A 54,186-nucleotide genomic window follows, 5' to 3' on the forward strand; every position below is an offset into this window, starting at 1 on the left:
TTAATAGCTACTTATAATTGGCCAGAAGCATTAGATTTAGTTTTACAAAGCGCATTAAACCAAAGTCAGTTACCTGATGAAGTTATTATTGCAGATGATGGGTCAACTAATGATACTAAAGTTTTAATTGATAGTTTTAAGACAAAATTTGAAATTCCTTTGATTCATATTTGGCAAAAAGACGAAGGATTTAAAAAAGCCCATATTTTAAACAAAGCAATAGCAAAAGCATCAGGAGATTATATAATCCAGGTAGATGGAGATTGTATTATGCATTCGCATTTTATTAAGGATCATTTACAATTTGTTCAAGAAAACACTTATTTATTTGGATCTAGAGTAAATATCCAAAAAGATTATTTAGAAACTTTGTTTAAGACTAAACAAACCTCTTTTTCAGCTTTTTCTAAAGGAATAAAAAAACGTACTCGTGCTTTACATATTCCAATGCTAAGTAAATTATATAAAACAAATGCTGAGTTTTCAAGTAAATTTAGAGGTTGTAATACCTCTTATTTTAAAAAAGATTTTATCGCTGTTAATGGTTATAATGAAGATATAACTGGTTGGGGAAGAGAAGATTCTGAGTTAGTCTTAAGAATGCATAATAATGGTTTGCAAGCTAGACGCTTACGTTATAGAGGTATTGTGTTTCATATATATCACAACGAAAAATCTAGAGATAGATTTGAGATTAATGATACTATTGAGCAAAAAACTATTGCCCAAAGTATTAAATGGGCAAAAAACGGAGTAGATAAGTATTTACCTTAATCTATATTACGATACATGGTCCATAATTGGATATAGCGTTTAAACACCGAAAACGCATGGACATAACAAATAATAAATCCTTCTTTACCATCTAGAAATCCAAACCTTAAAAAGTATTGGTGCATAAATCTGTACCAAGGTCTAAATAAAAAATGATACAAATTTGGACGTACATTCTTTTTAAATAAAGCTTCTGCTTGTAGTTTACTGTACTGCGTTAATTTTTGATTATAATTATCAAAATCTTTATACGTTTGGTGCTTAACGTGGTGTCTTAATTTACCAATGGTAGCAGTAGTTTGTATAGCTTCATGTACTAATTTACCATTATACTTGCAATGGTTTTTGTTAAATAAACGGACAGCAATATCTGTTTGAAAACCACTATATTTAATACGTTTTCCCATAAAATGGTAATCACGCTTTACGCGGAAAGCTTTAGCTATTGGATTAGACCTAACGGTAGCGACAAGCTCTGTAGCTAATGCTTCAGGCACTACTTCATCTAAATCAAAAAAGGTAACCCAATCGTGTTTTGCTAAACTAATTGCATAATTTTTTTGCGAAGAAAAATCGTCAAAAACGCGCTTGACAAACGTGACTTTTGGATGTTGTGCTAATGTTTCGGTTTGGTCAGTACTAAAGGAGTCTACGATAATAATTTCATCTGCAAAAGACATACTATTAATATAGCGTTCTATATTATGTGCTTCGTTATATGTTATTGCTAGAGCAGTTATCATGCAAGAGAAAATCAGATTTTTGCCAAATATAACCATTAGGCTTTATATATTTGTGTGCAGAGTATTCAAATTAAAACAACGTGCCAAAATTACCCATTTTAATGTATCATAGTGTAACCACTCAGTCAAATGAGAGTAAAGGGTTGACTATTGATGTCAAAATTTTAGAAAAGCAATTGTTATACCTAAAAGCAAATGGTTATACGACGTTGCATTTTAAAGATTTACAGCAATTTAATTCTGCTAAAGATTTTCCTGAAAAGGCTGTAATAATCACGTTTGATGATGTGTATGTTAATCAATTAGAATTAGCCTATCCATTGTTTTTAAAATACAAATTAAAAGCTTGTTTTTACATTCCGTTTAAGTATGTAAATGGTGTTAATACTTGGGATGAAGGTGAGGAACCAATTATGTCTGTCCAACAATTACAAAGTTTAAATAGCGATATTATTGAATTAGGTTTGCATAGTTTTGCCCACCAACGCTATGATTTGTTATCTATTGATGCTATCCAAAAGGATTTTGATTTGTGTAAAGATTTTATAGTCAATAACAATCTTGAAATTAATAATACCTTAGCCTATCCTTACGGGAAATATCCTAAAACAGGCGAGGAGCAGCATGCTTTTTTTAAATGTTTAAAGGATAATAATATTGCTTATGGTTTACGAATAGGAAATAGAGTCAACAAGTTTCCGTTTAAAAACCATTACGAAATTCAGCGTTTGGATATTAAAGGAGATGACAGTATGAAGGTATTTCAGCGAAAGCTAAAAAAAGGTAAAAACTGGTTTTAGATTAAGTTAAAAAAGGGAAGCGATATACTACCAAAAATTATTAATATTAAACCTCCAACCTTAAAAGTTGTTTGATATTTAGTGTACCAATGGTGTTGTGTTTGAGGCTTGTTTTTAAATAATTTTATAATTTTAAATCCAATAAAAACAAAAGAAGTTCCAATTGCTATTTGTGTTAAAGCTATTATTAAGTATATGAATTTTAGTTGTTCTAACATTATTTAATTCCTTTTTGAAGTAACATTAACTTGACATACCTAGAAAACACACCATAAGCATTTACGCTTGCAACAGTCAAACCAGGAATACCATCCATAAATCCACGCCTTAAAATATAACTACTAAAAAAACGATAAAAGGGTTTAAACGCTAAATGAAAATAAGTCGCTTTTTTTCCTTTTTTAAGCATTTGCTCTGCCTGAAACCACGCGTAGCTATCTTTTTTGCTTATGTAATGTAATAATCCTTTATAGGTAAAATGAAGCACAGGATTTTTTAACTGTCCAATGGTACCATCAATAATCAGTTTTTCGTGCACCAGACCTTCAAATTTACAGTTGTTACGTTTTACTAATCGTGTCACATTATCACCGTGATGGTATAAAAACCTATTCATGTAATAATGCGGAAAATTAAGCTTGTATCCAGCATGTTTATTACTGCTTATAGCTTCAAAAATTTCTTGTTGCAAGGCATAAGGTATACGCTCGTCAGCATCTACAAATAAAATCCAGTCACCTTTTGCAAATTGTAACGCGTGATTTTTTTGGTTAGAAAAATTGTCAAATGCACGTAAATAGACCTCGCAACCCATTTGTTGTGCAATTTTTACTGTATTATCAGTACTATTGGAGTCCACAACAATAACTTGAGAAGCAAAGTCCACAGATTGGATCGCTTGCGCAATGTAAGCTTCCTCGTTATAAGTTGGTATAATTACTGTAATAGCATCCATATAAAAACCAAAATTACTAAAATAATTTTATCTTTGTAGCTATAATGAAAATAGATACTTCAATAATAATTAGCACTTATAATTCTCCGGAATGGTTAGCAAAAGTACTGTATGGTTATAATAATCAAACCTACCGTAATTTTGAAATCGTAATCGCAGATGATGGTTCTAAACAAGAAACCATAGATTTAGTTAAATCCATAGAGAAAGAGGTCTTTTATCCTATCATCCACGTGTGGCATGAGGATAATGGTTTCCAGAAATCTGAAATTTTAAACAAATCTATCACACAATGTACGTCGGATTACATTATCATGTCTGATGGTGATTGTATACCACGTCAAGATTTTGTTGAAGTGCATGTTAAGGAGCGAGAGATTGGTTATTTTTTATCTGGTGGTTACTTTATGTTACCAATGGATATTTCTCATGCAATCACAAAAGAAGATATTTATAAAGCCAATTGTTTTAATCTAAAATGGCTTAAAAAGAATGGCTTAAAAGCATCCTTTAAAAATAATAAGTTAACTGCTAAAGGCTTAAAATCTAAGATTTTAAATGCTTTAACACCAACAAATGCTAGCTGGAATGGACATAATGCTTCTGGTTGGAAAAAAGATATTATTGCAGTCAATGGTTTGGATGAGCGTATGCAATATGGTGGTCAAGACAGAGAGCTTGGTGAGCGTTTAATGAATTTAGGTATAAAAAGTAAACAAATAAGATACTCAGCGATTTGTATTCATTTAGATCATAAACGTGGTTATAAAAATGAAGCTTCAATAGCAAAAAATAGAGCGATTAGAGACGTCACTAAAAATGAGAAAAAGGCTTGGACAGATTTTGGAATTGTAAAAAAGGCTTAGTTTTTAAAAGCTTTTAAGTGTAAATCTAAAAACGGAGTCAATTTTTTTAAGATCATTTCAGGTGTTAACATTTGATATAATTCGTGCGGATTTTCTTCAATTTTACGTCTTTGTTCTACACTAAACTCGTCAAATAAATTTGGTTTTTCTTCTAATAAATGGATAGATGTGTGTTTTTTACCATCTTCAAAACTAGCCCAATGTTCTTTTAAAACATAAGGCGAAAAAATTGTAAATGTTGGTTTGTTTAACGCTTTGGATATGTGTACAATGCCACCTTCGTTACCTACTAGTAGTAGGCATTTATTCATTAAAGTTATAAAACCTCTAATGCTATCTTCATAAATATCAATAATTATATTGGACTTATTTTGACATTGGTCGTAAATATTTAAAGCATCTTCTTTTTGATGTGGTGCATAATTAAATAATACATTAACATCATAAGTTGTTGTAATATGATTTATTAAGCTAACAATATATTGATATGGCATGGATTTTTGAGGTGTACTACCTAAAATACCTAGCATAATTGCTGGCTTATTATATTTTTCTAACTTGTTGTATTGTTGCTCTTTATCGGTTAAAACTATGTGAGGTTCATAATCGATTTTATTTTCAGGTAACGGAAAAAAGCAGTTAAACATATTTATCCTGTCTTCAATAGCTTTACCACTTATATGTTTTTTTTCATCTAATAAAGGGACAGTGTGAGTGTAAAAATTAAACCAAGGGTTTTTACCTCTTTTCTGAAAACCTATTCGCATGCTAGCGCCAGAAAAATAACAAATAATCCGACTTTGTAATTTAGAGTAAGGGTCAAAAATAATATCATAGTTATTTTTTTTAACACGTCTAATCAAGCGTTGCATAAATTTAAATTGCTTCAATTCTTTTTCATTTACTGCTATAATGTTATCAATGTTTGGATTGTTTTCAATAACACCAGTTGTAAAGTCATACACCAAATAATCAATTTGACTATCAGGAAAAACAGTTTTCATATTTTGAGCAATTACTGATGCGATAAGCACATCACCAATGCGTTTATTTTGTATGACAAGAATTTTCTTCATTTAAAAATTACGTATTTTTTACGCTGTAGTGCAAAATATAATTTTATCGGCTTTTATTAAAATTTACTTTAATATATCTTTGAACAATCTCAAAATAGATTACTATCATACACTGTCATCCAAAATATAAGCACTTAGAGTCCCAATTAATTGCACTTATCCAAGAATTTGAAACCTCTGGAGAATCCGTAACTATTGGGCAACGCAACATTATAAAGTCTTTTGAGGTAGAAGGATTAAAATTAAATGTAAAGTCCTTCAAAATACCTAACACCTTTAATAGTTTTGTATATAAATATATACGTCCTACTAAGGCAAAACGGTCTTTTGAGTATGCTAATAGATTAATAGATTGTGGTGTATCAACGCCTTTCCCCATTGCCTACATAGAAAACACATCTATTTTTGGATTAAAATCTAGTTATTACATTAGTAAGCATATTGATTATGATTTTGAGTTTAGAGCGTTAATCCATAATCCTCAATTTCCAGAACGTGTTAAAATTTTGCAGCAGTTTGCTGCATTTACCTTTAAATTGCATGAGAATAATATTGATTTTTTAGACCATTCGCCAGGTAATACTTTAATAACTAAAAATGCTAATGGTTATAATTTCTATTTAATTGATTTAAACAGGATGCGTTTTAAACCAATGAGTTTTGATAATCGTATGCATAATTTTAGACGTTTATGGTTGTCTAAAACTATGATTAAGATCTTGGCTGAAGCTTATGCCAAATTGTATAACAAGTCCTATCAAGATACCTATGATTTAATGCTTAAGCATAGTCGAGCATTTCAACTAAAAATTAATAGTAAAAAATTAAGACGTAGCGGAAGGAAAATGCAGTTTAAGAAATAAATTTCACATAAAAAAAGCCTCTAAATTTTAAATTTAGAGGCTTTTTACATTTTATAAACGGTTGCTTTTAATTTTTAAACAGCAACATCATACTCTCTTAAAGCATCGTTTAAAGAGGTTTTCTTATTTGTGCTTTCTTTACGTTTTCCAATAATTAAAGCACATGGTACTTGATATTCTCCAGCAGCGAATTTTTTAGTATAACTTCCAGGAATCACTACTGATCTAGCAGGTACACGACCTTTCATTTCAATAGGTGTATCTCCTGTAACATCTATAATTTTAGTGCTCATAGTTAATACTACGTTTGCACCTAAAACAGCTTCTTTTTCTACATGTACGCCTTCAACGACTATGCAACGTGATCCAATAAAAGCACCATCTTCAATAATAACAGGAGACGCTTGTAAAGGTTCTAAAACACCACCAATACCAACACCACCAGATAGGTGTACGTTTTTACCAATTTGAGCACAACTACCTACAGTAGCCCAAGTGTCAACCATAGTACCTTCATCTACATAGGCACCAATATTTACGTAACTAGGCATTAAAATTGTACCTGCAGATATGTACGCACCATGACGTGCAACAGCATTTGGTACCACTCTAATTCCTTTTTCTTTATAACCTCTTTTTAGTGGAATTTTATCATGATACTCAAAAATACCAGCTTCTAAAGTTTCCATTTTTTGAATAGGGAAATATAAAACAACCGCTTTTTTAACCCATTCGTTAACCTGCCAACCATCGGTTGTAGGTTCTGCTACTCGTAATTTTCCTAAATCTAAAAGGTTAACTACTTCTCTAATAGCTGCAATGGTTTTTTCGTCTGTCAATAACTCTCGGTTATCCCAAGCAGTCTCTATTGTTTTTTGTAATTCTGTCATGTCAATTTTAATTTAAGACAAATATAATTCGTAAAAATTAAAATATGGCACAATATTTAAGGTGTTAAGAGTATAAAACTATAAATTTGCACAAAATTTAATATGGCTCGCATTTTAGCAATTGATTACGGAAAGATTAGAACAGGATTAGCAGTGACTGATGAGATGCAGATTATTGCTTCTGGATTGACTACTGTAAATACTAAGGAGCTTATTACTTTTTTAAAAGACTATCTAAGTAAGGAGCAAGTCGAATTATTTTTAGTCGGAGAGCCAAAACAAATGGACAATACGCCAAGTGAGAGTGAAGCGTTAATTATTCCGTTTTTGGTTAAATTAGAAAATGTATTTCCTAAGATTCCGATAAAACGTGTAGACGAGCGTTTTACCTCTAAAATGGCGACGCAAACATTAATTGATAGTGGATTAAATAAAAAACAAAGACAAAATAAAGCGCTTTTAGACGAGGTTAGTGCAACCATAATCTTACAAAGCTATCTTTATAATCAATAAAACATTAGTATGATATTACCAATTGTTGCCTATGGCGATCCCGTTTTAAAGAAAAAAGCGACAGACATTTCAGAAGATTACCCAAAGTTAAAAGAACTAATAGCAAACATGTACGAGACCATGTATGGATCGTTTGGTGTAGGTTTAGCAGCTCCTCAAATTGGGTTGTCAATCCGTATGTTTATTGTAGATGCGACTCCCTTTGCAGATGATGAAGAAGTAATGAGTAAAGCGGAAAGTGACTTTTTAAAAAGCTTTAAACATACTTTTATTAATCCAGTTATTTTAGAAGAATCTGGTGACGAATGGGCTTTTAATGAAGGTTGTTTAAGTATTCCTGATGTTAGGGAAGACGTCTTTAGAAAACCAAATATTAAAATTGAATATTTTGATGAAGACTTTAACAAGCAAACAATGGAATTAGATGGTTTGGCTGCTAGAGTGTTTCAGCATGAATATGATCATATCGAAGGGATTTTGTTTACAGACCATTTGTCTGCTTTAAAAAAGCGTTTGATAAAAGGAAAATTAACTAACATCTCTAAAGGAAAAATTAATGTGGATTATCGCATGAAATTTCCATTAATGAAAAAGAAACGTTAAACGTTTGGAAAACCCAAACTAACATAAGATATTTGCCATCCAATTTTTTTACACTGTGCAGTGTCAAAGTGGAAGATTAAAGGATAATTAAAAACAAGAAACTATATGGCTTTAGATAAAGTATTAGCAATTGCAGGTAAACCTGGATTATATAAATTAGTAACTCAAACAAGAGGTGGCTTTATAGCCGAATCTTTAATTGATAATAGACGTATGTCTGTTGGAATACAACAAAACGTTAGTATTTTAAGTGAGATTGCAATTTATACTTTAACAGAAGAAGTGCCATTAAAAGATGTCTTAAGTAAAATTAAAGACAAAGAAAATGGAGCACAAACTAGTATTAGTCACAAGGATTCTAAAGATAAATTGGAAGAGTACTTTTTTGAAGTATTACCAGATTATGATGAGGATAGAGTGTACCCAAGTGATATTAAAAAGGTAGTACAATGGTATAATATGTTACAAAAAAATAACATGTTAGACTTTGATACAGCTAAGACTGAAACGTCTGACGAAGAAGAATAAATTGGCTTTATTTATAGATATTAAAAATCCAGCTTTTGCTGGATTTTTTTGTTTATCATTTTTTAAGATGAAACAAATCGACGTACTTTTACAAAAACCTTTTTTTATATGAATTCTAGAGCAGACCAATTAAAAGCATTTGACCGTTTATTGACAATTATGGACGAGCTGCGTGAGCAATGTCCTTGGGATAAAAAGCAAACTATGGAAACCTTACGTCATTTAACCATTGAGGAAACGTACGAGTTAGGTGATGCTATTTTGGAAGACGATTTAGAAGAAGTTAAAAAGGAAATTGGAGACCTTATGTTGCATATGGTTTTTTATTCAAAAATAGGAAGTGAGAAAAAAGCATTTGATATTGCAGATGTTTGTAATGGTATCTGTGAAAAGCTAATCCATAGGCATCCACATATTTATGGAGATGTGACTGTAAAAGACGAAGCTGAAGTCAAGCGTAATTGGGAAAATCTAAAATTAAAAGAAGGAAGAACAAGTGTTTTAGAAGGCGTACCTAATAGTTTACCAGCTTTGGTTAAAGCAAGCAGAATACAAGAAAAAGTAGCGGGAGTTGGTTTTGATTGGGAACGACCAGAGCAAGTATGGGAAAAAGTAGAGGAGGAGTTAAATGAATTTAAAGCAGAGGTTGATAAAGGTGATGCTGATGCAATGGAAGACGAATTTGGAGATGTATTATTCTCTATGGTAAATTACGCTAGATTTTTAAAGATAAATCCAGAAAACGCTTTAGAGCGTACTAATAAAAAATTCTCTAAGCGCTTTCAGTATTTAGAGTCAAAAGCAAAAGCATTAAATAAAGATTTAAAAAACATGACTTTGGGTGAAATGGATGTTTTTTGGGAAGAGGCCAAAAAACAGTAATTGGAAAATCTGAGATTTTCACATACTCAGTTTTTTGGGAAGAGGCCAAAAAACAGTAATTGGAAAATCTGAGATTTTCACATACTTCAGTTTTTTCGCTTGAAAAATATAATAGATTAAGTTTGGTTTTTAGGTAGAAGTGTGAAAAAATATTTTAAAAGCCTGCTATTGTAGGATTTTTTTTTTCAATAAATATTGAAAACATAAATAGCTCGTAAGGCTTGCTATCATTTAATTGTGTGCTAAAAACTAGGTGTTATAACATGTTGTTTTTTCTAAAATTTTAATTTTTATTCTATTTAAAAAGTCCAAAACTAGAAATGTGTCGTATATACTTATAAATGACATAATCTTTTCAAGATAATATAGTTGATTAATAGCATACATCACTTTGATGTCATTAAAGGAAAATTATTTCTTACAAGCGAAGAGAAGTAATTGGTTAGTTTAGTTAGGAGCCACAATCCTACTTCTTTTTAGGAGTAGGATTTGGTTTTTTATAAAGGTTTTGTCTCTATTATAAAATTGTTTATAACAAAAAAAAAGCACTCATAAAGAGTGCTTTTTTTTTCTGTAAAATAGAAGTAATTTATTTGATTGATACAATTTCTAAATCAAAAATAAGGTTTGCATTTGGTGGTACTGGACCACGACCTGAAGCACCATATCCTAAATAACCTGGTACAAATATTCTAGCTTTATCTCCAACATTCATATTTAGCATAGCTTCTCTAAAACCAGGGACTAAAGTTGCAGACTCGTTATAAGGCATTGCAAAAGGTTGGTATGCACCTTGTTTTGCAGCGTCTTCATTGTATTGGTCATATTTTTTAGCATCAGATTCTATTGTAGAAAAGAAGAAACGTCCATCTTCAAATAATCCAGTACAATCAATTAATACTTGGTCTGACGGTTTTGGTGTAACACCATTTGGATTTGCTTCAACAATCATAACTAATCCAGTAGGGAATTCTTTTACTTCACCTGGTCTATCAGCATTAGCTTTTTTAAAGTTATTAGCAGCTTCTTTAGCTTTTTCTTTCAAAATCTCTTGAGCTTTTACTTCTAAATCTTTTAATTTTTGAGGTAAAAGAGGCTCTTGTTCTGTAAAAACTTTTGCAGCATCAAATGCTTTAGCATCTTTACCTTTACGGATAATATTTAATTTTTGAATAACTACATCTTCTAATGGTTTGTTGCTTCCTGGTGCAACTTTAACGTTAGAGATCGTGTCTTGTACTTCAATACCTTTAACTAATTCTCCAAAAACAGAGTGACAACTTACTCTTGGTGCTCCACAGTTTTTTAAACTTCCGTCTGCGTAAAAAGCATCTAAGTTTTGCTTAGGTATTTCAGTAATAAAAAACTGACTTCCATTAGTATCTAATCCACCAGAATTAGCCATAGATAAAATTCCTGCTTTGTCATGACTTAAGTCTGTGTCAAATTCGCTAAAAAATTTATATCCTGCACTTCCAGTTCCGGTTCCTGTTGGGTCACCACCTTGGATCATAAATTTATCCATTACTCTATGAAAAGTAACACCATTATAAAAAGGTTTACCTTTTAAAGAGTCATCTAGTTTTGGATGTGTACCTTCTGCTAAGCCAACAAAATTAGCCACGACTACAGGTACTTTGTCGTAAAATAACTTGGCAACCATAGTACCTTTGTTTGTAACAAATTCGGCATATAATCCGTCTTCCAAATCAGGATATTTTTCTTGGCAAGATGTGTTAGACATACTAACCAAAAGAGCAATCAATAATAGTTTCATTGTTTTAATTAATTTGTTCATTTTAATATTGGGTTTGTTTCTATTTTTTTTTTGTTATTGAATTAACGGTTACTTTACAAACTAATGGAATGTTAGTACCTATTTTATTTTCGTCTCCATAATAGCCATAAGCCTTGTGTGACGGAAACAAAAAGGTTACCGTTTCTCCTGCTTGCATTAGTTTTAGACCTTCACGTAAACCTGTAAAAAGTTCTTGTTGGTCCATTGCGTAACTTTGAGTTTTTAATTCTGCTTGAGTATAAATGGTTTGTCCATCTAAATCTTTTACGTCATAATTAAAGTTTACAATGTCTGCAAAATCAGGTTTTACAATGCTGTCAGTTTCAATTTTAGTATTGTAGTAGTACCAAAATCCGTTGCCTGAGGTTTTGTAATCATTTTCTGGTTGACTAGCTATTAGTGCTTCAATTGCTTTAATTTCTTTTTTATTTAACGCTTTATTTCTAGCAACAGATTGGTCAATAAAAGAGCCAGAGTTAACCGACTTTGGTTTTCTAGCTTCCGGTGTTTTACAGCTTAAAACAGTAGTTAAGATTAGTAATAGTATGGCTAAATTACGCTTCATGTAGTGCTGTTTTGTATTGTGGTAATATACTAATAAATTTTTCTGTGGTTTGCTCTAAGTTAACATCGCTTTTTCCTCCTGCAGCATTTGTGTGTCCACCACCTTGAAAGTGGGATCTAGACATTTCGTTCACCGAGAAATCGCCTTTAGACCTTAAAGAAATTTTAATGATACCTTGTTGTAAATCCTCGATAAATATAGCAGCAAGTACAACATTGTTTAAAGATAAAGCATAGTTTACAAAACCTTCTGTATCTCCTTTTTTATAATCAAATTGTTGTAATTCTTTTTGAGATAACGTAATGTAAGCAGCTCTAGATTCTGGTACAACTTTTAAATTACTTAAAGCACAACCTAATAATTGCAAACGGTTATAGCTGTTAGTATCGTATACTTGATTGTGTATCATAGTGTTGTCTGCACCTTTGTCTATTAAATTAGCTATTATTCTATGCGTTGCACTTGTAGTAGATCTAAATCTAAACGATCCTGTATCTGTCATAATACCTACGTAAATTGCTGTAGCTATATTGATGTCTATTATAGTTGTGTCCTCTAGCATGTCAATAAAATTATACACCATCTCGCAAGTCGAGCTCATGCTAACATCACTGTACATATATTTTGCAAAATCATCAGGTTGTTGATGATGGTCAATCATTATTTTTAATGCACTGCTGTCTGTAAGTACATGTTCCATATCTCCAGTTCTATGAAAAGCATTAAAATCTAAAGCAAAAATAATATCTGCTTCATTTATTGTTTGTTCGCTTTCTTCTTTTTGACTATCATATTTTAAAATCAAATCCTGACCAGGAATCCATTTTAAAAAATCTGGATAATCGTTTGGTACAATAACCGTAGCTAAGTGATTAGTTTTTGTTAAATAATGAAATAAGGCTAGGCTAGAACCAATAGCGTCTCCATCAGGATTTTTATGGCTTACAATTACAATTTTTTTAGGTGTTTCTAATAACTGATTAATTGCTGTAATGTCTTGTTTTGTCATAGCCCACGAAGATACAATTTTTTAATATTCGAATATATTGTTTTTCTTAATAAATGGCGTACTTTTGCACAAAATTAACAAGCACTTTTAACTATAAAAGGATTGTTGTTTTAAATAAATTAGATAACATTAAAATAAAAAAATGGCAACTAACAGAACATTTACAATGCTTAAGCCTGACTCTGTTGAAAAAGGGTACATTGGCGCAATCTTAGAAAAAATTAACGCTTCAGGTTTTAGAATCGTTGCAATGAAATTAACACACATGACTAAGCAAGATGCTGAAGCATTTTACGCTGTACATAGTGAAAGACCTTTTTATGGTGAGTTAGTTGAGTACATGACACGTGGACCAATTGTAGCTGCTATTTTAGAAAAAGATAACGCTGTTGAAGATTTTAGAACTTTAATTGGTGCAACTAATCCTGCTGATGCAGCAGAGGGAACGATCCGTAAATTATATGCAGCGTCTATTGGCGAAAATGCAGTACACGGAAGTGACAGTGATGAAAACGCAGCTATTGAAGGTGCTTTCCATTTTGCTGGACGCGAAATGTTTTAAGTTTTAAAACTATATAAATTAGAAAAATCCAGCTTTTAGCTGGATTTTTTTTTGTTTAATAATTAAAGACTACTAAGTGTTTTTGATTTAAAACAAAAAAAAGCCTCTCTAAATAAATAGAGAGGCTTTAATCTTAAAGATATATGGTAGTTGTTAAATTACTTTAACGTTAACTGCGTTTAATCCTTTTTTACCTTCTTGTAAGTCGAATTCAACTTCGTCACCTTCGCGAACTTCGTCGATTAATCCTGAAATGTGTACAAAATGGTCTTTGTTTACACCTTCTTCTGTTATGAATCCAAAACCTTTAGCGTCATTGAAGAATTTTACTGTGCCTTTACTCATTGTAATAAAATTTAATATTAATTATTTTAATTATTGCAAAGATGGTACCAATAATTTTAATAATGCACTTTTATTTTATTTATTTTCAATTCTTTAGCAATTTTAACTAAAAAAGCCTTTCCGTGTGGAAAGGCTTTTTTTGTAATGATTTAAATAGAAAATATATAATTATACTACTTTTACATTTACTGCGTTCATACCTTTTCTTCCTTCTTGTAAGTCGAATTCTACAACATCACCTTCACGAACTTCGTCGATAAGTCCAGAGATGTGTACGAAATGGTCTTTGTCTGATCCTTCTTCAGTTATAAAACCGAATCCTTTAGAATCATTGAAAAATTTTACTGTGCCTTGAGCCATTGTAATAAAAAAAATTTGTTAATAATGTCTCAAAGATATAATATTTAATAATATTATAAAGTAAATTTTAATTTATTTTAAAAAATATATTTTGCTGGTATTATTTTTAATTATCTCAATATCAGTTTTTTAATTATTTCTTTACCTAGTTCTTCGTTTAATAACTTAATTATTTTTTGGTTACCATAACTAAGCTCTTCTCTAAGTGCGCTAGAGCTTAGTTGTACATAAAGTACGTCTTTTTTTAGCTCGATTGCTGTGGTATAATTAGTAATACCATTACCCATTAATTTTGCCCAAGCGTCTTTTACATTAACTTTATCCAGTCCTTTTTCCAGGTTGTTTTCTGTAACAAAATCTTTTAATGCGTCAGAGATATTAAGTAAGTTGTTGTTTCGTTTTGCCATTAGTCTACGGTTATAGGTGTGTAGCGTTTATATAAATACAAATCTTTATTTTGATTCATAATCTGTAATTTGTCTTTGCTAGCGTGTAAAATAGTTTCTTTCCAGTTAGCAAATGGTGTTTTATAATAAAGGTTAAGACTGTCGTTTTCTACTTTAAAAATAAAATGTTCAACATCTTTAGAGGTTTGGTAAGTCCCATTAAAGTTTGGTTTTAGTTTCTTTCTAAACCCAACAGAGTCTTTGTCTATAGTTATATAATCTATTGTTTCGTTTATATTATACACTTTTTTTGTACCATTACTTAAGGTTACTTCGTTTATTTCCCAATAACCCGAAAGGTGTTGCTTTAAATCTTCAGGATTTTTTGAGCATCCCACTAGTACTATTAATAATAGGTAATACGTCTTTTTCATATTATAATTTAAATATTTCATACGATTGATGTACTTGTTTAACAGCGTTTTCAGTACGTTCGGCATGTGTGTCACTAATAAAAATTTGTCCAAAATTTTCATCATTAACTAATTTAATAATTTGTGCTACACGTGTTTCGTCTAATTTATCAAAAATATCATCTAATAATAAAATAGGATTATCACCACTAATAGCTTTTATACTATCAAATTGTGCTAATTTAAGCGCAATTAAAAATGATTTTTGTTGTCCTTGACTTCCAAACTTTTTAATTGGATAATCGCCTAAATTAAATTCTAAATCATCCTTATGTACACCAACACTAGTATATTGTAATGCCTTGTCTTTATTAATTGTTTTTTTTAATAATTGTTCTAAGCTGTCCTCAAATAAGTCACTTTTATAATTTAAACTAACGTCCTCGTTATTATTACTTATGGCTTTGTGTCTAGCCTTAAATAAAGGTATAAATGACTCTAAAAACTGTTTTCTTTTTTCAAAAACAAGGGTTCCATATTGTTGTAGTTGTTGGTTGTAAACATCTACAGTATCATTATTATAAGTGTGATTTGCAGCAAAATATTTAAGCAATGAGTTGCGTTGAGATAAAATTTTGTTGTAATTAATTAAATTACTTAAGTAGTTTTTATCGCTTTGGCTAATAACGCTATCAATAAATTTTCGTCTAGTATCACTACCTTCAATAATTAAATCTCTGTCAGCAGGACTTATTATCACTAAAGGTAAAAAACCAATGTGATCACTAAACTTATCGTAAGCTTTACTGTTTCTTTTTATAATTTTTTTTTGTCCTTTTTTCAGACTTACTACAATGTTTTCTGTTTTTTCGTCTTTGTCATATTCACCATTAATAACAAAAAACTCTTCGTCATATTTAATATTCTGTGATGCTACAGGATTAAAGTAGCTTTTACCAAAGGATAAATGGTAGATTGCATCCAATACATTGGTTTTTCCAACACCATTATTACCAACAAGGCAGTTAATAGTATGGTTAAACTCGAATGATTTAGAGTCGAAATTTTTATAGTTTAAAAGCGCTAAAGATTTTAAAATCATGTAGTTATTGCTGGGATATAGGGTTTTAAATAGGGTAGCCTAATAAGGATGTGCAAATTATTGAAAATTATCAAATAATAACCTTTTATTTCTGAAGAAAAATTATATTTTTGTGCGCATTAATAAAACTAATATGGCGACTTACAAGAAAAGAGGATACAAACCAAATACTAAAGTAGAAAAGGAAATAGAGGTTGAAGAAAGCTCAACAACTGCTGAAGTTTTTAATACATTAGACGAATCTGCAAACAAAGCAGAGGAGTTTGTTGAAAAAAATCAGAAAAACATTTTTATAATAATTGGTGTTGTAGCTGCATTAGCTTTAGGTTATTTAGTTTATCAACAATTTATAGTTAAGCCTAAGCAAGGTGAAGCAATGAATGAAATGTACCAAGCACAAAAATTCTTTAATGAAGCTGTTACAAATGGTGTAGCACAAGATTCTTTATACAACCTTGCACTTAAAGGAGGTGAAGGTAAATTAGGAATGGTAGATATTGCAGACCAATATAGTGGTACTGCTGCAGGAAACTTAGCTAATTATTATGCTGGTATGGCTTATTTAAATATTAAAAATTACGAACAAGCAATTGTTTATTTAGATAAGTTTGAAAGTGAAGATGAAGCATTAGCACCTATGGCTAAAGGCGCAATCGGAGATGCTTTTGTACAATTAACAGATAATGAAAACGCTTTAGATTATTATACACAAGCTGCTAACTTACGTCAAAACGAATTTACAGCTCCAACATACCTATACAAAGCAGGAATTACTGCTTTAGACTTAGGTAAAGCATCTAAAGCATTAGACTTTTTTAATAAAATAAAAGACAACTATCCAAACTCACCAGAAGCTACTCAAGCAGAAGTGTTTATTGGTAAAGCGCAAGCAATGTCTAACTAAATAAGCTTATGGCAACAACAAATTTATCAGCATACGATAAAGCATCAATCCCAAACGGAAAGCAATTTCGGTTTGGGATTGTTGTTTCAGAATGGAATGACAATATTACACAAGGGTTGTTAGAAGGTGCTAAAAGCACCCTTTTAGAACATGATGTGCAACCAGAAAATATTTTGGTTTGGGATGTGCCAGGAAGTTACGAGTTAATTTACGGTTCTAAAAAAATGATAGCACAAAACGTTGATGCTGTCATTGCAATTGGAAGTGTAATCCAAGGCGAGACTAAACATTTTGATTTTGTTTGTGATGCAGTAGCCCAAGGTATTAAAGACCTTAATGTTACTACAGAGACACCTGTTATTTTTTGTGTATTGACAGATAATACATTACAACAAGCTATTGATCGTTCTGGTGGTAAACATGGTAATAAAGGTGTAGAGGCAGCAGTTGCAGCTTTAAAAATGGCAACACTGCGCAAAAACGCCTAAAATTCTGTTAACATTTTTTAGCATTCTTAAACAGCCTTTCTGTAGTATTTTCAGTATTTTTGGATATTAATCACATTAAAACTGTAAAGGCTTGTTTAGTCAAAAGAAAAATAAAAAATTTAACTACCAATCCCGTTTTTCTAAAGAAGAAAACTCAGCTGTAAAGCTAAAAGAGAGTTTAAATACTAGCTGGAATGGTTCAAGAAAATCTAAGACTAACTCTAAAAAAAGTAATACGTTATTTTTTTTAGTTGGAGTTTTGCTTTTTTTGGCTGCTTTAATGTACTATTTAGAAACTAAAATTAAGTAATCTTTTACTATGGGATTTCTCTCTAAACGAAAAAATAAAAAATTTGATTATACACCTCGTTTTTACAAAGGTGAGGGCAGTCCATTTGAAATAAAACATAAGTTTGACGAGCATAGGACTACAGTAGGAGACAATCCTAATTTAAAGCAGAAATTTAATAATGCTATTGAAGATTTAAAAAACAATACAGATAAAACTGCCAATAGAAGGATTGTTTTAATTGTAGCTGTTTTAGTGTTTTTATTTTTATTAATTATAGGTTTCGATTTATCTATTTTCTTCCCTAATTAGACTTATGGCAGATATTATTCAACTATTACCAGACCATGTTGCTAATCAGATTGCAGCAGGAGAGGTTGTGCAACGTCCAGCGTCTGTTGTTAAAGAGTTGTTGGAAAACGCTATCGATGCAGATGCAACAGTTATTAAGTTAATAGTTAAGGATGCAGGAAAAACATTAATCCAAGTTATCGATAATGGTAAAGGGATGAGCACCACTGACGCTAGATTAAGTTTTGAGCGTCATGCGACATCCAAAATTAAATCTGCTGAGGATTTATTCCAATTACATACTAAAGGATTTAGAGGTGAGGCATTGGCAAGTATTGCTGCAATTGCGCATGTCGAGCTTAAAACGAAACAAGACAATGAAGATCTTGGATCCACTATAATTATTGAAGGTAGTGAAGTTAAGTCTCAAGAAGTTGTAGTAACACCAAAAGGGACATCATTATCCGTAAAACATTTATTTTTTAATATTCCTGCAAGACGTAACTTTTTAAAGTCTAATACAGTTGAATTACGACATATTATAGACGAGTTTCATCGTGTAGCATTAGCACATCCATCTATTAGCTTCTCTATGTTTAGTAATGGAAGTGAGACTTTTAATTTGCCAGAAAGCAATTACAGACAGCGTATTGTAAATATTTTTGGAACTAAAACTAATGAGAAATTAGTGCCTGTAGAAGAAGCAACTGAGGTGTTAACCATTTCTGGATTTGTTGGTAAACCAGAGTTTGCTAAAAAATCTAGAAACGAACAGTTTTTCTTTGTCAATAACCGTTTTATTAAAAGTGCCTATTTAAATCATGCTATTAACTCAGCTTTTGAAGGCTTACTTAAAGATGGTGCACAGCCTAGTTATTATTTAAATTTGACGGTAAATCCGCAAACAATAGATATAAATATTCATCCAACTAAAACCGAAATTAAGTTTGATGACGAACATACATTATACGCTATATTAAGATCTGCAGTAAAACATAGTTTAGGGCAGTTTAATATTGCTCCAGTTTTAGATTTTGACAGAGATGCAAATTTGGATACGCCATACAGTTACCAGCAAAAAGGAATGCCAAGTGTGGAGGTGGATCGTACATTTAATCCTTTTAAAGAGGAAACACCTAAAGTTAAAAATGTCTCTAACTACAAAAAAGAATCTGTTGCTACAGCAAGTTGGGACAGTTTATATGTTGGTTTAGAATCTAAAGGAACAAAAACCAATACAGAGTTTAGTGAAGTGCATTTTGAAAGCGAACCAAATACCGAGAGCATTTTTAAAAATGAAAATGAAGTAGAAACAAAGCAATCCACTTATCAATTAAATAATAAATTTATAATAAGTACCATAAAATCTGGAATGTTAGTTATAGATCAGCATCGCGCACACCAACGTGTATTGTATGAAGATTATTTAAGACATATTACAATTAAGGAAGGTGTAAGCCAACAACTATTATTTCCGTTAGACCTACACTTTTCAAAGCAAGAAATAGCATTAATAAATCAATTAAAAGACGACTTGGAGTCTACAGGTTTTGTTTTTCAATCTATTAAAGATGAAACAGTAGAAATAACAGGTGTACCAGTTAATGTGCCAGAAAGCGAAGTATCCATAATCTTAGAGCAATTAATTAGCGATGTAGAAAATGAAGTGCCAGATAGCAACTTTTCTGCAACAGATTTATTAGCAAAATCTATGGCTAAAAGCTTAGCGATTAAAACAGGACAATCATTAACCAATACAGAGCAAGAACATTTGGTAAATCGTTTGTTTGCCTGTAAGGAACCTAATGTGTCACCTACTAACAGAACCACTTTTATTACGATGTCTGTGGATGATTTAGAGAAAAAATTTATGTAAAGTATGATGAGAATAACAGATACTGTAAAACATTTAATAATCATAAACGTACTTATGTTTGTAGGTACAATGACTGTTGGAGATGGTCGTTTGTTTTATGATTTATTTGCAATGCATTTTCCTGCAAGTGATGCTTTTAAGCCTTGGCAAGTAGTAACGCACATGTTTATGCATGGTGGATTTACACATCTATTATTTAATATGTTTGCATTATGGATGTTTGGAAGTCCAGTTGAGCAACGTTTAGGTCGAAATAAATTTTTGTTTATTTACTTTTCTGCTGGTTTAGGAGCTGTATTGTTCCAATTAGCAGGTTATTATTGGGATTATCTTCCTGCTTTAAAAAGTTTAATGGAGTCTGGTTTAAGTAAAACCGCTATTAATGATATTATTAATTTTAATATTTTAGATGGTAACCAATACACAGGACAACTGTTACAAGAACAACTAACCGTGTATTTAACAGATAATAATATTAGCGCAAGTGTAATTAATCAGGCGTCTTATCAGGCATTATTTGAGACTAATGTATTAATCCATAATAGTACAATGGTTGGAGCATCAGGTTGTATTATGGGTGTTTTAGCAGCTTTTGGTATGATGAATCCAAACGCAGAGTTAATGATGATTTTCTTACCTATACCTATTAAAGCTAAATATTTTATTCCAGGAATTATACTATTGGATGTAATATCAGCGTTTACTGGTCAATCCTTTTTTAGCCCAAGCAATACAGCATATTTGGCTCACGTTGGTGGTGCAATTATAGGGTTTATAATTATGTGGTATTGGCGTAAAACACAATTTAATAAAAACCGTTGGGATAGATAAAAATGAATCAAATAGAGCAACTTAAATATAAATATGCAAGACTTAATGTCTTAGAAAAAATTATAGCAGTAAATGTTATTATTTTTCTATTTGCTGCTTTGTTTAGAAAGGTTATACCTGGTTTTTTTTCATGGATATATTTGCCTAGTAACTTTTGGGCTTTTTTAAGTAAACCATGGACTATAGTTAGTTATGGTTTTTTACATTTTGATTTTTTACACCTATTATTTAACATGTTATGGCTTTATTTTTTAGGACGTATGATGTTAAATCTGTTTAGTCCTAAAATGGCTTTAAATATTTATTTTATGGGTATTATAACAGGAGGATTAGTCTTTTTATTAGGCTATAATATTTTTCCTAATATATTTACTGCTAATGCTTATGTTTTGGGTGCTTCAGCAGGTGTTAGAGCGTTACTTATTTTTATCTGTGCTTATATGCCCAATAAGGATATAAGGTTTTTTACGTTTAATCTTAAACTATGGTGGATTGGAGCAGTACTTATAGGTCTTGACATTTTAGGTATTGTAAACGGAAATAACCAAGGTGGTAGTTTAGCGCATCTTGGAGGTGCTATTTTAGGTTATGTATATGCTAAACAATTAGTCAAAGGTCAAGATATTGGAACTGGATTTGGACGTTTTATGGATTGGTTTAGTATGTTATTTAAAGCTAAACAAAAAGTGAAAATGAAAACGGTTCATAAAAAAAGTAAAGTTGCAGGTTATAAAAAAGAAGAGTTTAATCAATTTAATAATCAGAAAAAAATTGATGCTATTTTAGACAAAATAAGTAAAAGTGGATATGATAGTTTGTCTAAAGAAGAAAAAGAATATCTATTTAAAGCAGGAAAGTAGTCACTAATTAGTGTATATGAAAAACTTAAGATTTTTCGAAAAAGTTGTCTTTATCATCAATTCCATTGTGGCTTTTTTGTTACTACTCTCTTATGTTTTACCTAACATTCCTCCAAAAACCTTTGCAATACTTTCTGTTTTAAGTTTAGGCGTTCCTTTATTAATCTTGCTTAACGTTTTATTTTTTGTGTATTGGTTGTTTAAAATCAAAAAGCAACTGTTATTATCACTTGTAGTTATTTCTATTGGTTATTTTTTATTTGGATCCTTATATAAATTTTCTAATTGGGAAGAAGACGATGCTGAAAGTTTGTCTATAATGAATTATAACGTCCGTTTATTTAATCTTTATGATTGGATACCAGAAAAGGATATAGATTTAAAGTTAGTACAATTTGTTAAGGAGCAAAGTCCGCAAATTTTATGTATTCAAGAGTATCATCCTCAGGATAATATTGATTTTTCGTTTTATAAATTTAATTATCAAAAACTAGAAGGTAAAAAAACTAAATTAGGTCAAGCTATTTTTTCTCAATATCCAATTATTAATTCGGGTTCTGTTAATTTTCCTAATACAGCCAATAATGCCATATTTGCAGATATAGTTAAAGGTAAAGATACTGTCAGAGTTTATAATTTACATCTGCAATCGCTAAGGATTGATCCTAGAGTTCAAAGCTTAACGACCGAAAATTCTGAAAAATTATTAAACGGAATCGGAAAGACCTTCAAGCTTCAACAAACGCAAACCGAGTTGTTTTTAGAGCACAAGAAAAAAAGTCCTTATAAAGTCATTATTTCTGGAGACTTTAACAATTCTGCTTTTTCATATGTTTACAATGCTATAAAGGATGATATGAAAGACACCTTTAAGCAACAGGGTAATGGTTTTGGGCGTTCTTATAATTTTAAATTTTTTCCATTAAGGATAGACTTTATATTAGTAGATAAATCATGGACAGTAAATAGTTTTAAGACCTTTGATGTGGAGTTTTCGGACCACTATCCTATAATGACTAAAGTTAGTTTTTAACTATTGTAACTATTAAGCTTAGGCGTGATTAACTGTGACTAAGTCATCATCATGCAATCCGTGAAGTCGGCTATAATATGTATAACCAATCCTAATCCAATAATCCTTGTCTTTTTAGGTATTAGTAATGCGATATAAACAATAATCGCATAGTAGGAGTGTAGTGGATGGAAATTAATACTACATCTATTAGGAGCAAAAATAGGAGTGGCTAATAAATGGTCCAAATCAATTAGCATACCAAGTAGCATTATCCCTAAAGTGTACTTCCATTGTTTTTTAAAAAATAGTAAAGCAACGATTACAGGTACTATAAAATGAATGCCATAATGTATAATGTCTTTATACATTTAAGGTTGTATTTGGTTTTCTAAATAGGGTAGTGCATTTGTACCTTCATTAAATAACAAGTCTAAAATACTTAAATTATTAATGTAGCCATGCTTTTCTGTAAACACTTGGTTGTAAGTTTCAAATACATTAGGCTGTTCTTGCCTAGCATTTGTTAAAAAGCGTAAATCGGTAAGTGTTTTTGGTTCTTTTTCAAATGTTGTTGTAAATTTTGGTGTAATATCCAATTGTAAACACTCAGTAATAACCTCAAAACATTTTAAATTATGATCAAATATAAAATTTGACTTTAATTTAAAAAGCGGTTGTAATTCATCTGCATAAAACTCAAAAAAAGGTGACGTACGATAAGCAGACTCTAAACTTTTCCAGTGTAATAACTGCCATTTTTCGCGATCACTTATTTTTACATCCTTGTATAACTGACGTTCTTTATGACTATGAATAACAGGAACGCTTAGTTGTAGCTTTCCATTTGCTGCGTATATATAGGCTCTGTTTCTGTACGATTGTTTTTGGTAGTTATCATTAATTTCAAACGTAACACTATTAGCATTTGCTATAGTAGTAAACTGAGCAATGCTTGGAAAATAGGTAGGATGAAGTAAAATGTCCATTAATTGGTACAATCTATTAGTATTGACTACGCTTTTTTACGTTTTCTGTATTTATTAAATCCATAGATTAAACCTAATAAGACTAAAAACGGAATGAAATATGAGGTTAATTTTCCATTACCACCAACAGTAGTAAATAATCTATTCCAGCGTATTTTGTTAATACCTTTGGCGTTCGAGTCCCAACTCATCCAAACTAATACAGGTTTTCCAACGACATGGTCAAACGGTACAAATCCCCACATTCTGGCATCTTGTGAGTTGTGTCTATTATCTCCCATCATCCAATAATAATCTTCAGTAAAAGTATAAGAGTCTACAAGCTTGTCATTAATTAATATTTGGTTACCGTTTACTTTAAGTGTATTGCCCTCATAGGCTGTAATAGCACGTTTGTAAAGTGGTAAATTGTCCAAAGTAAGTGCAATAGTTTTTCCTGCTTCAGGAATGTATAATGGGCCAAAAAAGTCACGATTCCATGTATAACCTTGTGATTTTGGAAAAATGTTTTCGGTTGTACTATTTGATAGATCTTTAGTTACAGTTAAAACATCAGGATCGCTAGTCATTATATTAGCTAAATCTTCTGTTAAGTTAACATAAAGTGCTTTTTCAGCAATTTCTAGTTTTAATAAATCGAATGACTTTTGATCCAAATTTGATAAAAACCTAACCTCAGTCGAGTCCTGTTTAAGGACTTCTGTTCCAATCTTTTTAACTTTTAAGTAATTTTGAAACTCTGGTTTGTTCCAGTTATCAGTAGGTGTTTTAAATACGTAACGTTCATAATTTTCTGTGATACCATATTTTTGGTAAATGGACTCAGCAGAAACATCGTTGAGAATAACTTTATAAAAAAACTGTAATTTAGCTCTGTCTGGTAATTCATTTTTCTTACCATTTATGTATACATAACCATCTTTAATTGATAATGTATCACCTGGTAATCCAACACAACGTTTTACGTAATTAGTCTTTTTATCTACTGGTTTATATCTAACACCACCATTTTCATTATTAATATCAACTAGAGTATCTACAGGCCAATTAAAAACTACAATATCGTTACGTTTTATAGATTGAAATGCAGGAAATCTAAACTTAGGTAGTTGTGGGAATTTAAAATATGAAGGTATTGATGTTCCAGGAATAGCGTCATGAATCATTGGTAAAGCAACAGTTGTTTCTGGCGTACGTGCACCATAGTGAACTTTACTAACAAATAAGAAATCACCAACTAATAATGTTTTTTCTAAAGAGGACGTAGGAATAACAAAAGGTTGTATAAAATAAGTATGGACAATAGTAGCAGCTACAACTGCAAATAATATAGAACTTACCCAATCACCTAATTCTGTTCTTGGTTGTAAACTTCTGTCTTTAACGTGATTTAGGTCTTTGGCAGCATAGTTTAAATAAAAGCTATAAAAACCTAGTGTAAATATGGCTAAAAAAGTATCTAATGCAGTATTTTTTTTAAAACTTCTAGCAATTTCTACCCAAACTACCGGAAACAAAATTAAGTTAACAATAGGTAAAAACAGTAAAATGGTCCACCACCAAGGTCTATTTATAATTTTCATTAAAATAACAGCATTATATACAGGTATAAAGGCTTCCCAAGCTTGTCTTCCTGCCTTAATGTATAGTTTCCAAGTAGCTAAACCATGTAAAATTTGTATGACAAAGAAAAATATAATCCACTGCGTTACGTCCATATTATTTTTATTAAGGTAGTTGTCTAAAAGACTTTGGTTAGTTGTTAGTTACAAATGTTGTTAAAAATAATAAAGTTACCCAATATTTAACACATCTTTCATAGTAAATACGCCAGTTTTATCAAATATCCACTCAGCAGCAATTACTGCACCAAGAGCAAAACCTTGCCTATTATGTGCTTCGTGCTCAATTTTTATGGTATCAATTGGGCTATTATAACTTATTGTGTGCGTTCCTGGTACATCTGTAATACGTTTTGCCTGTATTGCAATACTCTGTTGGTCTTTAGCTTTTTCTAAATCCCAACTCGTGTAAGCCTTATTATTTTGTATAATACCTTCGGCTAGAGTAATAGCAGTTCCACTTGGAGCATCTAGTTTTTGTGTGTGGTGTATTTCTTCAATTTCAACTTTATAATCTTCTAATTTAGCCATCATTTTAGCTAAATATTGATTAAGTTCAAAAAAGATGTTAACGCCTAAACTAAAATTAGAAGCATAAATAAAAGCCCCTTTTTGTTTTTCGCAAAGCGAAACTATAGCGTTGTATTTTTCTAACCATCCTGTGGTACCAGATATTACAGGTACATTATGGTTTATACAATTACTAATGTTATTATAAGCAGCAGTTGGGACACTAAAGTCAATAGCAACATCTGCAGTCGTAATATCGTAATCTTTATCTTGAGACGTTTTGATTACTATGGTGTGCCCACGTTGTAAAGCAATAGCTTCTATTGCTTTTCCCATTCTACCATAGCCTAGTAAAGCGATTTTCATGAAATAGTATTTAATTAAAATTGAAAATTTAAAGATAGACCAACGCGTCCTACGTTATCAAATTCTTCAATCTTATAATGCGGTCTTAAACTTAAGTCATTACTAATGTTATATTGAAGCAAGTGCGCGTCAACATTGGCATCTATAATATTTAAAGCGTATAATCCAAAGGTAACTAGTAAGGATAGCTCTTTGTTTCTTCTATAATTTTTTTGTGCTTCACGCAAACCATCATCGGTTAACCTATTCTGGAACTCGTCATCACTAAAACCAGCCAATCTTCTTTTATAAGCATCTCTTACACGATTATATTGCTTGTTATTGTCAATATAAAAATAGACACCTGTCCCAATAGCAGCGTAAACAATTGGTATTTTCCAGTACTTACCATTGTAAGCCTGACCTAAACCAGGTAATATTGCAGAGTAAAAAGCAGCTTTAGATGGAGCCAATGGATCATACGCTTTAACTTGTTTTAAAACAGTTGAGTCGATTATGTCAGCTTTTTCTTTTTTATTTTTCTTCCTTGTTTTTAATACTTTGGTATCAGGTAGGCTTTCTATTTCTACTTTCGTAGAATCAGAGCCTTCTTGCGCAAAAGATAGTGCACAAATGAAACAACATATAATAACAAGTATGTGTGACTTATTTATCACCTTCTACTAACTTTTTAATACGATTAAAATCCTCTTCAGAATGAAACGGAATGGTTATTTTTCCTTTTCCATTACTAGCTACTTTAACGTCTATTTTGTGTCCAAAGTATTCAGAAAAAGCAACGACACCTTTTTTAACATATTTTGGTAATTCTTCTGCTTCTTTTTTAACAGGCGTCTTAACCTCGTTAGTCGTATTGTAGTTTCGTACTAAAGTTTCAGTATCTCTTACAGATAATTTATTGCTAAGTATTTTTTCGTAAATTTCTAACTGTATATTTTGATCTTCTATGTTTATTATAGCACGACCATGACCCATTGATAAAAATCCATCTCTCATACCAGTTTGGATAATTGGATCTAATTTTAATAAACGTAAATAGTTAGCAATAGTACTACGTTTTTTACCAACACGTTCGCTCATTTGCTCTTGTGTTAGTTGGATTTCGTCAATTAAACGTTGGTAACTTAAAGCAATTTCTATTGGATCTAAATCTTGACGTTGTATGTTTTCAACCAATGCCATTTCTAGGCTTTCTTGGTCATTTGCTATTCTAATATAAGCAGGTACAGTTTCTAATCCAATTAATTTTGAAGCACGAAAACGACGCTCTCCAGAGACTAATTGGTAACTTTCAAATCCTAATTTTCTAACAGTAATGGGTTGTATAATACCCAACTCTTTAATAGAAGATGCTAATTCGCGTAAAGCTTCTTCGTTAAAGTTAGTTCTAGGCTGAAATGGATTCATTTCAATAAAGTCTAAATCTAGCTCGACTATATTACCTATTACTTTGTCTGCGTTTTTATCTTTTGCAGATTGTATATCGTTTTCGGGATCTTTTAATAATGCTGAAAGTCCACGTCCTAAAGCCTGTTTTTTGGTTGCCTTCGCCATAAATTAGGAGTTTTTTGTAATAATTTCTTTAGCTAAACTTAAATAGTTACTTGCACCTTTACTAGAAGCATCATAATTTATAATGCTTTCTCCATAACTAGGTGCTTCACTTAGTTTTACGTTACGTTGTATGATGGTTTTAAAAACCATATCGTTAAAATGCTTTTGTACTTCTTCCACCACTTGATTGGATAAGCGTAAACGCGAATCGTACATGGTTAGTAATAATCCTTCAATATCTAATTCTGGATTATGTATTTTTTGAACACTTTTTACCGTATTTAATAACTTACCTAAACCTTCTAATGCAAAATACTCGCATTGGATAGGAATAATTACAGCATCTGAAGCAGTTAAAGCGTTAAGGGTTAATAGACCTAATGATGGTGCACAATCTATAAGTATATAGTCGTAATCATCTTTTATATCCTGTAATGCTTTTTTAAGCATGTATTCTCTTTGGTCCTTATCCACTAATTCAATCTCAATAGCAACTAAGTCAATATGAGCAGGGATTATATCAAGATTAGGTGTATCAGTCTTGACAATAGCTTCTCTTGCTGTATTTGTATGTTCTAATAATTGATAGGTACCAATGTCTACGTTTTCAACATTAACCCCTAAACCAGATGATGCATTTGCTTGTGGATCTGCATCAATTAATAGTACTTTTTTTTCTAGAACACCTAACGATGCAGCTAAGTTAACAGAGGTTGTTGTTTTACCAACACCACCTTTTTGATTGGCAATTGCTATTATTTTACCCATTAATTTGAATTGGTTTTAATTGAAATTTAGCTTTTAACTAAAGCTAAAAGTCCAGCGTAAAAATACAATTATTTATGAGGAAATGAAATGTTAGTTGTTAACACTTAATCAAACTTTAGTGCTAGCAGTTGTAACTATTAGATAATTTGTTGGTTTATAAAATTTAAAACAAAGATTTAGAATGGGTTAGGGCTTTTAACTACTTTGTTTTTTTATGGTTATCTAATTTTTGATATCATTTTATTTTAAACAGAAATAGCTAAGAATATGCTTATTTTTTATAAGTAACTGTTAGTCAGTGTTTAAAAAATCTTTAATTTTAGTATTATAATCTTCACCATAATATTTTAAGAATTTCCCGTTTGGTTTTATGATAATAAATGCAGAACACATTTCGCGCTCAGTAAAAATATTATTTGAGAAGAAACCAGAATCCATGATGAAATTATTTTTCATAGCTACACGATCCATTAAATAAGCATCTTTAGTAAATACAAAAAAATCTGATAAACCTTGACCTCTTGAAACTTTCGAAGACATTTTTATATTAAATTTTTTAAATAATTTGATCCATTTTCACGCATAGAAATACAGTTGTCAGCTTGTTGTCTAAAATGGATTAAAACAGCGTCTTGTGATGAAATTTTATAAGGCAATTCTTGCTCTATTTTTTTACGGATGACTTCATATTCTTTGCTTTCAATTTGCCCATAATACTCTTTAATATAACGTTTGTACTCATTATTAAAAGTTGTATTTATGTTTTCATTTGAAACAATAGAAGCATTTGTGCTACCAATACCATTACTACTTCCGCAAGACACTAGTACTACAAACGTAATTATAGTTATGGATAATTTTTTTAAAAGTCCCATGTGATTCTAATCGATTAAAATCTCTAAAATCTTAATCGCAGCTTCGCTAATTTTAGTTCCAGGTCCAAAAACAGCAACAGCACCAGCATCAAATAAATATTGGTAATCTTGTTTAGGTATAACACCTCCTACAATTACCATAATATCTTCGCGACCATACTTTTTAAGCTCTTCAATAACCTGAGGCACTAATGTTTTGTGTCCAGCAGCTAATGATGACACACCAAGTATGTGTACGTCATTTTCTACTGCCTGTTTTGCGGCTTCATGTGGTGTTTGAAATAACGGTCCAATATCCACATCAAAACCAACATCTGCATAACCTGTAGCTACAACTTTTGCACCACGATCATGTCCATCTTGTCCCATTTTGGCAATCATAATACGAGGTCTACGACCATCTTGCTCTGCAAATTGATCTGCCAATGCTTTTGCTTTTGCAAAAGATTTATCGTCTTTAATTTCTTTACTATACACGCCTGAAAAAGATTTAATTTCTGCTCTATAACGTCCAAAAACAGCTTCTAATGCATCACTTATTTCGCCTAAAGTAGCACGTTCTCTAGCTGCTATTACAGCTAAAGCTAATAAATTTTCTTGACCTGTTTTAGCAGCTTCGGTTAAATTTGATAGCGCTTTATTAACTTGGTCTGTATTTCTTTCAGCTTTAATTTTTTCTAAACCTTCTATTTGTTGTAGACGTACAGTTTGATTATCAACTTCTAAAGTTGTAATTGCATCCTCTTGGTCTAAAACATATTTATTAACACCAACAATTATATCTTGACCAGAGTCAATACGTGCTTGTTTGCGTGCAGCAGCTTCTTCAATACGAAGTTTAGGTATACCAGCTTCAATCGCTTTTGTCATACCTCCAAGTGCTTCGACTTCTTCAATTAAAGACCATGCTTTTTCTGAAATATCATGAGTTAGTTTTTCTACATAAAAACTTCCAGCCCAAGGATCTACTGTTTTTGTAATATTAGTTTCTTCTTGTAAAAATATTTGAGTGTTACGTGCAATACGTGCCGAAAAATCTGTTGGTAAAGCTATAGCTTCATCCAAAGCATTTGTGTGTAAACTTTGTGTACCACCAAATGCAGCAGCTGCTGCTTCAATAGTTGTACGCGCCACATTATTAAATGGATCTTGCTCTGTTAAGCTCCAACCACTTGTTTGACAGTGTGTACGTAAGGCTAAACTTTTTTCGTTTTTAGGATTAAATTGACTTACCATTTTAGCCCAAAGCATTCGTGCAGCGCGCATTTTGGCAATTTCCATAAAATGATTCATACCAATTGCCCAGAAAAAGGATAGTCTAGGCGCAAAGGTGTCAATATCCATTCCTGCATCTAGTCCTTTTTTAATATATTCTAGACCATCTGCTAATGTATAAGCCAGCTCGATATCACAAGTTGCACCAGCTTCTTGCATATGGTATCCCGAAATACTTATACTATTAAATTTAGGCATATTTTTGCTAGTGTATTCAAAAATATCCGATATAATTTTCATTGAAGGCGTAGGAGGATAGATGTAAGTATTACGCACCATAAACTCCTTTAAAATATCATTTTGTATGGTTCCAGCTAATAGTTCTGGTTTAACACCTTGCTCTTCTGCAGCTACAATGTAAAACGCCATTATTGGTAATACTGCACCATTCATAGTCATTGATACAGACATTTTATCTAACGGTATTTGGTCAAATAAAACTTTCATGTCCTCAACAGAGTCTATTGCAACTCCTGCTTTACCAACGTCACCAACTACACGTTCGTGATCGGAATCGTACCCTCTGTGTGTGGCTAAATCAAATGCAACGGATAGTCCTTTTTGACCTGCTTCTAGATTACGTCTATAGAAGGCATTGCTCTCTTCAGCAGTACTAAAACCTGCATATTGGCGTATGGTCCATGGTCTTCTAACATACATTGTGCTATATGGTCCACGAAGGTTTGGAGCTAACCCAGCAACAAAATCTAAATGACTAACCTCTTTTAAATCATCTTTGGTGTATTCTGATTTTACAGGTATGTCTTCAGCAGTTAAAAAAGGCGTGTTAGTTAAAGGCTTAGCACTTTTACTATCTGTTTTTAGCGTTATATGTTGAAGGTCTTTTCTGGACATTGTCTGATTATGTTTGTTGTGTTTAATAAGCTACCATATAAATTTAAAACGTAATTGTTTTAATTATGGTTGTGACCTGTGTGATCTTCTTCCTTTTGTTGCTTTACAGGTGCATTGACAGGTCTTTTATTAAAATCTATTGGTTGATCTTTAGGTTGATTAAGAGATAAGTCTACAGTTGTAAAATCTATTGTATTAAATTTTGAATAAAATAAGTCTAATGCTATAAAGGTCGCTAGGTTTGTGTCTCTAGAATATGACGTATTGCTTCGTAATGGTGGAGCAAATATCTCAGAATTCATGCTATTTGTACTTTTTAAGGCATTTAAAGTTTGTTGTAACCCTTTATCTTTTATACTGTCTATTATACAAGTTATAGCTGTACTATTATAATTTAAATGGTTACCATCCCATAATTCTTGTTTAGATTTTAATACATCATATACCGCTTTGGTATGTGGAGTAACGGTTTGCTCTAAAGCGGTTCTGTTTGAAATATAATTACTTATATATGCTCTGTAAGCTCTTAGTTTATTTTTTGTTTTAGGATCGTATTTATTTACTATATCCTGTTCAAAAGCATACAATGCCTCACTTAATAAATCGTCATATCCAGAGTTGCAATTTACTGCTTTAGGTAGGTCTGCGTATTTAAATTCAGCTAATTTTACTTCAGCTTTCTTACAACTTACATTAAAAGTTATAATCAATACTAAGGCTATTTTAAAAATACGTGTGTTCATAATTAAGTAAAAATTTATTCGGTTTTTAATCTGTTTTGTTCTAAAGTTTCGGCAAGTCTTTTTTCTATGATAGGAATAATTAAAGTTTTTCTTGGGTTAGTTTTTAAAAACGGAAATAACTCTAATTCATCTTTCATTTTATCGTCTTTATTAGGATGTTTATTAGTTCCTAATAATATAATTTTACCATTATCAAACAATTCTTGTTCTTTGGTTGCACTTTCTTTAATTTTTTTCTGAATAAAGCCTTCTTTTAACTGAGCAATAAAACCACCATTAGCTTCAATATCTTTAAATAAGATTAAAGCTTTTTCAGCTAACTGTGTTGTTAAAGTTTCAATATAATAACTACCATCTGATGCATTATTTACAGCGTCAAAATAGCTTTCGTTTTTTAAAATTAAAAGTTGATTACGTGCTATACGCTCTCCAAACTCGTTGTCTTTATGGTAAATGGCATCGTAAGGTAAATTAAATACTGTGTTTGCACCACCAAGTATAGCACTCATGCATTCTGTAGTAGTACGTAACATATTGGTGTTGTAATCGTAAATTGTTTTATTACGTTTGGTAGGAATAGCATTAATAATTAATTGAGCTTGGCAATTGTACTCTGCTGCTAAGGTATTGTATAGCGAGCGTAAGGCTCTAAGTTTTGCAATTTCAAAAAAATAGTTAGTACCAACAGCTGTATTAAAATAAACTTTTTTTAACTCCGCACTATTGTTGGTTTTATCGTTAAAGTATTCATTTAAATGTGCTAATCCGTAAGCTAATTGTTGTACAATTGAAGCACCTGCATTTTGATAAGTCGTGGTATTGACTGTAATTTGATTTGATAAAACAACCGCATTGTTAGTGGTTTCAAACCAATTTCCTGTAGCTGCCAAATGTCCAATAGGGTCAACAATAACTTGTATATTAGAATTTATTGTGTTTAGGTTACTAATATATTCTGAATCTGAAAATAGTAATTCTAATTGTATTTTAGTAGCGTTTAAATCTATATTCTCAAGTGTTTTTAAAGCTGAAGTTTCTTTATTTGGAATTATAAATTTAATGGTTTCTGCACCTCTTTCTATAGCATCTATGGCTTTACGATTAGATGCTTTTTCATTTTGAACAAAAATAATTTGACCAACAGACCATTGTTGTGGTTGTAGTTTTAAAGTATCCAACATTTCATCTTGATGATAAAAAGGACGTACATCAATACCTTCAGTCGTTTTCCAAATTAGTGTATTGTTGTAATCAGCACCTTTTAAGTCTACTTGGATTTTTTGTTTCCAAGCTTTAGATGATACTTTTTCAAATGCAGAAAAAAGGGATTTAGTCATTGTTTTTAATTTTTAAACTGTCTTCATACTCGATGATATAAATATCCTCGTTTTCTTTTTTCATGTAATATTTTTCTCTTGCAAAAGTCTCTAAACCATCTTCTGTACTTAGTTTTTTTATAGCTTTTTTATCTTTTGCAATTTCTTTTTTATAGTAATCTTTCTCGTCTTCCAGCTTGTTGTATTCTTGGTTGACTTCGTGATGACTTATTAATGAGTTGGTGTCAAAAAAAATCATCCATACACCAAAACTGATAAGGATAATTATATATATGTTTTTGTACCACTTCATTGTATTTGTTATTGTAGTTTTTCGTTAATAATAGTCTTAACAATGTCCACTGCTACAGTATTATACTTATTGTTAGGTATTATTATGTCAGCATATTCCATCATTGGTTGTATAAACTGTTGATGCATTGGTTTTAGTGTATTTTGGTATCTTGCTAAAACCTCGTCTATATCTCTTCCGCGTTCAGTGATATCTCGTTTTAATCTTCTTATTAATCGTTCGTCGCTGTCTGCATGAACAAATATTTTAATATCAAACATTTCTCTTAGCTCAGGATGTGTTAGTATCAAAATACCTTCCACTATCATAACTTTTCTTGGTTTTGTTTTGATGGTGTCTCCTGTTCTGTTGTGTTTTACAAATGAATACACAGGTTGTTCTATGATTTGTCCATCTTTTAAATCTTTTAGATGTTGTTCTAACAAATCAAAATCTATGGATCTTGGATGGTCAAAGTTGATTTTGATTCGTTCGTCATACGACAAGTGACTTGTATCTTTATAATACGAATCTTGAGAAATTATCCCAACTTCGCCTTCAGGCAACTGATTTAAAATTTGATTAACAACTGTTGTTTTTCCACAACCAGTACCTCCTGCAATTCCAATTATAAGCATATTCTATTATTAAATCTTTGGTGACAAATTTAATAATTCTAAGTTATCTAATTGGTATTTTTATAACGTATTAATTTGGTAAATTGTTATTGTGTAAGTCTTGCTGAAATTTTTTTATAAACTTTAGCTTTAGAATAAAAAATAAAGTGAAATGTTTTATAATTTTAGAATAAATTTTTAAGGTTAAATCATTGATTTTTAATATGTTTTGATGTTGTAGTCCTGTGTGTTTAGAATTTTAATATTTTTTCTGGTTTTAGTTAAAAGAAAAAATGTATATTTGCACCTCCAAAAAGGAAACCCTTTGCGGGAATGATAATCAATTCGGGGTGTAGCGTAGCCCGGTTATCGCGCCACGTTTGGGACGTGGAGGCCGCAGGTTCGAATCCTGCCACCCCGACCAAAAAAAGCTTCAGTTTTACTGAAGCTTTTTTTTTATTCTAATTTTATATAATTCTCTGAATATATTCTTGATCCATTCTCGTCCAATTCTACTTGACTAAATCTATTTTTTGAAAGTATTAGTTCGTATTCAAAGGTTTTTCGAAGTTTCATGATATTATCCATAGTTAATGATCCATATTCAACATGTTCCGTTAGAATATTATCATTAATGTTGTATCTACCAAAAGCAAACCATTCGGTTGAATCTGCAGGTCTTTTTTTACTCCACATAAATTTTCCATCGGTAAACAATTTAATTTGTTTTTGATTGGCATTGGAGATTGTGGAATCTTTGATTTTATCGTTGACATAGTTATAGAAACTTACTAATTGCCAGGCACCTTGAAGATTTTTACTTTTATTGTCTGTTTTAATTTCTGTAAAATCCTTTGTGCTGGTTTCGCGATTTATGTCACTATTATTATTACAAGAAAATAATAATAGCAGAATTACTGAAAGTAGTATTGTGTTTTTCATAATTCGTTAATTAAGTTGTTGATTTACTACAATTTACGAAAAAATAATGAAAACTTTTTTGTTAGTACAGAATATATTTAAACCATATTAAAACCATTTGAAAAAGAAACCAGAAATTAATACTGCCACGACAAGCAATAGTAATATTATTGCTACAAAGCCACTTGTTAATTTAGTTGTTTTGTCTTTTTGTAAAATGTAATCTTTTCTATCTTCGTTTTTATCTTTTATTAAACTCATATTTTAGTTTTATTTGTTAATGTATACTGTTTTTGTATTTACAAATTCTAATATTCCTTCTTTTGATAATTCTCTACCGTAACCTGAGGCTTTTGTTCCGCCGAAAGGCAATCTAGGATCAGATTTTACCATTTCGTTTATAAATAAAGCACCATCAGGGATTTGACTGATATTATCATAAATGCCATCAATATCTTCTGTGAAAATCATTGTGCCCAAACCGAATCTAGAATTTTTAGCTAGCTGTAGAGCATCTTGTTTATCCTTAGCTTTAATTATTGCTGCTACAGGTCCAAAAGTTTCTTCATCAAAAACTGGCATTCCAGGCGTAACATTAGTAATTATAGTTGGTTGGTATTTTGCTTTTTCTCTGGTATTACCATAGTGCACAGTTGCGCCTTTTTTTAATGACTTGGTTACTTGTTTTTCTAATTCTTCAGCTAAATCTTCTCTTGCCATGACGCTCATATAGGTGTCTTTGTCTTCAGGGTTACCATATTTTAAAGCTTTTACCTTTTTAGTGAATTGCTCTAAAAATGTGTCATAAATTTTTTCTGTAACAATAAACCGTTTCGCAGCAATACAACTTTGACCATTATTTTGCATTCTGGCGCTAACCATTGTGTCTAAATATTTATCTAAATTTGCGTCATCTAATACAACACAAGCATTATTACCACCTAATTCTAATACAGTTTTTTTAAGGCTTTTTCCAGCAACAGCTGCTATACTTTTTCCTGCTTTTTCGCTACCAGTAAGTGTCACAGCTTTTACTATATCGTTTTGGATTACCGCTTCTAAATCCTTGTGGTTAATTAGTAAAGCTTGAAAACATCCTTCAGGATAACCTGCATCGATAAATAATTTTTGTATCGCAATTGCTGTACCTGTTGAATTTGATGCATGTTTTAAAAGCCCCACATTACCAGCTGTCAATGTTGGAACAGCAAATCTAAAAACTTGCCAAAAGGGGTAATTCCAAGGCATTATGGCTAATATTGTACCTAAAGGGTCGTAGCTTATAAAACTTTCTGAAGCTTCAGTTTTAATGATTTGATCAGATAAAAAGATGTCTGCATTAGCAATGTAAAAATCACAAAGTACAGCACATTTTTCAATTTCGGCAATACCTTGTGCTATCGGTTTTCCCATTTCGGTTGCCATTAATGTGGCATAATCTTCTTTATTTTCTTCTAATAGATTAGCTAAATTTTTTAATAATTTGGTCCTGTTAGGAATTTCGGTTTGGCTCCAAGTTTCAAACGTTGTGTTTGAAACAGTTAATATATTAGAAATTTCTTCTGGCGTGTGATAATTATATTTATTAATTACGTCACCTGTATGCGGATTAGCTGTGATTATTTGCTTTTTCATTGGTTTTATTTTTTGTTAAAATTATAAATAATCCATAGTAATTTATGGTTTAAATCTTATTTTAACATAGATTTATCAATTTATTTAAAGTTTTATTAAGAATAATTAAACGCTTATATTTTATCTTTGTTTCAGGCTGATACAAACCGTCAGTATAATTATTAACCATAAAAAAAAATAAAATGAGCAAGAACACAAATACAGCGTTAGGACTATTATTAGGAGGAGCAATTGGAGCAACTTTAGGAATATTATTTGCACCAGATAAAGGTGTCAATACAAGAAAAAAACTTAAGGACGACGCAATTGCTACTAAAGATAAATTAGCAGATAGTGCTTTACATTTAAAGGATCAAGTAGCTAGTACCATAACGTCACAAAAACATAGTTTAGATTCTCAGTTAGAAACTGTAATTTCTGATGCTAGTTATAAAGCAGACGATGTAATTACTACGTTAGAAAGTAAATTAAAAGATTTAAAAGCGAAGAATAAAAAACTTCAAAAATAGATGACTGTTTTTGAATCCATACAAGATACCTCGAATCAAGCGATTGATAAAGGTGAAGAATATTTAAAAAAATCCCATGAGTATTATAAGCTAAAGGTTTTTCAGCAATTGACAATGTCAATTAGTTTAGTTTTAAAATCATTATTAATTGGTGGATTAATACTTATAGGATTTGTTTTTGTAGCTGTTGCTGGAGCAATTGCTATAGGTAACATGTTAGATAGTTTTTCACTTGGCTTTTTAATTGTCGGTCTTATTTTTATTTTATTTTCTGCAGTTATTTATTTAATAAGAAAACAGATAAATAGTAAGGTTATTCAATCACTGTCAAAAACATTTTTTGAATAATGATGAAACAATATAAAACAGAACACGATTTAGAGAATGACCTAAAAAGACTTAGTCTTGAAAAGCAAATTGCATGGGAAGAATTAAAATCTATTAAAGGAGACTTTAAAGAAGCTGTGCAACCTCCAAATTGGTTACAAACAGGTTATAAAATGTTTACAAAATTTGGAATGATGATGTTATTCAAAAAAATAATAAAATAATCTAACCATTAAAAATCAACCAATGACCATATTTGAATCCATAAGAAAAGACCATGATACCCAAAGGGAGTTACTAGATCAGTTGGTAAAAACTACAGGAGATAGTAAACAACGAGATAAAATATATAAGCAGTTAAAAAATGAATTAAATATTCATGCAGAAGCGGAAGAACGTCATTTTTATAAACCACTTATAAGTAATGACATGATGCAGGAAAAAGCTAGACATGGTATTGCCGAGCATCACGAAATTGACGAATTGTTAGAGCAATTGGATGATACGGAATATAGCTCTTCAGCTTGGCTTAAAATAGCTAAAGATCTTAAAGAAAAAGTAGAGCATCATCTAGAAGATGAAGAACACAAGTTTTTTCAGTTGGCAGGAAAAGTTTTTAATGACACCCAAAAAGCAGCATTAGCCAAAGATTATAGATCGTATATGGATACTAATTTATAGATTTATAAGTGAAAGCTTTGCATACAGATATTTACAATCAAATTCTTTTACAACCAGAACAGGTTATAGAAGAATTTGATTTGGTTTATACCAATCCTTCTCATTTAAAGATAATTAGAGAACGCTTAGATGATGACTTTATTTTTAAACTTAAAAATAGAGTCATCAAGGAGGCAAATGAAATAAACAGATTTAAACAGTTGGTTATTCCTCCAGCGTGGAATAATGTAAAAATTTCTCAGTTAGAAAACGGTCACCTACAAGTGGTAGGTCGTGATGCTAAAAATAGAAAACAATATAGGTACCATCCTAAATGGAATAAAATTAGAAATCAAACCAAATTTTATAAAATGTATCTTTTTGGGCAACAGTTACCTAATATAAGAGCACAAGTAGAGGTTGATTTGGACCAAACTACATGGACGCAAACCAAAGTATTAGCATTGATTGTAAGATTAATGGAAGAAACACATATACGGATTGGTAACACACAATATGCTAAACGTAATGAAACCTATGGTCTTACTACATTAAGGTCAAAACATGTAAATACTTTTAAGGATAAAATTCAGTTTGAGTTTGTTGGTAAAAAAGGTAAAGCGCACAAAGTTTCTATTAGAAATAAAAAGCTAATAAAATTAGTTAATAAATGTGAAGAAATTCCTGGTTGGGAGTTGTTTCAGTATTACGATGCTAATGGGGAAAAACAAAAGGTTGATAGTGCTATGTTAAATAAGTATTTACAGGATTTAAGTGGGACGCTTTTTACTGCAAAAGATTTTAGAACATGGGCTGCAAGTATAATTTGTTTTGAAACCTTAAAGGAATTAGGATACACAGAAGATCCAAAATTAAATAAGGAACATATTTTACACGCCATGGATGTTACATCAAGTCAATTAGGAAATACAAGAAATGTCTGTCGTAAATATTATATACATCCTGCAATTATTAAAAACTACGAAGAAGGTACCATTGTCAACTATTTTGAATCTCCTAAAAAAAAGAAACAAATTTTAAGTCACTTCACACCCATGGAAAGCGCTTTAATGCGACTTTTAAAATCATATCAGCCAGAATTTTAATTGGGATTTCTTAATAACGTCTTAAATAGCAGTGTGCTTATGTTAAGTGCAGTTAAAGTCTTTGTAAATGCGTGTTAAACAGTATTATATATGGTTGCATAAATTGTAAATTTGAATAATATTTAAAACAATTAATTATGCGCTGGACTATTTTTTTTATAATTCTTGCATTTATATCAGCTATTTTTGGTTTTGGTGATCTAGCAGGAAACTTAGCATTTTTGGCTAAGCTGTGTTTTTTTGTATTTGTAGCTTTATTTATTGGTACAGTTTACAAGTTTATATCAGAACATTAAAAACTTATAAATTAACTATTAGTACCTAAAAGCTGTCTTACTTGAGATGGTGTTTCAATTTTATAAAATTTATCTTCAATTACTAATATAGAATTAGCAAGTACTTCTGGATTATTTTGTATTACTTTAATCCAATCCTCATCCGTTAATACCGCTTTATTATCATAATTTTTAGTAAAATCTGGATGCTCCTTATTTATTAATTCAGCTACAGCTATATTTAATTTAGCAGCAATTTCTATCCATTGAGTGTCAGAAACTTTAGTTTTTGAAATATCAATTGTTAACGTTTTTTTTACACTATCTTGAATGTACGCTAATGTTTGTTTATCTACATTAGAGTTAGAATTATAGTAAAATGTATTTTTATTAGTGTTGGTCGCTATCACACCCATTGGTTTTTAAAATTAAATTAGAGTTTCAAGTTAGAATATTTCAAATAAAGTTTTCTTAAAAAAAAGAAAAAAAATAGACTATAAGAACTCTTTATTCTTTAATAATAACTTTTAATAAGTCTAGTGTAAGTTTTCTTATAAAAATTCTACTTTTGTAGAAGATAAAAATGAATATAATATGTCAGAGAATATAGAAAAAGTAAAATGTTTGATAATAGGTTCTGGACCTGCAGGATATACAGCAGCAATATATGCAGCAAGAGCTAATATGAAACCTGTTTTATACCAAGGAACACAGCCTGGTGGACAATTAACAACTACAAACGAAGTTGAGAATTTTCCTGGTTATCCAGATGGTATTACTGGTCCAGCAATGATGATGGAGCTACAAAAGCAAGCTGAACGTTTTGAAACAGATGTTAGAGATGGTTGGATTACTATGGTAGATTTTTCTGGAGATGTACATAAAGTATGGGTTAATGGTGAAAAAGAAATCCACTGTGATACCGTAATTATATCAACTGGAGCAAGTGCTAAATATTTAGGTTTAGAGTCTGAACAAAAATATTTAAAACTAGGAGGTGGAGTTTCTGCTTGTGCTGTATGTGATGGTTTTTTCTACAGAAATCAAGAAGTGGTAATTGTGGGAGCAGGAGATAGTGCTTGTGAAGAAGCACATTACTTATCAAAATTATGTACTAAGGTAACCATGTTAGTTAGACGTGATGAGTTTAGAGCGTCTAAAATTATGGCTGAACGTGTTAAAAATACTAAAAACATAGAAATCCTTTATAATACCGAAACGGAAGAAGTTATTGGTGACGGTCAGGTTGTAACAGGTGTTAAAGTTTTAAATAATCAAACAAAGCAATCACACTTAATTCCAGCAACTGGATTTTTTGTGGCAATTGGACACAAACCTAATACAGATATTTTTAAAGGCTTTTTAGATTTAGATGAAACAGGTTACATTATTAATGCTAAACCAGGAACCTCTAAGACAAATATAGACGGTGTTTTTGTTAGTGGAGATGCTGCAGACCATGTGTACAGACAAGCTATTACAGCTGCAGGTACAGGATGTATGGCAGCTTTAGATGCAGAACGTTATTTAGCAGCTAAAGATTCTTCTTTTGAGGTTAGCACTTCTACTTATAACTAGTATTTAAATTTTAAAATAAAAAAAAACCGAAGCAATTGCTTCGGTTTTTTTTATTCATATATTTTTGGAATACAATAGTCTTATTTTTTCTTTAAAATAGCATTATCCTCAAAGGTTTCAATTGTGATTTTAGAGCTTCCAAAGATTTCTATTATTGAAGATCCTGAGGCTTTTACCACTAATTCTCCACTAACATCTACGTAAGCTTCAGCTCTATTTTCTGTAGTTACAGTTGCGTTTTTTGATGTTAAATTTTGGCCATTAAAATCCGTCGAGTTATCAGCATTTAATATTAAATTAGCTGTATCACCTTCAATTTTTGCATCCGCACTCTCTAACATATCAACGACTATTTTAGACGCGTTAATTAATGCTTCAACCTTACTGCTTCCGTTTAGCTCTAAAGTAGCAGCTTTTGCAGTAATATTTAATTCAGCTTTAGCTTTATCATTATTTATTAATTTAAATAAATTACTGTCTATTGTTAAGTAAGCTTCTGTACTACTAGAGATTGTTAATGTTAGGTCATCAAATTTTAAGCTAGATTTAGAGCTGATTTCTGCATCCTCCTTAAGCTCGATAGTATTTAAAAGCGAATTATAAAATATGGTTATTTCAAGTTTTTTTTCTTGCAATCTTGCAGTTGTTTTTAAACTTAAGGTGTTATCCTGAGATATTATTTTAATGTAATTATGTAAGTTTTCGTCTGTAGTAATTTCAATTCTAGTAGAATCTGCTTGTACTAAATTAACTTCAAAGTCTTCTGTTAAAACTAAACGCTGAAAAGCATTGACAGGAGTGGATACTTTGGTAAGGACACGACTACCTTTAACCTTTTCTTTTTTTTGTGCAAACGTAAATGTAGTTGCAAGAAGAAATAATATTGTAAGTAATTGTTTTGACATTTATGTATTTTGATTTGTTAGTACAAATATAAGCAAAAACCATCCCAAACTTGATTAAAGCTTGAGATGGCTGGTTTTTTTGATGAATTTTTGATAAAATTATCCGTCCTGTTTAAAATAAAATAGACACGATGGAGGTTATTAGGTACTCGATTAATGTGATCATAATGGTTAGTTTTTGATTTGATTGATGATTATGGTTTAATTTTGATCTTTATTATTGGTTATATTAATTCCGTCTTCTTCATTAATAGTGACTTTTACGTTTTTTGTACTTGCTTTTGCACCTTCGTCGTTAATAATAACATCCATAGTGTCTGTTTTTGCCACTATACCTTCTTGGTTTACAACAATGGTTGAGGTGTTGTCGTTATCTGAAGCCATGTCATTATCGTCGTCACAATCCAAACATTCTAATTTAGCACGTTTTACTAGTAAAAAGTGTTCTTCCATTCCGTTATTTAAAATATCGTTATAATAATGACTGTTGTTTCTGTGGTAATTATAAGTACTTTCTTCAGCAAATAATACGCTTCCTTCTGGTAGATAAATCGTTAGTTCTACTTCTTGATCTCTTGAAATGTCATTATTAGATACCGTAAAGTAGTTGTCTAATATTAAGTTGTTGTTATTTAAAGTGTAATTATAGCTTATGTTTTTTGCTCTGTCTTTAGCTTTACTGTAGCTGCTTCCTCTAGCAGATTTATCCACTCTAAGTTTAGCAACACTATCTTTAGTAGACTTAACAATTAGTCTGATCCCTTGAGAAAACACAACCTCGTTTCCGTTATCGTCGTCAGCACGTTGTAATCCATAATCACGTCTAAAACGTTCAGCAAAGGTGTCGTTATAGTTCATGCTAATCACTAAGGTATCATTAGTTTTAATGTTTGCTAATTGTTCTGTTTTAATGTCTGCAGCTTTTTCTTTATAGCTTAAGCCTTGTCTTGTACCAATAATGGCTAAGCCAATTATTGCCATAATCCATAATCCAATTAAACTATATTTAGCAACACTACCCATTGGTTTTAGGTTGTTTACTAATATTTTTAAGCCTAAGTAAATAAAGAAAATAATTGGGATAACAGATACTATAAATATTAAGACTGGAAATAACCAAAAAAGCCCATCACCATCATTGAATGTTCTAACATAATCTGTGGTAAAAAAGCCAAAATCGGCATTAAAAAAGGTTCCAAATATTAAACCAATTGCTAAAGCTATGATACCAGCAACGCATGATACTACAAGTGCAATACCAATAAATTTAGAAAATATTTTAAATAAAGATGAAATAACGTTTCCTAAACCTCCAAAAAAGGATTTACTACTAGATTTGATCTTATTTGTATCTATCTTTTTTACCGAATCTGATATGTTGTCTGACGCCTGTCCAAACCCTTCTTTAAACTTGTCCGCATGTTTTTGAAAATCTATGTTTTTTACATTCTCTGATACGCTGTCAAATCCGTCTCTAATTTTTTTTTCAATATTAGAAATAGTAACTTCCTCTCCAGTCATGTTTAATTTATCAGCAGTCGTGGTTGCTTCTGGAATAAAAATCCATAATAATATGTACAAGAAAATACCAGTACCAGCTCCAAATACTAAAAGTATCCAAACTAATCTTACCCAAATAACATCAATATTAAAGTAGTGTGCTAATCCAGAACAGACACCACCAACATAGCTGTTTTCTGTATCTCTAAATAGTTTTTTAGCATTACTGTTTTTAGATCTTGATGAAGCATGGCTTTTTGGAGTAGGTTCGTCCTCAAATATTTCGTCATCTACCAAATAATCTTCTGGTTGTCCCATGATGGTAATAACATCCTCAACTTCTTTATTACCAATAACTTGTCGGTCTGTTTTCATGCGTTCAGAAAACAACTCTGCAATTCTAATTTCTATATCAGCGATAATTTCAGAACGACCTTGAGAGTCTGTAAATGAACGTTTTATAGCCTCAAGATAACGCTGCAGTTTTAAGTATGCATCTTCATCGATATGAAAAAATATACCTGCTAAATTTATATTGACTGTCTTATTCATTTTTAGTTGATTTAATTGATGTTACTATATTTACTGCATTTTGTAATTCGTTCCAAGTCGTGGTTAATTCTTTTAAAAAAAGATGACCTGTTTCTGTCAATCCGTAATACTTACGTGGTGGTCCAGAGGTGGATTCTTCCCAACGATAGTTAAGTAATCCAGCATTTTTAAGTCGTGTTAGTAAAGGGTATATTGTGCCTTCAACAACTAATAATTTAGCGTCTTTAAGTGTTTCTAATATTTCGGCAACGTATGCATCTTCGTCCTTCAAGACTGACAAGATGCAGTATTCCAGAACACCTTTGCGCATTTGTGCTTTTGTGTTTTCTATCTTCATAATTCTGTAAGATGTTTCATAATTAAACTGTTCGTTTTTTGATGATTTGATTGATTGATGATGTGTGTTATTTGATAAATTTTATTGTAAATGGATATTTGTATGCTTGACCATCTCTTGCTTTTAGACTTGCATTAATTATAAAAATAATTTCTAATATAAAACCAAATACAGCCAGTAGTCCAATGCTACCACCAATATAAAATAGAGGTGACGGTTTGGTAAGATTAATATTAATGCCTTCAAAAGCCTGAAAATCTAATAAGTCTAAATGGTTAAATAAAGTGAAAGCAAAAAACGGTATACATAATGTGCCTATGATTACAGCATATAATAAAATGCTAAACTGAAAATTAATAGCTTGTTTACCATGAGCATCAATAAACTCTGATTTATCTTTATTAGCAACCCATAATACTATTGGAGCTATTAAATTTCCGAAAGGAAATATAAACCTAGCAAAAGTTGATAAATGAATAAATGTTGCTAGATTTTTTTGATGACTGGTAACCATAATTCAAAAGTATATAATAGTTTCTTATGCAAATATATATCTTTAAAAAGGTATTATGCAATACAAAGTACTAAAAATTAACATTTTTTTAACATAGTGTAATGTCAATTATTTTCGATAATTTAGCTAAAAATTGAATATATAATGAAGATAACTCCTAGTAAACTCAACACCTTTACAATACTTAAGTTACCATCAGCTTTTTTGTGTGGTGTTAGAACAAAAGTTTTAAATGATAGACAATGCGTAACAACTGTAAAGCATAGATGGTTTAATCAAAACCCTTTTAATTCTATGTTTTGGGCTGTTCAAGGTATGGCTGCGGAATTTGCAACTGGTGCCATGATGATGATGAAAATACAAGAAACAGGTAAAAAAGTATCCATGTTAGTCACCTCTAATAATGCCACGTTTACTAAAAAGGCGACAGGCAGAATTACCTTTGTGTGTAATGATGGTTTAAAAGTAGATCAAGCATTACAAAATGCTATAAAAACTGGAGACGGTCAAACTATTTGGATGCAGGCTATTGGTACTAATGCTGATGGAGTAGTAGTATCAACATTTAATTTTGAATGGTCTATTAAAGTAAAAAGCTAAACTCCAATTGTAACAAATTGTACAATTAAGCAACATATAATAAATTAAAACTTTACAAATATGTATCCAAAAGACGAATTACCTCAAAACAGTTTAAATGCACATGACATAGATTATAAAATTTATGGCGAAGAAATGCAATATGTAGAAGTAGAACTTGATCCGCAAGAAGGCGTTATTGCAGAAGCAGGAAGCTTTATGATGATGGATGATGGTATTAAAATGGAAACCATATTTGGTGATGGCTCTCAAAACGATTCTGGTTTTTTAGGAAAAATATTTGGAGCAGGAAAACGATTGTTAACTGGAGAAAGTTTGTTTATGACAGCATTTTACAACAACTTGACAGGAAAGCGTAAAGTAAGTTTTGCATCACCTTATCCTGGAAAAATTGTAGCTATTGATTTGCTGGAATACAAAGGTAAGTTTATATGTCAAAAAGATGCTTTTTTATGTGCAGCTAAAGGTGTTAGTGTAGGTGTAGAATTTAGTAAAAAATTAGGTCGTGGTCTTTTTGGAGGCGAAGGTTTTATAATGCAAAAATTAGAAGGAGACGGATTAGCTTTTGTACATGCAGGAGGAACTTTAGCAAGAAAAGTATTGCAACGAGGAGAGACATTAAGGGTTGATACAGGATGTATAGTTGGCTTTACTCAAGACGTGAATTATGATATAGAGTTTATTGGAGGTATTAAAAATACCGTTTTTGGTGGTGAAGGTTTGTTTTTTGCAAAATTAGAAGGTCCAGGCGTCGTATATATACAATCGTTACCATTTAGTAGGTTAGCAGGACGTGTATTGCAAAGTGTACCAAGAGGAGGGAAAAGCAAAGGCGAAGGTAGTATTCTTGGTGGTTTAGGAGACTTATTGGATGGTGATAATCGCTTCTAAGTAAATAATTTTAACGTGTTTTTAACTGTTAAAATTTTGGATACATCAATTTTGAACCTGTTTTTTTGCTACCTTTAATCGAAACTTTTAAACCGTTTGCCTATAGCATACTATTACTTTTTATTTAACTAAACCTAATAATTAATTATGGCAAGAGCAATGTTTGAGTACACTAAAACTGTACTGCAAAAAGTTAGTTTTGATACCACGTTGTTTTGCAAAGAAGTCCAAAAAGCCTTAGAGCGACTTTTACCATATGAGGTAGAAGAGCTTAAAGTGTATATTGAGTCTTTAGTACAGCAAAACCCAAAATTAGACCAATGTTTAATATATCTAAACACTTAAAAATATAAAACTAAAAAGCGACCAACAGGTCGCTTTTTTTATATAAATAACTTAAGTAATGTTATAAATTTGAACTAAATGATATAACTTTGCAAAAATTATTTTTTCTGAAAAAGCTGTTTACAATATTATTGTTTTTATCCTTTGCAATACGTCCTATGTATTACGTTGGTTATGTGGCCTATTTTCAGTTAAATATAGATTACATTATAGATACCTATTGTGTTAATAAAGAAAAACCACAATTAGCTTGTAATGGTAAATGTCATTTAGCAAAACAATTGCAATCACCAATAAGTGATGATAATGATAGTAAAGCTATAACTACTTTGGCAGAATCTTTTTTTCCTGTATTTTACTCGGAATACCACTATACTCTAGACGCTTCTTCTCTAATGTTTTTTAATCAAAAAAATATAACGATTTATAACCAAAGGTATTCTTACAACTTTGATTATTTTCATTTTAAACCTCCAATAGTATAATTTTTTATTTTTCGGCTTAAGCCAAAACAGGCTTAATTACATTCTATTTAAATAAAAAATAACAATACAAATGAAATTATTAAAATACACATTTGCACTATTAGCGTGTGCAATATTTACAGCATGTTCATCAGACGATGATAATAATCAACCAGAAGATTTAACAGGACAAACAGGTGTTATTACACTCAAGTATGACAATGGAGTTGGTGATCAGGATTTTATATTTGGTACCACTTACAATAAATCTAATTCAGAATCTTTTAAATTAGAAACGTTAAAATACATGATTAGTAACGTAAGATTTACGGATTCTAATGGTAATATTTTTGAATATCCAACAGAGGATAACGTTTTTATTATCAACGAGCTTGATGGTAATAACGCAGGCGAAATCTTTGTGACATTAGAAGGTGTGGACGCAGCAGATTACGTATCTGTTACTTTTGGTGTAGGGATTGACCAAGACAGATTTGCTTTAGGTGCAGCAGGTCAAGGTACTTTTTTAGACTATGCAACAGACCAAGGTATGATGTGGAGTTGGGCTTCGGGATATAAATTTATAAGATTAGATGGTACCTATTCTACAAGTGCAGTGTCTGACCAACCATTAGCAGTGCATATGGGAAGCGTTGGGACAGCATTAGATAATTATAAGGAAGTAACGTTAAGTTTTCCAAATACAGTTTTGGTTAGAGCAGATAAAACACCAGAAGTACATATTAAGGCAGATATAGCTAAAGTTTTTGATGGTACAACAACAGCTAATTTTGCTGATGGTTATGATCAAGTACATACAGATGTTAATGAGACACCAATAATCGCAACAAACATAGCTACAATGTTTGAGGTACATCACGTACATAACGATTAAAACTTATCTAATAACACCATTAAAGTCTAAGTGATTTTAATGGTGTTTTAAATCTCATTATTATGAAAAAGTTAAGCCTTATAATTTTGGGCTTGGTTACACTGTTTGCGTGTTCTAATAGTACAGATACAGCAAACTATGTTCCCATACCTTTACAGTTAGATTTGCCATCCAATTTTCCAGATATAACTTATAATTTGGATAATAATCCCATAACAGACGCTGGTTTTGAACTGGGTAAAAGACTATTTTACGAAGGTAAATTATCCTCTAATGGTGCAATAGCTTGTGCTTTTTGTCATGAGCAAGCTTTTGCTTTTACACACCATGGACATAATTTAAGTCATGGTGTAAATGGAGGAATTGGTTTAAGAAATGCACAACCTATCCAAAATTTAGCTTATCAAACATCCTTTATGTGGGATGGTGCAGCATCGCATTTGGATTTGCAACCTATACTTCCTATTACTAGCGAGTTAGAAATGGGTGAAACCTTATCCAATGTTATTGTAAAATTACAACAGGACAGTTATTATCAAGAGCAATTTGCTAAAGCATTTGATGGAGGAGAAGTCAATACGGAAAACATGTTAAAAGCATTGTCTCAATTTATGTTAATGATGATTTCTTCTAACTCTAAGTACGACAAGTATGTTAGGCAAGAAGATAATGTTACATTAACAACAACAGAGTTGGATGGTCTAAATACGTTTCAAAATAAGTGCTCAAGCTGTCATGCTTCAGACCTTTTTACCGATCAAACCTTTAGAAACAATGGTTTGCCAATTAATCCACAATTAAACGATAAAGGACGTTTTAATATACTAGAAAACCCAGAGGATTTGTATAAGTTTAAAGTGCCAAGCTTACGTAATGTAGAGGTGTCTTATCCTTATATGCACGATGGACGTTTTTCTACCTTAGAAGTCGTCTTAGATTTTTACAATTCTGGTATTGTGGATAATGGTAATGTGGATGCGTCATTACAAAAAACAGATGGGACTTACGGTATCTCACTTTCAGCATACGAAAAAGAGAGTTTAATAGCTTTCTTAAAAACATTAACCGATAATCAATTTTTAGAAGATGAGCGTTTTGCAGAATATTAAATATTTAATAATAGGAGTCGTTTTATTTAGTGTCGCTAAAGCGGAAGCACATAATCCCGTAAACCCTTGTAATAAACATGAACCATTTCAGGTATTGTGTGATTTATGTGGCTGCTCTACAAGTAGCGGAAGTTTTGGTTTTGGAACTTTAAGCAATGCTAACTTTGTTGGTTTAAGATATATTTATCAAAATTTTGAGTCTAAAAACGGGATTTTTGAAAACTCTCCAATAAGCAAGGAAACCTTTAATACCATACAATTATGGGCTCAAATACCAATTAATGATTCTTTTTATGTCACTACAAGTCTACCATATCAAGATTTGACAAGAGACTTTAATAACGTAAAAGAAAATTTAAACGGATTAGGAGATGCAAGTGTTATAGGATGGTACAAACACGTGTTTTATAAAAAGAAAGATGAAAACGTCGTAGACTTTAATCCTAATAAAGAACCATCAGGTCATAGTCTGCAGTTTGGTTTAGGTGTTAAATTACCTACAGGCCAGTTTGAACAAAGATTAGCAGATAATATTAATCCTGGATTTCAAGTTGGTACAGGTAGTGTTGATGGTGTTTTTTCTTTAGGTTATAATTATGGAAGTGATAAATTTGGTGTCAATACGCTACTTAGTTATTATTTAAAAGGCGAAAATAAAAATGACTACCAATTTGGGGATCAATTTAGTTATGCAGTAAACTTTTTTACTGCAATTCCGCGACAAAAAATGAATATCATGCCATTTGTTGGACTTTCAGGAGATGTATATGATTCTATTACACAATACGACGAAACGTTAAGAGATACAGATGGAGATATTTTAAACTTTAGCTTTGGATCCGAGTTGGCTATCGAAAAATTTATCTTTGGAGCTAGCTACACATTACCAGTTAGTCAAAACTTATTTGGTGATAATGTACAGTCCAAACAGCGATTGTCCGTTTATGTCAATTTTGCTCTTTAAAAAAAAGCGACCATTTGGTCGTTTTTTTTTATTTTTATTATTTAGATATAGGACTAATTATTTGCACGTTTTGAAAAGCAATAGCACCTCTAACAATACCAGAAATCACGTCTTGCATTGCTTCAATAATTTGCATTTTAAGCTCGCTTTTATGATATATTAAGCTAACTTCTCTTGCAGGTGAAGGTTCTGTAAAATAATGTAGATTCTTTTTATCTCTATCATTTAAGTCTAAGGTATGTAAATAAGGCATTAATGTCATGCCTAGACCTTCGTTAGATAATTTAACCAAAGTTTCTATACTACCACTTTCTATTTGAAACTTATCATCACTATGGTTTTTAAAAGCCTTACATAAATTAATAACACCATCCCTAAAGCAATGACCATCTTCTAGTAAAAGCATGTCATCTATTTCTAAGTCAGAGGTTTCTAACTTTTTCTTGTTTTTTAACCTGTGATTTTGTGGTACGTAAGCAACAAATGGTTCAAAATATAGGACGCGTTCTTTAATATTTTCGTTTTCTAAAGGTGTTGCAGCAATTGCAGCATCTAAATGACCATCGTTAATTCTAGATATTATTTCTTCGGTAGTTAACTCTTCAATTTTAAGTTTAACCTTAGGATATTTTTTAACAAAATTGGTTAAAAACATAGGTAATAATGTTGGCATAACGGTTGGGATAATACCAATCTTAAATTCGCCACCTATATAACCTTTCTCTTGATCTACAATATCTTGGATTCTGTAGGATTCATTAACTATATTTCTAGCTTGGGTTACTATTTTTTTACCTACTTCTGTTAACTCTATTGGTTTTTTACTTCTATCAAAAATTAAAACATCTAATTGATCTTCTAATTTTTGTATTTGCATACTTAATGTTGGCTGTGTTACAAAGCACTTTTGAGCTGCTTTTGTGAAATTTTGATTTTCTGCAACAGCAAGTACATAGGATAATTGAGTTATTGTCATCGATATAGTTTAAGACTATAAAAATATAAAATCTATCAATAAAACTTATATATTAATTGGTTTATTTAGTTGTAAATTTGGTTAAACAAATAAATAACAATACTATGACTTACAATAGCTTAGGACTAGACACAAAAAAAACTAAAGAATTAGCAGATCAATTAAATCAATTACTGGCTAATTTTCAGATATATTATCAAAACTTAAGAGGAATCCACTGGAATATTAAAGGTAAAAACTTTTTTGGGTTACATGTTAAGTTTGAAGAGTTATACACAGATGCAAACATGAAAGTAGATTTAATTGCAGAGCGTGTTTTAACTTTAGGAGAAACACCATTGCATACTTTTGAAGACTACGTTAAAATAGCTAAAGTACCAGTAGGACATAATGTATCTAAAGATGAAAACGCTGTAGCTTTAATTGTAACATCTTTAACAGAATTATTAAAATTAGAACGTGACATTTTGGATGCTTCTGGAGATGCAAATGATGAAGGTACTAACGCTATGATTAGCGATTTTATCTCTGAGCAAGAAAAAACCATTTGGATGATGAATGCTTGGTTAGGTAAAAGCTTATAATGACATTAATTTTTGATTAAAAAAGAGCTACATAAGTAGCTCTTTTTTTTTGAAACATAGTTTTTGTAGGTTTGCTAAAGATACTTATATAAAGTAAGTATTTTGTGTGTTAATAGTTAAGATAATGAAGACTCCAAAAACACCTTGGCCAACCAAAGCAGCTATGGAACAGGTTTATAAATTAAACCTTTGGGGAAGTAATGCGTCAGAATTTTATTCAGGTGAAGGTTCGCATAATCCGGATTTGGTTAATCCTTATATAGAGGTTATTGTATCTTTTTTAAAAACATTCAAAACACCAATAAGTGTTTGCGATTTGGGCTGTGGCGATTTTAATATTGGAAGTAATTTGTACAATTATGCTAGTAAATATTTTGCTGTAGATATTGTACCAAGCCTGATTGATTATAACAAAAGCAATTTTATAGCAAATAACTTGTCCTTTAGTTGTTTGGATATTGCTTTAGACGAATTACCGTCTGCAGATTGTGCCTTAATTAGGCAAGTTTTACAACATTTATCTAACAAAGAAGTCAAAAACATATTGCAAAAGCTAAAGGCTTACAAATATGTTATCATTACAGAGCATATTCCATCATTTGATTTTATACCTAATCTAGATATAATTTCGGGACAAGGTATTAGACTTAAAAAGCAGAGTGGTTTGGATGTTTTAAAAGCACCTTTTAATTTTAAGATTAAATCTCAAGAAGCGCTTTTAACTATAAATTTAAAAGAAGGGAAAGGTAAAATTGTAACAACTAAGTATACACTACAATAAATTATTACTTAAAATAGGGTCAGATTTACATAGCAATGTTTTCTAATAATATGTCTGCTACTTGTGGAAGTCTATTAATTAAATCTTCTACAACTTTAGGATCGCTTAAATCTGTTCTTATACCTGGAATTAAACTTAATGAAGGATCATCAAAATCTGCACAACCCATACTCCAAATGCCAAAAAGTCTAGTCTTTACTGTTTGATCATCAATTATTTTGATTTTACTATGTCTTATATCTCGACGTAAACGGTTTAACAGGTCGTCAATAATATTATGGTCTCCTTCTATAACCTGAACAAATAAACCATCCTTATGCATTAGCACACCTGTAATATTATCTATTGTGTTAAATGCACGTGCGTCATGTAATAAATCTAATAAATCACGTTTATTAAAATGTTGTGTGGCTTGACTAGAGTAAATTATTCGACGATAGGTCATATATTGATTATTAAGTAGGTAATTAAGAGCGTTGGTTATCACTAAGTTAATCAAAAAAAAGATAATGTTGAAAAAAAATGCAAAATTAAAAAAGCCACGATATAGTGGCTTTATTTTAATTTGTTTTTTGGATAGTCCTAGAAGCGTACATCAAAGTTTAAATTTTTATTAGTTACTTCAAATTTAGCTTCAGAAAAATTAGGAGGACCATAAGATAGCGGATTGTTAGACATACCATAGTTTTCCTGAGGCATACCATTTTCAAAATCCATACGATTATTTTCATTTTCATCATGTAATACCATTATTGCGTATGCACCAGGTTTTACATTTTTAAAAGTTACCGTTACAGTATTATCTTTTATCGAGCTATTTATATTTTGTATGCCTTGACTTTTCATCCAAGTATCATTGGTATGTAAAGCAAACATTATTTGTCCTGAATTGTTTTTTACTTTATTAACTACAACAGTGATAGTTTGACCAGTATCTGTAGTTTCATCAGCATCTACTTGTGCAAAGGAAAATGAAATGCTAAGAATAAAAACTACTAAGCTATTTATAAAAGTTAAGTACTGTTTTTTAGATGTTTTAAAAGTCTTCATAAGGTGTTGTTTTAATTGGTTAACACTTCAAATTTGCAATAAAGACAACTATTAGACTAAAAAACTGTACTCAACTGTTATTTTTTATAGTTCAATTGTAGAATTAAATCATTGGTATGATTTCTACACGTCTGTTTTTATGTCTGCCTTCTTCCGTATTAGAAGAATCAACAGGAAATTCTTCACCAAAACCTCGCGTTATTAGTTTGGTTTTATCAATACCTTTTGCAACTAAATAATCTCTAACAGCATTGGCTCTAGCTAAAGACAGTTTTAAATTAGTTTCTGCAGAGGACGTATTATCTGTGTGTCCTGATATTTCGTAAGTTTTAATGTTTGATT

At 31.0% G+C, this 54,186-nt stretch carries 73 protein-coding genes and 1 tRNA gene (2 of these 74 running past the window's edge); 34 read left to right on the forward strand and 40 right to left on the reverse strand.

Annotated elements, in window-relative coordinates; translation table 11 throughout:
- Positions 1-774, forward strand: the 3' portion of a protein-coding gene (locus WNY60_RS07600) for a glycosyltransferase family 2 protein (RefSeq protein ID WP_342862019.1). 24 nt of this gene lie to the left of the window's left edge; only the last 774 of its 798 coding nucleotides appear in the window; its start codon lies beyond the left edge, outside the window; its stop codon occupies positions 772-774.
- Here WNY60_RS07600 and WNY60_RS07605 read toward each other — a convergent pair.
- Positions 771-1,517, reverse strand: a complete 747-nt coding sequence (locus tag WNY60_RS07605) for a glycosyltransferase family 2 protein (RefSeq protein WP_145002397.1) — start codon at positions 1,515-1,517, stop codon at positions 771-773. The genes WNY60_RS07600 and WNY60_RS07605 overlap by 4 nt on opposite strands.
- 80 nt (positions 1,518-1,597) lie before the next feature.
- Here WNY60_RS07605 and WNY60_RS07610 point away from each other — a divergent pair, with 80 nt between their 5' ends.
- Positions 1,598-2,317: a polysaccharide deacetylase family protein gene (locus WNY60_RS07610; RefSeq protein WP_261375343.1), complete on the forward strand. Its 720-nt coding sequence runs from the start codon at positions 1,598-1,600 to the stop codon at positions 2,315-2,317.
- Here the strand turns inward: WNY60_RS07610 and WNY60_RS07615 are convergent.
- Together WNY60_RS07615 and WNY60_RS07620 are read right to left on the reverse strand one after the other, a co-directional pair.
- Complete coding sequence (locus tag WNY60_RS07615; RefSeq protein ID WP_145002395.1) at positions 2,314-2,535, reverse strand: hypothetical protein; 222 nt, start codon at positions 2,533-2,535, stop codon at positions 2,314-2,316. The genes WNY60_RS07610 and WNY60_RS07615 overlap by 4 nt on opposite strands.
- Positions 2,535-3,272, reverse strand: coding sequence for a glycosyltransferase family 2 protein (locus tag WNY60_RS07620; protein WP_342862020.1), 738 nt, complete (start codon positions 3,270-3,272; stop codon positions 2,535-2,537). Before WNY60_RS07620 ends, WNY60_RS07615 begins: the two co-directional genes overlap by 1 nt.
- A 44-nt stretch (positions 3,273-3,316) precedes the next feature.
- Here WNY60_RS07620 and WNY60_RS07625 point away from each other — a divergent pair, with 44 nt between their 5' ends.
- Positions 3,317-4,138: a glycosyltransferase family 2 protein gene (locus tag WNY60_RS07625; protein WP_145002391.1), complete on the forward strand. Its 822-nt coding sequence runs from the start codon at positions 3,317-3,319 to the stop codon at positions 4,136-4,138.
- On the opposite strand, the gene WNY60_RS07630 is transcribed toward WNY60_RS07625, so the two are convergent.
- Together WNY60_RS07630 and WNY60_RS07635 are read right to left on the reverse strand one after the other, a co-directional pair.
- Positions 4,135-5,214: a glycosyltransferase family 9 protein gene (locus tag WNY60_RS07630; protein ID WP_342862021.1), complete on the reverse strand. Its 1,080-nt coding sequence runs from the start codon at positions 5,212-5,214 to the stop codon at positions 4,135-4,137. The genes WNY60_RS07625 and WNY60_RS07630 overlap by 4 nt on opposite strands.
- Positions 5,215-5,329: 115 nt before the next feature.
- Complete coding sequence (locus WNY60_RS07635; RefSeq protein ID WP_261375342.1) at positions 5,330-5,593, reverse strand: hypothetical protein; 264 nt, start codon at positions 5,591-5,593, stop codon at positions 5,330-5,332.
- Between WNY60_RS07635 and WNY60_RS07640 the strand changes: the two genes are divergently transcribed.
- Complete coding sequence (locus WNY60_RS07640) at positions 5,514-6,077, forward strand: lipopolysaccharide kinase InaA family protein (protein ID WP_261375477.1); 564 nt, start codon at positions 5,514-5,516, stop codon at positions 6,075-6,077. The genes WNY60_RS07635 and WNY60_RS07640 overlap by 80 nt on opposite strands.
- A gap of 74 nt (positions 6,078-6,151) precedes the next feature.
- On the opposite strand, the gene WNY60_RS07645 is transcribed toward WNY60_RS07640, so the two are convergent.
- Positions 6,152-6,967: a 2,3,4,5-tetrahydropyridine-2,6-dicarboxylate N-succinyltransferase gene (locus WNY60_RS07645; RefSeq protein WP_145002385.1), complete on the reverse strand. Its 816-nt coding sequence runs from the start codon at positions 6,965-6,967 to the stop codon at positions 6,152-6,154.
- Positions 6,968-7,069: 102 nt separating this feature from the next.
- On the opposite strand from WNY60_RS07645, the gene ruvX reads away from it, so the two are divergent.
- The 4 genes from ruvX to mazG all read left to right on the forward strand — a co-directional run bounded on the left by ruvX (position 7,070) and on the right by mazG (position 9,493).
- A complete protein-coding gene (gene ruvX, locus WNY60_RS07650; protein WP_145002383.1) occupies positions 7,070-7,480 on the forward strand; it encodes a Holliday junction resolvase RuvX in 411 nt (136 codons plus the stop codon).
- Between the two features lie 9 nt (positions 7,481-7,489).
- Positions 7,490-8,083 carry a peptide deformylase gene (def, locus tag WNY60_RS07655; RefSeq protein ID WP_145002381.1) on the forward strand — a complete coding sequence of 198 codons (594 nt, stop codon included), beginning with the start codon at positions 7,490-7,492 and terminating at the stop codon, positions 8,081-8,083.
- A gap of 105 nt (positions 8,084-8,188) precedes the next feature.
- Positions 8,189-8,611: a DUF5606 domain-containing protein gene (locus tag WNY60_RS07660; protein WP_145002379.1), complete on the forward strand. Its 423-nt coding sequence runs from the start codon at positions 8,189-8,191 to the stop codon at positions 8,609-8,611.
- 108 nt (positions 8,612-8,719) lie between these two features.
- Positions 8,720-9,493 carry a nucleoside triphosphate pyrophosphohydrolase gene (gene mazG / locus WNY60_RS07665; RefSeq protein WP_342862022.1) on the forward strand — a complete coding sequence of 258 codons (774 nt, stop codon included), beginning with the start codon at positions 8,720-8,722 and terminating at the stop codon, positions 9,491-9,493.
- Between the two features lie 589 nt (positions 9,494-10,082).
- Here the strand turns inward: mazG and WNY60_RS07670 are convergent.
- Genes WNY60_RS07670 through WNY60_RS07680 form a run of 3 tightly spaced genes read right to left on the reverse strand, consistent with a single transcriptional unit; the run spans position 10,083 to position 12,865 of the window.
- Positions 10,083-11,291 (reverse strand): peptidylprolyl isomerase, encoded by a 1,209-nt coding sequence (locus tag WNY60_RS07670; protein ID WP_261375341.1) that lies wholly within the window; start codon positions 11,289-11,291, stop codon positions 10,083-10,085.
- Between the two features lie 19 nt (positions 11,292-11,310).
- The gene (gldI, locus tag WNY60_RS07675; protein ID WP_342862023.1) at positions 11,311-11,856 is read right to left on the reverse strand and encodes a gliding motility-associated peptidyl-prolyl isomerase GldI; all 546 of its coding nucleotides are present in this window, start codon (positions 11,854-11,856) and stop codon (positions 11,311-11,313) included.
- Positions 11,846-12,865 carry a bifunctional oligoribonuclease/PAP phosphatase NrnA gene (locus tag WNY60_RS07680; protein WP_145002373.1) on the reverse strand — a complete coding sequence of 340 codons (1,020 nt, stop codon included), beginning with the start codon at positions 12,863-12,865 and terminating at the stop codon, positions 11,846-11,848. Before WNY60_RS07680 ends, gldI begins: the two co-directional genes overlap by 11 nt.
- Positions 12,866-13,007: 142 nt before the next feature.
- Here WNY60_RS07680 and WNY60_RS07685 point away from each other — a divergent pair, with 142 nt between their 5' ends.
- Entirely contained in the window at positions 13,008-13,427 is a 420-nt protein-coding gene (locus WNY60_RS07685) for a nucleoside-diphosphate kinase (RefSeq protein WP_028281614.1), read from the forward strand.
- A gap of 153 nt (positions 13,428-13,580) precedes the next feature.
- Here WNY60_RS07685 and WNY60_RS07690 read toward each other — a convergent pair whose 3' ends face one another.
- The 5 genes from WNY60_RS07690 to recF all read right to left on the reverse strand — a co-directional run bounded on the left by WNY60_RS07690 (position 13,581) and on the right by recF (position 16,033).
- Positions 13,581-13,772: a cold shock domain-containing protein gene (locus WNY60_RS07690; protein WP_028281615.1), complete on the reverse strand. Its 192-nt coding sequence runs from the start codon at positions 13,770-13,772 to the stop codon at positions 13,581-13,583.
- A gap of 168 nt (positions 13,773-13,940) precedes the next feature.
- A complete protein-coding gene (locus tag WNY60_RS07695; RefSeq protein WP_028281616.1) occupies positions 13,941-14,132 on the reverse strand; it encodes a cold-shock protein in 192 nt (63 codons plus the stop codon).
- 110 nt (positions 14,133-14,242) lie between these two features.
- Positions 14,243-14,539, reverse strand: coding sequence for a DUF721 domain-containing protein (locus WNY60_RS07700; RefSeq protein WP_145002371.1), 297 nt, complete (start codon positions 14,537-14,539; stop codon positions 14,243-14,245).
- Entirely contained in the window at positions 14,539-14,952 is a 414-nt protein-coding gene (locus WNY60_RS07705; RefSeq protein WP_342862024.1) for a lipocalin family protein, read from the reverse strand. Before WNY60_RS07705 ends, WNY60_RS07700 begins: the two co-directional genes overlap by 1 nt.
- Before the next feature lies 1 nt (position 14,953).
- Positions 14,954-16,033 carry a DNA replication and repair protein RecF gene (gene recF, locus WNY60_RS07710; RefSeq protein ID WP_342862025.1) on the reverse strand — a complete coding sequence of 360 codons (1,080 nt, stop codon included), beginning with the start codon at positions 16,031-16,033 and terminating at the stop codon, positions 14,954-14,956.
- A gap of 133 nt (positions 16,034-16,166) precedes the next feature.
- On the opposite strand from recF, the gene WNY60_RS07715 reads away from it, so the two are divergent.
- From WNY60_RS07715 to WNY60_RS07750, 8 genes are all read left to right on the forward strand, one after another.
- Positions 16,167-16,937, forward strand: coding sequence for a tetratricopeptide repeat protein (locus WNY60_RS07715; RefSeq protein ID WP_145006699.1), 771 nt, complete (start codon positions 16,167-16,169; stop codon positions 16,935-16,937).
- 8 nt (positions 16,938-16,945) lie between these two features.
- Entirely contained in the window at positions 16,946-17,425 is a 480-nt protein-coding gene (gene ribH / locus WNY60_RS07720; RefSeq protein ID WP_145002365.1) for a 6,7-dimethyl-8-ribityllumazine synthase, read from the forward strand.
- A gap of 91 nt (positions 17,426-17,516) precedes the next feature.
- Positions 17,517-17,735: a hypothetical protein gene (locus WNY60_RS07725; RefSeq protein ID WP_028281622.1), complete on the forward strand. Its 219-nt coding sequence runs from the start codon at positions 17,517-17,519 to the stop codon at positions 17,733-17,735.
- Between the two features lie 9 nt (positions 17,736-17,744).
- Positions 17,745-18,026 carry a riboflavin synthase subunit beta gene (locus tag WNY60_RS07730; RefSeq protein WP_145002363.1) on the forward strand — a complete coding sequence of 94 codons (282 nt, stop codon included), beginning with the start codon at positions 17,745-17,747 and terminating at the stop codon, positions 18,024-18,026.
- Positions 18,027-18,030: 4 nt separating this feature from the next.
- Positions 18,031-19,881 carry a DNA mismatch repair endonuclease MutL gene (gene mutL, locus WNY60_RS07735; RefSeq protein WP_342862026.1) on the forward strand — a complete coding sequence of 617 codons (1,851 nt, stop codon included), beginning with the start codon at positions 18,031-18,033 and terminating at the stop codon, positions 19,879-19,881.
- A 3-nt stretch (positions 19,882-19,884) separates the two neighbouring features.
- A complete protein-coding gene (locus WNY60_RS07740) occupies positions 19,885-20,712 on the forward strand; it encodes a rhomboid family intramembrane serine protease (RefSeq protein ID WP_145002359.1) in 828 nt (275 codons plus the stop codon).
- A 2-nt stretch (positions 20,713-20,714) separates the two neighbouring features.
- Positions 20,715-21,572: a rhomboid family intramembrane serine protease gene (locus WNY60_RS07745; protein ID WP_339808552.1), complete on the forward strand. Its 858-nt coding sequence runs from the start codon at positions 20,715-20,717 to the stop codon at positions 21,570-21,572.
- A 16-nt stretch (positions 21,573-21,588) separates the two neighbouring features.
- Positions 21,589-22,605 (forward strand): endonuclease/exonuclease/phosphatase family protein, encoded by a 1,017-nt coding sequence (locus WNY60_RS07750; RefSeq protein ID WP_342862027.1) that lies wholly within the window; start codon positions 21,589-21,591, stop codon positions 22,603-22,605.
- Between the two features lie 38 nt (positions 22,606-22,643).
- Here WNY60_RS07750 and WNY60_RS07755 read toward each other — a convergent pair whose 3' ends face one another.
- From WNY60_RS07755 to udk, 14 genes are all read right to left on the reverse strand, one after another.
- Positions 22,644-22,955, reverse strand: a complete 312-nt coding sequence (locus tag WNY60_RS07755) for a DUF6122 family protein (RefSeq protein WP_342862028.1) — start codon at positions 22,953-22,955, stop codon at positions 22,644-22,646.
- A complete protein-coding gene (locus WNY60_RS07760; protein ID WP_145002351.1) occupies positions 22,956-23,573 on the reverse strand; it encodes a WbqC family protein in 618 nt (205 codons plus the stop codon).
- 26 nt (positions 23,574-23,599) lie between these two features.
- Positions 23,600-25,291, reverse strand: coding sequence for a signal peptidase I (gene lepB, locus WNY60_RS07765; protein WP_339808556.1), 1,692 nt, complete (start codon positions 25,289-25,291; stop codon positions 23,600-23,602).
- Positions 25,292-25,366: 75 nt separating this feature from the next.
- Positions 25,367-26,071, reverse strand: coding sequence for a 4-hydroxy-tetrahydrodipicolinate reductase (dapB, locus tag WNY60_RS07770; RefSeq protein WP_342862030.1), 705 nt, complete (start codon positions 26,069-26,071; stop codon positions 25,367-25,369).
- A gap of 14 nt (positions 26,072-26,085) precedes the next feature.
- Positions 26,086-26,727, reverse strand: a complete 642-nt coding sequence (locus tag WNY60_RS07775) for a DUF5683 domain-containing protein (RefSeq protein ID WP_342862031.1) — start codon at positions 26,725-26,727, stop codon at positions 26,086-26,088.
- Positions 26,717-27,625, reverse strand: a complete 909-nt coding sequence (locus tag WNY60_RS07780; protein ID WP_145002343.1) for a ParB/RepB/Spo0J family partition protein — start codon at positions 27,623-27,625, stop codon at positions 26,717-26,719. The genes WNY60_RS07775 and WNY60_RS07780 overlap by 11 nt, the downstream gene beginning before the upstream one ends.
- A gap of 3 nt (positions 27,626-27,628) precedes the next feature.
- Complete coding sequence (locus WNY60_RS07785) at positions 27,629-28,393, reverse strand: AAA family ATPase (RefSeq protein ID WP_342862032.1); 765 nt, start codon at positions 28,391-28,393, stop codon at positions 27,629-27,631.
- Between the two features lie 291 nt (positions 28,394-28,684).
- Positions 28,685-28,933 carry a hypothetical protein gene (locus tag WNY60_RS07790; protein ID WP_342862033.1) on the reverse strand — a complete coding sequence of 83 codons (249 nt, stop codon included), beginning with the start codon at positions 28,931-28,933 and terminating at the stop codon, positions 28,685-28,687.
- A gap of 2 nt (positions 28,934-28,935) precedes the next feature.
- Complete coding sequence (locus WNY60_RS07795) at positions 28,936-29,268, reverse strand: hypothetical protein (RefSeq protein WP_342862034.1); 333 nt, start codon at positions 29,266-29,268, stop codon at positions 28,936-28,938.
- A 6-nt stretch (positions 29,269-29,274) separates the two neighbouring features.
- Entirely contained in the window at positions 29,275-31,398 is a 2,124-nt protein-coding gene (gene scpA, locus WNY60_RS07800; protein ID WP_342862035.1) for a methylmalonyl-CoA mutase, read from the reverse strand.
- A 59-nt stretch (positions 31,399-31,457) separates the two neighbouring features.
- The gene (locus tag WNY60_RS07805) at positions 31,458-32,141 is read right to left on the reverse strand and encodes a hypothetical protein (protein ID WP_342862036.1); all 684 of its coding nucleotides are present in this window, start codon (positions 32,139-32,141) and stop codon (positions 31,458-31,460) included.
- Positions 32,142-32,155: 14 nt separating this feature from the next.
- Entirely contained in the window at positions 32,156-33,478 is a 1,323-nt protein-coding gene (locus WNY60_RS07810) for a methylmalonyl-CoA mutase subunit beta (protein ID WP_342862037.1), read from the reverse strand.
- The gene (locus WNY60_RS07815) at positions 33,471-33,770 is read right to left on the reverse strand and encodes a septum formation initiator family protein (protein ID WP_292949522.1); all 300 of its coding nucleotides are present in this window, start codon (positions 33,768-33,770) and stop codon (positions 33,471-33,473) included. The genes WNY60_RS07810 and WNY60_RS07815 overlap by 8 nt, the downstream gene beginning before the upstream one ends.
- 8 nt (positions 33,771-33,778) lie before the next feature.
- Positions 33,779-34,387: a uridine kinase gene (gene udk, locus WNY60_RS07820; RefSeq protein WP_145002328.1), complete on the reverse strand. Its 609-nt coding sequence runs from the start codon at positions 34,385-34,387 to the stop codon at positions 33,779-33,781.
- Between the two features lie 325 nt (positions 34,388-34,712).
- Between udk and WNY60_RS07825 the strand changes: the two genes are divergently transcribed.
- Positions 34,713-34,790: transfer RNA gene (locus WNY60_RS07825), tRNA-Pro, on the forward strand.
- Positions 34,791-34,822: 32 nt separating this feature from the next.
- Here the strand turns inward: WNY60_RS07825 and WNY60_RS07830 are convergent.
- The 3 genes from WNY60_RS07830 to WNY60_RS07840 all read right to left on the reverse strand — a co-directional run bounded on the left by WNY60_RS07830 (position 34,823) and on the right by WNY60_RS07840 (position 36,922).
- Positions 34,823-35,308, reverse strand: a complete 486-nt coding sequence (locus tag WNY60_RS07830; protein WP_145002310.1) for a hypothetical protein — start codon at positions 35,306-35,308, stop codon at positions 34,823-34,825.
- Between the two features lie 87 nt (positions 35,309-35,395).
- Entirely contained in the window at positions 35,396-35,548 is a 153-nt protein-coding gene (locus WNY60_RS07835) for a hypothetical protein (RefSeq protein ID WP_339808563.1), read from the reverse strand.
- 9 nt (positions 35,549-35,557) lie between these two features.
- Complete coding sequence (locus tag WNY60_RS07840) at positions 35,558-36,922, reverse strand: NAD-dependent succinate-semialdehyde dehydrogenase (protein ID WP_342862038.1); 1,365 nt, start codon at positions 36,920-36,922, stop codon at positions 35,558-35,560.
- Between the two features lie 182 nt (positions 36,923-37,104).
- On the opposite strand from WNY60_RS07840, the gene WNY60_RS07845 reads away from it, so the two are divergent.
- The 6 genes from WNY60_RS07845 to WNY60_RS07870 all read left to right on the forward strand — a co-directional run bounded on the left by WNY60_RS07845 (position 37,105) and on the right by WNY60_RS07870 (position 39,820).
- On the forward strand, positions 37,105-37,431 hold the full coding sequence (locus WNY60_RS07845) for a YtxH domain-containing protein (protein WP_292947585.1): 327 nt from the start codon (positions 37,105-37,107) through the stop codon (positions 37,429-37,431).
- Complete coding sequence (locus tag WNY60_RS07850; protein ID WP_145002304.1) at positions 37,432-37,779, forward strand: hypothetical protein; 348 nt, start codon at positions 37,432-37,434, stop codon at positions 37,777-37,779.
- Positions 37,779-37,982 carry a hypothetical protein gene (locus WNY60_RS07855; protein WP_145002302.1) on the forward strand — a complete coding sequence of 68 codons (204 nt, stop codon included), beginning with the start codon at positions 37,779-37,781 and terminating at the stop codon, positions 37,980-37,982. The genes WNY60_RS07850 and WNY60_RS07855 overlap by 1 nt, the downstream gene beginning before the upstream one ends.
- Before the next feature lie 22 nt (positions 37,983-38,004).
- Entirely contained in the window at positions 38,005-38,439 is a 435-nt protein-coding gene (locus tag WNY60_RS07860) for a hemerythrin domain-containing protein (RefSeq protein ID WP_339808565.1), read from the forward strand.
- An 8-nt stretch (positions 38,440-38,447) separates the two neighbouring features.
- Positions 38,448-39,524 carry a DNA topoisomerase IB gene (locus WNY60_RS07865; protein ID WP_342862039.1) on the forward strand — a complete coding sequence of 359 codons (1,077 nt, stop codon included), beginning with the start codon at positions 38,448-38,450 and terminating at the stop codon, positions 39,522-39,524.
- Positions 39,525-39,661: 137 nt separating this feature from the next.
- Complete coding sequence (locus tag WNY60_RS07870) at positions 39,662-39,820, forward strand: DUF1328 family protein (protein ID WP_145002296.1); 159 nt, start codon at positions 39,662-39,664, stop codon at positions 39,818-39,820.
- A gap of 11 nt (positions 39,821-39,831) precedes the next feature.
- On the opposite strand, the gene WNY60_RS07875 is transcribed toward WNY60_RS07870, so the two are convergent.
- Positions 39,832-40,215, reverse strand: coding sequence for a hypothetical protein (locus WNY60_RS07875; RefSeq protein ID WP_339808567.1), 384 nt, complete (start codon positions 40,213-40,215; stop codon positions 39,832-39,834).
- A 178-nt stretch (positions 40,216-40,393) separates the two neighbouring features.
- Between WNY60_RS07875 and trxB the strand changes: the two genes are divergently transcribed.
- The gene (gene trxB / locus WNY60_RS07880) at positions 40,394-41,377 is read left to right on the forward strand and encodes a thioredoxin-disulfide reductase (protein ID WP_342862040.1); all 984 of its coding nucleotides are present in this window, start codon (positions 40,394-40,396) and stop codon (positions 41,375-41,377) included.
- Between the two features lie 80 nt (positions 41,378-41,457).
- Here the strand turns inward: trxB and WNY60_RS07885 are convergent, their stop codons facing one another.
- From WNY60_RS07885 to WNY60_RS07900, 4 genes are all read right to left on the reverse strand, one after another.
- Positions 41,458-42,282 (reverse strand): DUF2807 domain-containing protein, encoded by an 825-nt coding sequence (locus WNY60_RS07885; protein ID WP_342862041.1) that lies wholly within the window; start codon positions 42,280-42,282, stop codon positions 41,458-41,460.
- Positions 42,283-42,483: 201 nt separating this feature from the next.
- Positions 42,484-44,334, reverse strand: coding sequence for a PspC domain-containing protein (locus tag WNY60_RS07890; RefSeq protein ID WP_339808569.1), 1,851 nt, complete (start codon positions 44,332-44,334; stop codon positions 42,484-42,486).
- On the reverse strand, positions 44,327-44,671 hold the full coding sequence (locus WNY60_RS07895; RefSeq protein ID WP_145002286.1) for a PadR family transcriptional regulator: 345 nt from the start codon (positions 44,669-44,671) through the stop codon (positions 44,327-44,329). The genes WNY60_RS07890 and WNY60_RS07895 overlap by 8 nt, the downstream gene beginning before the upstream one ends.
- A 67-nt stretch (positions 44,672-44,738) precedes the next feature.
- On the reverse strand, positions 44,739-45,185 hold the full coding sequence (locus tag WNY60_RS07900) for a DUF4870 domain-containing protein (protein WP_342862042.1): 447 nt from the start codon (positions 45,183-45,185) through the stop codon (positions 44,739-44,741).
- A gap of 144 nt (positions 45,186-45,329) precedes the next feature.
- Here WNY60_RS07900 and WNY60_RS07905 point away from each other — a divergent pair, with 144 nt between their 5' ends.
- From WNY60_RS07905 to WNY60_RS07935, 7 genes are all read left to right on the forward strand, one after another.
- The gene (locus WNY60_RS07905; protein WP_342862043.1) at positions 45,330-45,785 is read left to right on the forward strand and encodes a DUF4442 domain-containing protein; all 456 of its coding nucleotides are present in this window, start codon (positions 45,330-45,332) and stop codon (positions 45,783-45,785) included.
- Positions 45,786-45,845: 60 nt separating this feature from the next.
- On the forward strand, positions 45,846-46,676 hold the full coding sequence (locus tag WNY60_RS07910; RefSeq protein ID WP_145002280.1) for a TIGR00266 family protein: 831 nt from the start codon (positions 45,846-45,848) through the stop codon (positions 46,674-46,676).
- A 147-nt stretch (positions 46,677-46,823) separates the two neighbouring features.
- A complete protein-coding gene (locus WNY60_RS07915; protein WP_028281676.1) occupies positions 46,824-47,021 on the forward strand; it encodes a hypothetical protein in 198 nt (65 codons plus the stop codon).
- Between the two features lie 89 nt (positions 47,022-47,110).
- On the forward strand, positions 47,111-47,506 hold the full coding sequence (locus WNY60_RS07920) for a hypothetical protein (RefSeq protein WP_342862044.1): 396 nt from the start codon (positions 47,111-47,113) through the stop codon (positions 47,504-47,506).
- A gap of 70 nt (positions 47,507-47,576) precedes the next feature.
- On the forward strand, positions 47,577-48,380 hold the full coding sequence (locus tag WNY60_RS07925) for an MbnP family protein (protein WP_339808573.1): 804 nt from the start codon (positions 47,577-47,579) through the stop codon (positions 48,378-48,380).
- 62 nt (positions 48,381-48,442) lie between these two features.
- A complete protein-coding gene (locus tag WNY60_RS07930; protein ID WP_342862046.1) occupies positions 48,443-49,489 on the forward strand; it encodes a cytochrome c peroxidase in 1,047 nt (348 codons plus the stop codon).
- Positions 49,476-50,453: a hypothetical protein gene (locus WNY60_RS07935; protein ID WP_186439200.1), complete on the forward strand. Its 978-nt coding sequence runs from the start codon at positions 49,476-49,478 to the stop codon at positions 50,451-50,453. Before WNY60_RS07930 ends, WNY60_RS07935 begins: the two co-directional genes overlap by 14 nt.
- A gap of 37 nt (positions 50,454-50,490) precedes the next feature.
- Here the strand turns inward: WNY60_RS07935 and WNY60_RS07940 are convergent, their stop codons facing one another.
- The gene (locus tag WNY60_RS07940; RefSeq protein ID WP_342862047.1) at positions 50,491-51,429 is read right to left on the reverse strand and encodes a hydrogen peroxide-inducible genes activator; all 939 of its coding nucleotides are present in this window, start codon (positions 51,427-51,429) and stop codon (positions 50,491-50,493) included.
- Positions 51,430-51,533: 104 nt separating this feature from the next.
- On the opposite strand from WNY60_RS07940, the gene WNY60_RS07945 reads away from it, so the two are divergent.
- The gene (locus tag WNY60_RS07945; protein ID WP_145002270.1) at positions 51,534-52,013 is read left to right on the forward strand and encodes a Dps family protein; all 480 of its coding nucleotides are present in this window, start codon (positions 51,534-51,536) and stop codon (positions 52,011-52,013) included.
- A gap of 124 nt (positions 52,014-52,137) precedes the next feature.
- A complete protein-coding gene (locus WNY60_RS07950; protein WP_342862048.1) occupies positions 52,138-52,794 on the forward strand; it encodes a class I SAM-dependent methyltransferase in 657 nt (218 codons plus the stop codon).
- Positions 52,795-52,819: 25 nt separating this feature from the next.
- Here the strand turns inward: WNY60_RS07950 and WNY60_RS07955 are convergent, their stop codons facing one another.
- From WNY60_RS07955 to WNY60_RS07965, 3 genes are all read right to left on the reverse strand, one after another.
- Positions 52,820-53,239: a BLUF domain-containing protein gene (locus WNY60_RS07955; RefSeq protein ID WP_145002266.1), complete on the reverse strand. Its 420-nt coding sequence runs from the start codon at positions 53,237-53,239 to the stop codon at positions 52,820-52,822.
- A 137-nt stretch (positions 53,240-53,376) separates the two neighbouring features.
- Positions 53,377-53,844: a DUF2141 domain-containing protein gene (locus WNY60_RS07960; RefSeq protein ID WP_339808578.1), complete on the reverse strand. Its 468-nt coding sequence runs from the start codon at positions 53,842-53,844 to the stop codon at positions 53,377-53,379.
- Between the two features lie 103 nt (positions 53,845-53,947).
- Positions 53,948-54,186 carry the end of an OmpA family protein gene (locus WNY60_RS07965; RefSeq protein WP_342862049.1) on the reverse strand. It continues 1,009 nt past the right edge of the window, so 239 of the gene's 1,248 nt are visible here — the last part of the coding sequence; its start codon lies off the right edge, out of view; the stop codon is at positions 53,948-53,950.

Origin of the sequence: Olleya sp. AS48, assembly GCF_038900355.1 — a bacterium.
Taxonomy (GTDB): Bacteria; Bacteroidota; Bacteroidia; order Flavobacteriales; family Flavobacteriaceae; genus Olleya.

What these genes read in the sequence shown, in the direction of transcription:
- WNY60_RS07605 (WP_145002397.1), bottom strand. Translation starts at nt 1,517, where the DNA reads ATGATAACTGCTCTAGCAATAACATATAACGAAGCACATAATATAGAA.
- WNY60_RS07615 (WP_145002395.1), bottom strand. Translation starts at nt 2,535, where the DNA reads ATGTTAGAACAACTAAAATTCATATACTTAATAATAGCTTTAACACAA.
- WNY60_RS07620 (WP_342862020.1), bottom strand. Translation starts at nt 3,272, where the DNA reads ATGGATGCTATTACAGTAATTATACCAACTTATAACGAGGAAGCTTAC.
- WNY60_RS07625 (WP_145002391.1), top strand. Translation starts at nt 3,317, where the DNA reads ATGAAAATAGATACTTCAATAATAATTAGCACTTATAATTCTCCGGAA.
- WNY60_RS07630 (WP_342862021.1), bottom strand. Translation starts at nt 5,214, where the DNA reads ATGAAGAAAATTCTTGTCATACAAAATAAACGCATTGGTGATGTGCTT.
- WNY60_RS07635 (WP_261375342.1), bottom strand. Translation starts at nt 5,593, where the DNA reads ATGGGGAAAGGCGTTGATACACCACAATCTATTAATCTATTAGCATAC.
- WNY60_RS07645 (WP_145002385.1), bottom strand. Translation starts at nt 6,967, where the DNA reads ATGACAGAATTACAAAAAACAATAGAGACTGCTTGGGATAACCGAGAG.
- ruvX (WP_145002383.1), top strand. Translation starts at nt 7,070, where the DNA reads ATGGCTCGCATTTTAGCAATTGATTACGGAAAGATTAGAACAGGATTA.
- def (WP_145002381.1), top strand. Translation starts at nt 7,490, where the DNA reads ATGATATTACCAATTGTTGCCTATGGCGATCCCGTTTTAAAGAAAAAA.
- WNY60_RS07660 (WP_145002379.1), top strand. Translation starts at nt 8,189, where the DNA reads ATGGCTTTAGATAAAGTATTAGCAATTGCAGGTAAACCTGGATTATAT.
- mazG (WP_342862022.1), top strand. Translation starts at nt 8,720, where the DNA reads ATGAATTCTAGAGCAGACCAATTAAAAGCATTTGACCGTTTATTGACA.
- WNY60_RS07670 (WP_261375341.1), bottom strand. Translation starts at nt 11,291, where the DNA reads ATGAACAAATTAATTAAAACAATGAAACTATTATTGATTGCTCTTTTG.
- gldI (WP_342862023.1), bottom strand. Translation starts at nt 11,856, where the DNA reads ATGAAGCGTAATTTAGCCATACTATTACTAATCTTAACTACTGTTTTA.
- WNY60_RS07680 (WP_145002373.1), bottom strand. Translation starts at nt 12,865, where the DNA reads ATGACAAAACAAGACATTACAGCAATTAATCAGTTATTAGAAACACCT.
- WNY60_RS07685 (WP_028281614.1), top strand. Translation starts at nt 13,008, where the DNA reads ATGGCAACTAACAGAACATTTACAATGCTTAAGCCTGACTCTGTTGAA.
- WNY60_RS07690 (WP_028281615.1), bottom strand. Translation starts at nt 13,772, where the DNA reads ATGAGTAAAGGCACAGTAAAATTCTTCAATGACGCTAAAGGTTTTGGA.
- WNY60_RS07695 (WP_028281616.1), bottom strand. Translation starts at nt 14,132, where the DNA reads ATGGCTCAAGGCACAGTAAAATTTTTCAATGATTCTAAAGGATTCGGT.
- WNY60_RS07700 (WP_145002371.1), bottom strand. Translation starts at nt 14,539, where the DNA reads ATGGCAAAACGAAACAACAACTTACTTAATATCTCTGACGCATTAAAA.
- WNY60_RS07705 (WP_342862024.1), bottom strand. Translation starts at nt 14,952, where the DNA reads ATGAAAAAGACGTATTACCTATTATTAATAGTACTAGTGGGATGCTCA.
- recF (WP_342862025.1), bottom strand. Translation starts at nt 16,033, where the DNA reads ATGATTTTAAAATCTTTAGCGCTTTTAAACTATAAAAATTTCGACTCT.
- WNY60_RS07715 (WP_145006699.1), top strand. Translation starts at nt 16,167, where the DNA reads ATGGCGACTTACAAGAAAAGAGGATACAAACCAAATACTAAAGTAGAA.
- ribH (WP_145002365.1), top strand. Translation starts at nt 16,946, where the DNA reads ATGGCAACAACAAATTTATCAGCATACGATAAAGCATCAATCCCAAAC.
- WNY60_RS07730 (WP_145002363.1), top strand. Translation starts at nt 17,745, where the DNA reads ATGGGATTTCTCTCTAAACGAAAAAATAAAAAATTTGATTATACACCT.
- mutL (WP_342862026.1), top strand. Translation starts at nt 18,031, where the DNA reads ATGGCAGATATTATTCAACTATTACCAGACCATGTTGCTAATCAGATT.
- WNY60_RS07740 (WP_145002359.1), top strand. Translation starts at nt 19,885, where the DNA reads ATGATGAGAATAACAGATACTGTAAAACATTTAATAATCATAAACGTA.
- WNY60_RS07745 (WP_339808552.1), top strand. Translation starts at nt 20,715, where the DNA reads ATGAATCAAATAGAGCAACTTAAATATAAATATGCAAGACTTAATGTC.
- WNY60_RS07750 (WP_342862027.1), top strand. Translation starts at nt 21,589, where the DNA reads ATGAAAAACTTAAGATTTTTCGAAAAAGTTGTCTTTATCATCAATTCC.
- WNY60_RS07755 (WP_342862028.1), bottom strand. Translation starts at nt 22,955, where the DNA reads ATGTATAAAGACATTATACATTATGGCATTCATTTTATAGTACCTGTA.
- WNY60_RS07760 (WP_145002351.1), bottom strand. Translation starts at nt 23,573, where the DNA reads ATGGACATTTTACTTCATCCTACCTATTTTCCAAGCATTGCTCAGTTT.
- lepB (WP_339808556.1), bottom strand. Translation starts at nt 25,291, where the DNA reads ATGGACGTAACGCAGTGGATTATATTTTTCTTTGTCATACAAATTTTA.
- dapB (WP_342862030.1), bottom strand. Translation starts at nt 26,071, where the DNA reads ATGAAAATCGCTTTACTAGGCTATGGTAGAATGGGAAAAGCAATAGAA.
- WNY60_RS07780 (WP_145002343.1), bottom strand. Translation starts at nt 27,625, where the DNA reads ATGGCGAAGGCAACCAAAAAACAGGCTTTAGGACGTGGACTTTCAGCA.
- WNY60_RS07785 (WP_342862032.1), bottom strand. Translation starts at nt 28,393, where the DNA reads ATGGGTAAAATAATAGCAATTGCCAATCAAAAAGGTGGTGTTGGTAAA.
- WNY60_RS07790 (WP_342862033.1), bottom strand. Translation starts at nt 28,933, where the DNA reads ATGTCTTCGAAAGTTTCAAGAGGTCAAGGTTTATCAGATTTTTTTGTA.
- WNY60_RS07795 (WP_342862034.1), bottom strand. Translation starts at nt 29,268, where the DNA reads ATGGGACTTTTAAAAAAATTATCCATAACTATAATTACGTTTGTAGTA.
- scpA (WP_342862035.1), bottom strand. Translation starts at nt 31,398, where the DNA reads ATGTCCAGAAAAGACCTTCAACATATAACGCTAAAAACAGATAGTAAA.
- WNY60_RS07805 (WP_342862036.1), bottom strand. Translation starts at nt 32,141, where the DNA reads ATGAACACACGTATTTTTAAAATAGCCTTAGTATTGATTATAACTTTT.
- WNY60_RS07810 (WP_342862037.1), bottom strand. Translation starts at nt 33,478, where the DNA reads ATGACTAAATCCCTTTTTTCTGCATTTGAAAAAGTATCATCTAAAGCT.
- WNY60_RS07815 (WP_292949522.1), bottom strand. Translation starts at nt 33,770, where the DNA reads ATGAAGTGGTACAAAAACATATATATAATTATCCTTATCAGTTTTGGT.
- udk (WP_145002328.1), bottom strand. Translation starts at nt 34,387, where the DNA reads ATGCTTATAATTGGAATTGCAGGAGGTACTGGTTGTGGAAAAACAACA.
- WNY60_RS07830 (WP_145002310.1), bottom strand. Translation starts at nt 35,308, where the DNA reads ATGAAAAACACAATACTACTTTCAGTAATTCTGCTATTATTATTTTCT.
- WNY60_RS07835 (WP_339808563.1), bottom strand. Translation starts at nt 35,548, where the DNA reads ATGAGTTTAATAAAAGATAAAAACGAAGATAGAAAAGATTACATTTTA.
- WNY60_RS07840 (WP_342862038.1), bottom strand. Translation starts at nt 36,922, where the DNA reads ATGAAAAAGCAAATAATCACAGCTAATCCGCATACAGGTGACGTAATT.
- WNY60_RS07845 (WP_292947585.1), top strand. Translation starts at nt 37,105, where the DNA reads ATGAGCAAGAACACAAATACAGCGTTAGGACTATTATTAGGAGGAGCA.
- WNY60_RS07850 (WP_145002304.1), top strand. Translation starts at nt 37,432, where the DNA reads ATGACTGTTTTTGAATCCATACAAGATACCTCGAATCAAGCGATTGAT.
- WNY60_RS07855 (WP_145002302.1), top strand. Translation starts at nt 37,779, where the DNA reads ATGATGAAACAATATAAAACAGAACACGATTTAGAGAATGACCTAAAA.
- WNY60_RS07860 (WP_339808565.1), top strand. Translation starts at nt 38,005, where the DNA reads ATGACCATATTTGAATCCATAAGAAAAGACCATGATACCCAAAGGGAG.
- WNY60_RS07870 (WP_145002296.1), top strand. Translation starts at nt 39,662, where the DNA reads ATGCGCTGGACTATTTTTTTTATAATTCTTGCATTTATATCAGCTATT.
- WNY60_RS07875 (WP_339808567.1), bottom strand. Translation starts at nt 40,215, where the DNA reads ATGGGTGTGATAGCGACCAACACTAATAAAAATACATTTTACTATAAT.
- trxB (WP_342862040.1), top strand. Translation starts at nt 40,394, where the DNA reads ATGTCAGAGAATATAGAAAAAGTAAAATGTTTGATAATAGGTTCTGGA.
- WNY60_RS07885 (WP_342862041.1), bottom strand. Translation starts at nt 42,282, where the DNA reads ATGTCAAAACAATTACTTACAATATTATTTCTTCTTGCAACTACATTT.
- WNY60_RS07890 (WP_339808569.1), bottom strand. Translation starts at nt 44,334, where the DNA reads ATGAATAAGACAGTCAATATAAATTTAGCAGGTATATTTTTTCATATC.
- WNY60_RS07895 (WP_145002286.1), bottom strand. Translation starts at nt 44,671, where the DNA reads ATGAAGATAGAAAACACAAAAGCACAAATGCGCAAAGGTGTTCTGGAA.
- WNY60_RS07900 (WP_342862042.1), bottom strand. Translation starts at nt 45,185, where the DNA reads ATGGTTACCAGTCATCAAAAAAATCTAGCAACATTTATTCATTTATCA.
- WNY60_RS07905 (WP_342862043.1), top strand. Translation starts at nt 45,330, where the DNA reads ATGAAGATAACTCCTAGTAAACTCAACACCTTTACAATACTTAAGTTA.
- WNY60_RS07910 (WP_145002280.1), top strand. Translation starts at nt 45,846, where the DNA reads ATGTATCCAAAAGACGAATTACCTCAAAACAGTTTAAATGCACATGAC.
- WNY60_RS07915 (WP_028281676.1), top strand. Translation starts at nt 46,824, where the DNA reads ATGGCAAGAGCAATGTTTGAGTACACTAAAACTGTACTGCAAAAAGTT.
- WNY60_RS07925 (WP_339808573.1), top strand. Translation starts at nt 47,577, where the DNA reads ATGAAATTATTAAAATACACATTTGCACTATTAGCGTGTGCAATATTT.
- WNY60_RS07930 (WP_342862046.1), top strand. Translation starts at nt 48,443, where the DNA reads ATGAAAAAGTTAAGCCTTATAATTTTGGGCTTGGTTACACTGTTTGCG.
- WNY60_RS07940 (WP_342862047.1), bottom strand. Translation starts at nt 51,429, where the DNA reads ATGACAATAACTCAATTATCCTATGTACTTGCTGTTGCAGAAAATCAA.
- WNY60_RS07945 (WP_145002270.1), top strand. Translation starts at nt 51,534, where the DNA reads ATGACTTACAATAGCTTAGGACTAGACACAAAAAAAACTAAAGAATTA.
- WNY60_RS07950 (WP_342862048.1), top strand. Translation starts at nt 52,138, where the DNA reads ATGAAGACTCCAAAAACACCTTGGCCAACCAAAGCAGCTATGGAACAG.
- WNY60_RS07955 (WP_145002266.1), bottom strand. Translation starts at nt 53,239, where the DNA reads ATGACCTATCGTCGAATAATTTACTCTAGTCAAGCCACACAACATTTT.
- WNY60_RS07960 (WP_339808578.1), bottom strand. Translation starts at nt 53,844, where the DNA reads ATGAAGACTTTTAAAACATCTAAAAAACAGTACTTAACTTTTATAAAT.